The organism is Streptomyces sp. NPDC053048 (assembly GCF_044547045.1).
Taxonomy (GTDB): Bacteria; Actinomycetota; Actinomycetes; order Streptomycetales; family Streptomycetaceae; genus Streptomyces.
On the sequence record NZ_JBITZS010000011.1, the window covers coordinates 1 to 57,671 of the forward strand.

Below are 57,671 nucleotides of genomic sequence, written 5' to 3' on the forward strand. Positions count from 1 at the left end.
CGCTCACGAGCGGTCAGCTTTCCCTTGGCCTTCTGGGCCTGGGTAGCCCGCTCACTCGGACCACGCCGAACCTGCTCGCGAATGGCATGCAGCTCGGCGACGCGCCCACGGACGTCACTCGCCTCTACGGGCGCACCTTCGAGATTGCTCATGGATAGACGGTACGCGGCGGGGGCCACGGAACATCATGTCGGTTCCGTACAACGTAGTGCGCGATTTCGTGGGCAGGCGGGACAGAAGTGCACTGCACCCTTATCAGTTCTCAGCGTTCGAGCGGTGGTCCCACGCTGTTGGCACCCCACAAATACGGACGGTCCAAGCGGTCATATATATGGCTTGACCAGGTACCTCCATCCGGGGGACGGGGGCGGGACGGGCCGGCACCGGCGGATCGTCGCACCGGCTCCACGCTGCAGCGGTGCGTCGCGCAGGCCGTGCCCGGCGAGACGCTCAGGCGCAGGGCGGGGGTGGTGGCCAGCACCCGCACCGAGGCGTCGTGCGCTGTGACGCGCGCCACAGGGCGGTCCCAAGTGACCTCGAAGGGGACACCGGTGCGTGGGGGCTCGGCGAGGTGGAGGGTGGCCGAGCGGCCGTGGTGGCGCAGGAGCACGGAGGCGGGGGCGGTGACGGTGAGGCGGCCGGCCGTGCCGGGGCGCCAGAAGTTGGCGGCGGTCAGGCCGAGCGAGGGGATGCGGACGGCCTGGCGGTCGCGGGTATTGGCGAGGACGGTGAGCCAGCCGGGGTCGGCGGCGCGGGCGGCCAGGGCGCGCGGGGTGGCGCCGGGCATCAGCAGGTAGGCGTACGACGCGTCGTCGGGGTCCGGGCCGTGGGGGTGCCACAGGGTGAGGTAGCGGCGGGTGACGGGGGCGGGCGAGCCGCCGGCGTTGATGTCCCGCCAGGATCCGGTGCGGGTCTCCCGCAGGGCCTCGAGCTCGGCGCCGCCGGGGAAGACGTAGCCGCCGTGCCCGGCCAGGTGGGCCCAGTGGGCGCTCTCCCAGTACCGGGACCAGCCCTCGCCGGCCGGCTGCGGCTCGCCGTCGACGGTGAGGGCGGCCGTGCCGTGGGCGCCCAGATTGCGGTTGTCGACGATCGTCTCGGTCTCGGCGCCGTCCCGTGCGGTGATCCCGGCGCCGAGGCAGACGATCGCGTCCGCCGCGCAGAACCACGACTTGTGGGCCTCGAGCGTGGAGCCGAGGCCCTTCAGGTGCTGCCCGATCGCCGCGTACTCACCGTCGGTCGTCCCGCCCACCCAGCGCACGGCCGGTCTCGGGGCGCCCCAGCCGCCGCCCTCGTTGTCGGCGAGGGGGACGGACGAGACCGTGGTGCCGGGGAGCCGGTAGGGGTCGACGGTGGGCCAGAAGCCGTCGCCGTACTGGTCGCCGCCGTGGCGGGCGCCCCACCAGTAGAGCATTCCGGCGCCGGTGTGCCAGCCGCGCGGGTTCTCGCCGTTGCCGTTCTCGTAGTGGGTGATCCGGTCGGAGGCCATCGCGATGTTCGCGGCCCAGCCGGGGCGCCGGTGCACGGCCCGGTCCATGGCGGCGAACATCCGGTGGCCCACGGGTTCGGGCGCGGCCGGTACGGGGTCGGCGTCGACGGCGGCGAGGCGGGCGAGGTCGGCGACGCCGAGGCGGGGGTCGGTGCGGACCGGGCTGGTGGTGTCCCGGGCGATCCAGCCCTTGATGACGGCGTGCCAGCGCTCCCGCTCCGCCGGGCTCGCGCCCGCGGCGAGCAGGGCGATGGCGGCGATCAGCGCGTGGCCGCGCTGGTGGTCGCCCTGCGGCGGCTGCCCCGGCGCGTCGGCGGTCTGCACGCCCCGGCTGATGGCGCGCCCGGAGACGCTGTCCATCACCAGGCCGTTGTGGATCAGCGGCGCGAAGGCCCGTTCGACGCTGTCGTGGATGATCTGCCGGCGCGGGTCGGTGACATCCCAGCTGGAGCCGCGCAGCAGGGCGAAGAGCCGGGCGAGGCCGTCGAGCAGCACACAGCCGTAGGTGCCGGTGTAGGCGACGGTCGTGTGCTGGAGGAAGGAGCCGTCGGCGTGCAGGCCGTCACCGGCGATGACGTGAGGGAGGACGGGCGAGAGGGCGTCACGGGCGAGGGCGGCCTTGGCGGGGGCCGCGCCGAGGACGCCGCGCAGGGCGACGACCCGGCACAGGTCGACGCGGTTGGCGCCCGTGCTGGTGCCGGTGTAGGCACCGAGCGCGGAGTCGGGGACGAAGTGGTCGACGGCGGCGAGACAGCGGGCCAGCCGGGCCTCGCCGGCGGCGTCGTACAGGAGGGTGAGGATGTCGAGGAGGAGCCGGGGGCTGCCGATCTGCCACTCCCACCAGTTGCCGTAGCGGGTGGTGCCGGGGTGGTAGACGCGCTCGTGGAGGTGGTCGAGCCCGGCGAGGACGTCGGCGGCGAGACCGGCGTCGCCGGTGAGGCCGGTGCCGGGCTGGGCGTGGGCCTGGGCCATGGTGAACAGGCGGGCGTAGCTCCGGGTGATGCCGGCGGGCGGATCGAAGGGGGCGTCGGGCCACAGGGAGGCGGGGGCGGGCCGCATGCCGGCGCGGTGCGCGCGGGCCAGTTCGCCGGTACGGCGCAGGGCGGCGGCATACGGCTCGGCGGTGTGGTCGAACCCGGCCCCGAGCACGAGGCCGCGCCAGCGCTGCCGCAGGAGCGCGAACTCCCCGTCCACGTCATCGCCCGCCCCGCCGCCCGCACGGGCGGCGGGCACGCTCAGGCCGAACGTGCTCATGACGGAGGCGGCGAGAAAGCCACGACGGGTCCAGGCGGGGGTGGACAACGACACGGCGCACACGGTGGCACGGGGCTGACGGGGTGGCAATGACCCCTGACGGGGAGATCCGGCCGATTCTCTTCCGGAGGCGGGGGCTTCCCCCCTCCCCCGCCCCCTACCCCCGTCCCGCGTCAGCGCCCGAGGCTCCGCAGACGGGCCATCACCTCTGCGCCGCCCACCGCGCCATCGTCCCCGCCCCCGGCCTCGCTCGCGCTCGTGCTCAGCGCGATGTGGTTGTCGGGGCGTATGAGAACGAGCGCGTCGTCCTTGAGCCCGTATGCGTGCCTGACGTGGCCCTCGTGGTCGTCGACGTGGAACGTGCGCAGCAGGTCCGCGTGCTGCTCCCCCGCCTCCGCCAGGACGCGCGCGCTGTCGGTGCCCAGGCCGAGCAGGGTGAAGTGCGGGCCTGCGAAGACGTCGAAGAGTCGGGTGGTCTCGCCGGTGGCGGCATTGCGGCAGGGTGCGTCGGGTGCTCGTTCGCCCGCCTTCGGGCCGCCCCACGCCAGGTCGCCCCAGGCGTAGCCGACCCCGAGCGTGGTGATGTCGTCCGTCATGACCGCCTCCGTGCCGACACCCGGCTCCCGTACGCCCTCGACGACCGCGCGCAGCCGCTCGTTCGTGAGCTTCAGCGTCCACGCCGCGACCGGCAGCCGTTCCTGCTCGTAGGTGTCCAGCAGGCCGGGCCCGGCGAGGCCGCGGACCACGAGCGCCAGTTTCCAGCCCAGGTTGAAGGCGTCCTGGATGCCGGTGTTCATGCCCAGCCCGCCGGCTATCGAGTGGACGTGCGCCGCGTCGCCGGCGAGGAAGACCCGGCCGACCCGGAAGCGGTCCGCCATGCGGACGTTGATGCGGTAGGTGGAGAACCAGGTGGGGTCGGACAGCTGTATCCCCGGTATGCGGGCGCACCGGTCGAACAGCCGCTGGAAGCTCTCGAGCGACGGCGGCACGGGCCGTCCGTCGGCGTCGCGCTCGGGCGCGGCCTGCAACTGCCAGTGCGCATCGTCCCTGAAGGGGCACAGCATGAGCGCTGCGTCCTCGTCGAACCACTGGTGCCAGTAGGCGGGGTCGAGTCCGTCGGCGCGGACGTCGCCGATCACCATGCACTCCTCCGCGTCGGTCCGCCCCTCGAAGGCCACGCCCAGCGCCTTGCGCACCGGGCTGTGCCCGCCGTCGCACCCCACGAGGTAGCCGGCCGATACGCGCCGCCCGTCTGCGAGCGTGGCGACGACGCCGTCCGCGTCCTGGGTGAACCCCGTGAGCTCGCAGCCGAGTTCGACCTCGACCCCGTACTCGGCGAGGCGGTCGCGCAGGATCTGTTCGGTGCGCCACTGAGGGATGAGCAGCCCGCTGGCGTAGGGGGAGTCCGGCGTGGGGGCCCGGTCGGCGAAGGTGACGGTGTCCGCGATCGCCACCCCGTCGCGGTACTTGCGCAGGGTGATGTGCTCGATGCCCGAGTCCGCGGCCCGCTCCCCCACCCCCAGGTCGTGGAAGAGCTCGCGGCTGCGCTGGTTGAGCCCCTTGCCCCGGGAAGCCCGGTGGAACCGCGGGGACTTGTCGATGATCCGCACGGCCGCCCCGGTCCGGGCGAGCGTGCAGGCGAGGGTGAGTCCGGTGGGCCCCGCGCCCACGATCAGCACGTCGGTCGAAGTCGCATCGGTCGAAGTCACGTCGGTCGGAGTCACGTCGGTCGAAGTCATGTGTCCATGAAAGACCCGCCACCCCGAAAATGCAACCGAGTAACAAATGATTCCGAGTAACGCCACCCTCCCGAGTGATCTAAAGTGGCCCCGTGAGCGAGGACGAACCAGGACTGCGGGAACGCAAGAAGCAGCGCACGCGCCAGGCGCTGTCCGACACCGCCATCGAGCTGTTCCTCAAGCGCGGCTTCGACCAGGTGTCGGTCGCCGACGTCGCGGCCGCCGTAGAGGTGTCCAAGCCGACGCTGTTCCGCTACTTCCCGGCCAAGGAGGACCTGGCCCTGCACCGCATCGCGGACCACCAGGGCGAGGCCGCGCGCGTCGTCAGCGGCAGGCCGGCCGGCCAGTCGCCGCTGGACGCGCTCCGCGCGCACTTCCACGAGCGCCTCGACGCCCACGACCCCGTCACCGGCCTCACCGACAACGCCACCGTCAGGGCGTTCAACGACATGCTCTACACCACGCCCAGCCTGCTGGCCCGCCTCGTGCGCTACGCCGACCGGGACGAGGAGATGCTGGCCGGGGCCCTGGAGCCGGCCGGTGGCGACGCACTGACGGCACGGCTCGCGGCCGCGCAGATCATCACGGTCCACCACCGTCTCGCCCGCGAGAACTGGCGGAAGCTGGCCTCGGGCCGGACCGCCGCCGACGCCCTGCCCGAGGCCCACGCCGATGCCGACCGCGCCTACGACCTGCTCGGCGCGGGGCTGGGGAACCGGCTCTGAGACACCGGCCGTGTTCCGGCCCCCATCACTCCTGCGGTTCGACCCCCGCCCGTCGCAGCCCGTAGGCGTAGGCGTCGTCCAGTGCCTGCCACGACGCCGCGATGACGTTCTCCGCGACGCCCACCGTCGACCACTCGCCGCGCTCGTCGCTCGTGGAGACCAGCACCCGGGTGATCGACCCGGTGCCCAGGCTGCCCTCGAGGATGCGGACCTTGTAGTCCGTCAGCTTCAGCGCGGCCAGCTGGGGGTAGATCCGTTCGAGCGCCACGCGCAGCGCCCGGTCGAGGGCGTTGACCGGACCGTTGCCCTCCGCGGTGGCGACGATGCGCTCGCCCTTCGCCCACAGCTTCACCGTCGCCTCGTTGGCGTGCGTGCCGTCGGGCCGGTCCTCGACGATCGCGCGCCAGGACTCCACGCGGTAGTAGCGGCGGGCCCTGCCCTCGACCTCCTCGCGGAGGAGCAGCTCGAAGGAGGCGTCGGCGGCCTCGTAGGTGTAGCCCGCCAGCTCGCGTTCCTTGACCCGCTCGACGACGCGGCCGATCAGCTCGCGGTCCCCGCCGAGGTCGATGCCGAGCTCCTTGCCCTTGAGTTCGACGGAGGCCCGGCCGGCCATGTCGGAGACGAGCATCCGCATGGTGTTGCCGACCCGCTCGGGGTCGATGTGCTGGTAGAGGTCCGGGTCGACCTTGATCGCGGAGGCGTGCAGGCCGGCCTTGTGGGCGAAGGCCGAGAGCCCCACGTACGGCTGATGGGTGGCGGGCGTGAGGTTGACGACCTCGGCGATGGCATGCGAGATGCGGGTCATCTCGGCCAGCTTGCCCGGGGGCAGCACCCGGCGGTCGTACTTGATCTCGAGTGCGGCCACCACGGGGAAGAGGTTGGAGTTGCCGACGCGCTCGCCGTAGCCGTTGGCGGTGCACTGCACGTGGGTGGCGCCGGCGTCCACTGCGGCCAGGGTGTTGGCGACGGCGCAGCCGGTGTCGTCCTGGGCGTGGATGCCCAGGCGGGCGCCGGTGTCGGCGAGCACGGTGCGTACGACGGCCTCGACCTGGGCGGGGAGCATGCCGCCGTTGGTGTCGCACAGGACGACGACATCGGCGCCGGCCTCGTGGGCGGTGCGCACGACCTCGGTGGCGTAGCCGGGGTTGGCGCGGTAGCCGTCGAAGAAGTGCTCGCAGTCGACGAAGACGCGGCGGCCCCGTGCGCGCAGGTGGGCGACGGTGTCGCGCACCATCGCCAGGTTCTCCTCGAGCGTGGTGCGCAGGGCCAGCTCGACGTGCCGGTCGTGGGACTTGGCCACGATCGTGACCACGGGCGCCCCGGACTCGAGGAGGGCGGCCACCTGCCGGTCGTCCTCGGCGCGTACGCCCGCCTTGCGGGTGGCGCCGAAGGCGACGAGCTGGGCGTGCCGGAAGTCGATCTCCTCGCGGGCCCGCTGGAAGAACTCGGTGTCGCGGGGGTTGGCGCCCGGCCAGCCGCCCTCGATGAAGCCGACGCCGAAGTCGTCCAGGTGGCGGGCGATGGTCAGCTTGTCCGCGACGGTGAGGTTGATGCCCTCGCGCTGCGCGCCGTCGCGCAGGGTGGTGTCGAAGACGTGGAAACCGTCGTCGAGGCCGGAGTGGGGGCCGGGGCGGGGGCCGTCGGTTGCGTCCGTCATTGCTGCTCTGACTCCTGTGAGGATGTCGGTCTACCGGAATGACCGGTTCCACCGTCCCCCTATGATCCCTCGCTCCGCGTCCTCGGCGTCGTGGGCCGAAAACGCAAAAACCTCTCGCGGGTGCGAGAGGTCTGCGCGCGGGTCTGGGACGACGGTGTCCGCTTCGCACGGGGTGGTACGAGGCGGTCACTGCGGACCGGCGCGCCTGCTGCCAATAATCATGGCGAACGGGAGCATGGCGGCATCCTGGCACAGGTCCGGTCCATGGTGCGGACGAGTCTCAGGATGCGGGCACCGTGTCCGTCGCGGGACGGCCCTCGGGAGCGCCGCCCACCCGCTTGAGGTCGATGTCACGCGTCTCGCGCATCGTGAGGTAGACGATCAGCGAGACCGCCGCGCATCCCGCCACGTACCAGTAGAAGCCGGACTCCAGGCCGCCCTTCTTGAACCACAGGGCCACGTACTCAGCCGTCCCGCCGAACAGGGCGTTGGCGATCGCGTACGGCAGGGCCACGCCCAGCGACCGTACGCCCGTCGGGAACAGCTCCGCCTTCACGCACGCGTTGATCGAGGTGTAGCCGGTGATGACGACCAGCGCCAGCAGCGACAGCCCCAGGGCCGGCCAGAACGATCCCGCCTGCCGCAGCAGCGTCATGATCGGCACGGTCAGGAAGGTCGATCCCACGGCGAAGGTGATCAGCAGCGGCCGGCGGCCGATCCGGTCCGAGAGCGCCCCCGCCAGCGGCTGCAGGCAGGCGAAGACGATCAGCGCGCAGAAGCTGACGAGCGTCGCCGTCTGCTTGGGCAGGCCCGCGCTGTTGGAGAGGTACTTGGTCAGGTAGGTGGTGTACGTGTAGTACGCGACCGTGCCGCCCATGGTCAGCGCGATCACCAGGAGCGCCTCGCGCTTGTGCCGCAGCAGCGCCCGGATCGTCCCCCGCTCCGCCGCACCGGCGTCGCTCTCCTCGTACGCCTCCGTCTCGAGCATGTTGCGCCGCAGATAGAAGACGACGGCCGCGCCCAGCGCGCCCACGATGAAGGGGATGCGCCAGCCCCAGCTGTGCAGTTCGCCGCTGGTGAGCGTGCGCTGCAGGATGATCTGGAGGCCGAGGCCGAGGATCTGGCCCGCGGTCATCGACACGTACTGGAAGCTCGAGGCGAAGCCGCGGCGCCCCGGCGCGGAGGCCTCGGTGAGGTAGGTGGCGCTGGCCGCGTACTCGCCGCCCACCGACAGGCCCTGCAGCAGCCGCGCGACGAGCAGGACGGCCGCGCCGCCGTAACCCGCGACCTCGTAGGTCGGGGCCACGGCGATCAGCACCGCCGAGGCGGACATCAGGGTGACGGTCAGGGTGAGCGCCGCCTTGCGGCCGCGCCGGTCACCCACACGGCCCAGCAGCCAGCCGCCGAGGGGCCGCATGAAGAAGCCGACGGCGAAGAGGCCGGCGGTGTTCATGAGCTTCGCGGTGTCGTCCCCCGAGGGGAAGAAGGCGCCCGCGAAGTACGTGGCGAAGCTGGCGTAGACGAACCAGTCGAACCACTCGACCATGTTGCCGGCCGAGCCGACCCAGATCTTCTTCCAGTGCCCTGCCCGCTCGTGCGGATCGCTCGGCTCGTGCGGCTCGTGTGCCTGTTGCTGTCCCATGGCCGATCACGGTGGCGGAAGCCGCGGGTTTCGGACAAGGGTCCGGGCAGCAACGATCACGTGGACTTGCGTGCGTTGCGTTCACCGTTCACCGGTGAAGCGCTTCCACGGCGGGCGCACGGGCGCACGCAAGTCCACGTCATGCGGCGCGGACTAGCCCAGCGGGTGCATCCAGCCGTGCGCGTCCTCGGCGGCACCGGTCTGGATGTCCAGCAGCGCCTTGCGCAGCTCGAGGGTCACCGCGCCGGGCTGCCCGTCGGCCTGCGTCCACTCGGCGCCCGCGGACTTCACCGAGCCGACCGGGGTGATCACCGCGGCGGTGCCGCAGGCGAAGACCTCGGTGAGGGTGCCGTTCTCGGTGTCGCGCTTCCACTGCTCGGTGGAGATGCGGCCCTCCTCGGACTCGTAGCCGAGGTCCTTGGCGAGCTTGAGCAGCGAGTCACGGGTAACACCGGCCAGCAGCGAGCCGGTGAGCTCGGGGGTGACGATCCTGGGCTTCCCGCCGTTCTCGGCCCCGTACACGAAGTACAGGTTCATGCCGCCCATTTCCTCGACCCACTTGTGCTCGAGGGCGTCCAGCCAGACGACCTGGTCGCAGCCCTTGTCGGCCGCCTCGGCCTGGGCGAGCAGGGAGGCCGCGTAGTTGCCGCCGGTCTTGGCGTAGCCCATGCCGCCGGGGACGGCGCGCACGTAGTTCTCGGAGAGCCAGACGGAGACGGGCTTGACGCCGCCGGAGAAGTACGCGCCCGCCGGGGAGGCGATCACGATGAAGAGGTACTCGTTCGCCGGGCGCACGCCGAGACCGACCTCGGTGGCGATCATGAACGGGCGCAGGTAGAGGGACTCCTCGCCGCCGTGCGGGGGAACCCAGGCCTCGTCCTGGCGGACGAGCACGTCGCACGCCTCGATGAACAGCTCGACCGGCAGCTCCGGCATCGCCAGCCGGCGCGCCGACGACTGGAAGCGCCGGGCGTTGGCCTCGGGCCGGAAGGTGGCGACCGAGCCGTCGGGGCGGCGGTAGGCCTTGAGACCCTCGAAGATCTCCTGGGCGTAGTGGAGCGTCATGTTCGCCGGGTCGATCGACAGCGGCGCGTACGGGACGAGCTCGGCGTCGTGCCAGCCGCGGCCCTCGGTCCACTTGATGGTCACCATGTGATCGGTGAAGTGGCGGCCGAAGCCGGGGCCGGCCAGGATCTTCTCCCGCTCCGCGGCGGGCAGCGGGTGCGAGGAGGGCTTGAGCTCGATCGTGGGCGTCGTCATGAATGCGTGTCCTTCACCTTGGTGTGTGGCGGACCGCGCTCATTCCGTCCAGGTCTGTACGAGGACGTCCGAGCTTCGCCTCATATCGCGGCCCCACGTTCGATTATCGCTCGTGAAGGGCCTGCCGGAAAACGTGTGCGCGGCCAGGAATCGATGGTGACATCCGGCCGCGCGGTGGTCCGGCGGCCGGTCAGTTCGTTACGGAGGCGGCGAGTACGCGTGCCACGAGCGCGTCCCCGATCTGTTCCGTGGTGCGGAACGAGCCATCCCGGGCGGTGACGTCCTCGGCGACGGCCGTCTCGACGCGGGCCGCCTCGTCCTCGTGCCCGAGGTGGCGCAGCAGGAGCGCGACGGAGAGGATCGTGGCGGTGGGGTCGGCTTTTCCGGTGCCGGCGATGTCGGGTGCGGAGCCGTGGACGGGCTCGAACATCGAGGGGAACGTGCCGTCGGGGTTGATGTTGCCGGAGGCGGCCAGTCCGATGCCGCCGGTGACGGCGGCGGCGAGGTCGGTGAGGATGTCGCCGAAGAGGTTGTCGGTGACGATCACGTCGAAGCGGCCGGGGTCGGTGACGAAGAAGATCGTCGCGGCGTCGACGTGCAGGTAGTCCGTGGTGACCTCGGGGTATTCCTGGCCGACCCGGTCGAAGGTGTTCTTCCACAGGTGACCGGCGTGCACGAGGACGTTGTTCTTGTGGACCAGGGTGAGCTTCTTGCGGGGGCGGGCCTGGGCGCGTTCGTAGGCGTCGCGGACCACGCGCTCGACGCCGTAGGCGGTGTTGACGCTGACCTCGGTGGCGATCTCGGCGGGGGTGCCGGTGCGCAGCGAGCCGCCGTTGCCGGTGTAGGGGCCCTCGGTGCCCTCGCGGACGACGACGAAGTCGATGTCCGGGCGCCCGGCGAGCGGGGTGGCCGTGTTCGGGAAGAGCTTGGAGGGGCGCAGGTTGACGTAGTGGTCGAAGGCGAACCGCAGCTTGAGCAGCAGGCCCCGCTCGAGCACCCCGGACGGCACGGACGGATCCCCGATCGCGCCCAGCAGGATCGCATCGTGCTGCTTGAGGGAGTCCAGCTCGATGCCGGTGAGGGTTTCACCGGTGGCGTGCCAGCGGCGGGCACCGAGGTCGTACTCCCGGGTCTCCAGCTTGACGTCCGAAGGGAGCGCGGCCGTCAGGACCTTGAGGCCTTGGGCCACGACCTCGGGGCCGATACCGTCACCGGGGATCACTGCGAGGCGAATGCTGCGAGACATAACCCGGACCGTACTCCTCGTCCCGATGGATGACACGCACCGTCCATATTGCGGACGTGTGGGGTCCGGACAGCCCCCGTTCGGGCGAAGTATGTGTCCCCGCCGCGCTGTGCTGGCACCTTCCCGGCATGGACACTCCGCGGGTGGGAATCCCCGACCGGCTGGCGAGCCGGATGACGATGGCCGAACAGCACGAGTACCTGCGCGCGCTCCTTACCCGGCGCGCGAGCCGGCGCGGCACCCTGCGCGCGGGCGCGGCCGCGGCGGGCGCCGTCGCGGGCACCGGGACATTGGGCGGCGGTACGGCCGCGTACGCCCGGGGGCGGACGAAGGGGCCCGGCACGCCCGACCTGGTGACCTCGCCCGCCACGGCGAGGGTCGACGGCTCGCTCGTGGCGCCGTTCGGCCGGCACCTGGCCCTGGGCGCGGACCCGCGCACACAGATGCGCGTCTCCTGGCAGGTGCCGTTCGCGGTCCGGCGCCCGTTCGTGCGGGTGGGCCTCAAGCCGTGGGAGCTGAGCGAGCGGATCCACGCCGAGGAGCGCGCCCTGCACACCCCGGCCCTGACGAAGAGGCTCCCGGCCGTCGACCAGGTCTATCTGCACGCGGCACTGGACAACCTGCGCCCCGGCACCACCTACTACTACGGCGTCGGGCACGAGGGCTTCGACCCGGCCGATGCCCGCCGGCTCGCCACGATCGGCACCTTCGCCACGGCGCCCGAGCGGCCCGAGCCGTTCGTCTTCACCGCCTTCGGCGACCAGGGCGTGAGCTACCACGCCCTGGCCAACGACCAGCTGATCCTGGGTCAGGACCCGGCGTTCCATCTGCACGCGGGCGACCTGTGCTACGCCGACGACAGCGGCGCGGGCAAGGCGACGGACGTCTACGACGCCCGGGTGTGGGACCAGTTCCTGGCCCAGACCGAGTCGGTGGCCGCGCGGGTGCCGTGGATGGTGACCACGGGCAACCACGACATGGAGGCCTGGTACTCCCCCAACGGCTACGGCGGCCAGAGCGCCCGCTGGGCGCTGCCCGGAAACGGCTTCGACCCGCGCCGCTCGCCGGGCGCGTACTCCTTCGTCTACGGCAATGTGGCCGTCGTGGCGCTGGACGCCAATGACGTCTCGTACGAGATCGGCGCCAACACCGGTTACAGCCGCGGGCGGCAGACGGCCTGGCTGGACCGGCGGCTGCGGGAGCTGCGCGGGCGGCCGGAGGTCGACTTCGTGGTGGTCTTCTTCCACCACTGCGCGTTCTCCACCACGCGCGGCCACGCCTCGGACGGCGGGGTGCGGGCGGCCTGGCTGCCGCTGTTCGAGAAGCACCGGGTGGACCTCGTCATCAACGGCCACAACCACGTCTACGAGCGCACCGACGCCATGCGGGGCACCCGGGTCGGCAAGGAGGTGCCCATCGGCGAGAGCGTGGACCCCACGCGCGACGGCATCGTGTACGTCACCGCCGGCGGCGCCGGGAAGTCGCTGTACGACTTCCCGGCGACCGACAGCTACGAGGGCCATGTGAAGGACCTGGACAGCGTGCCGAGCTACTTCTGGGCCAAGGGCCGGGCGAAGAGCCCCGAGCGGGTGGAGTGGTCGCGGGTGCGCTACACGGGCTATTCGTTCCTCGCCGTCGAGGCGGAGCCGGGGCGCCGCCCCCGGCTGCGGGTGACGGCGCTGGCGCAGAGCGGCGCGCGGATCGACCACTTCACGGTGGTCCGCCCTGGACGACGGGCCGATGACGGCTGAACGTACGTACGGTCGGTGACGGGAGAACGTACGGCTCAGTGACCGGTGACGCCACCGTTGTCGCGGCGGTCGAGGGCACGCTGGAGCGCGGCGGCGGCGTTCATCCGGTCGGCCTTGCGCTCGGCGCTGTCGGTCGTACGGGCGGCACGGCGGATCCTGCGGGCGGTGGTTTCGGCCATGACAGTCACGTCTCCTGTGGATGCGGATCCCTGGAAGGCGGTCGGACAGCCGGGGAAGGGGCGGGGGCCTCGGGTGCCGCAGGGATCACCTGCGCTCGTCGCACCGGGCCGCGACCGCGTCGCTCGATGGAGCGGTACGTTCGGCTGCTTCCACGCTAGGACAGCCGGGCCGCGGATGTCTGCACCATTACTCGGACTTCCTACTATCTGAGACACGCCACCACCCGCATGCCGTGACAGGGACGTGACAAACCTGCCACGGGACCGTCTCCCGGCGGCTCCTAAGGTGATCACCGCGGCAATCGCCGCGACGCATGAACCACCCACCGGAGGAACACCCGTGCGACGCATATCCCTCGCACTCAGCGCCGTGCTCATCGGCGGCACCGCCGCGCTGGCCGCCGCCCCGGCCCAGGCCGCCACGCCCGCCGCCGCGCACCGCGTGACGGCCGCCAAGGCCTGCAACGCGGACAACGCGGCCATCTACACCGACGGCACCCGGCTGCGCACCAAGGCCGGCAAGACCAGCGCCGTCAAGGGCCAGCTCTACTTCGGCGACCCGATCCGGATCCTGAGCAAGAAGGGTTCCTGGGACTACGTCGAGCTCAAGGCCAAGAGCCGCGGCGGCCTGCCCAAGGGCGCCCGCGGCTACGTCGCCCACGCCAACATCATCCCGCCGTTCTGCGGCATGTAGGACGGCACCGCGCGGAGAACGACCCCGCCCCCGGTCGGCCGGCGGGCCGATCGGGGGCGGGGTGCGGCGGGGTTCACCCGAGGGCGGGTCAGCCCATGTGCGGGTAGGAGTAGTCGGTCGGCGGGACCAGGGTCTCCTTGATCGACCGGGTCGACACCCAGCGCTGCAGGTTGCTCGCGGCACCGGCCTTGTCGTTGGTGCCGGAGGCGCGGCCGCCGCCGAAGGGCTGCTGGCCGACGACGGCGCCGGTCGACTTGTCGTTGATGTAGAAGTTGCCCGCGGCGAAGCGGAGCTTCTCCATCGCGTCGGCGGCCGCGTAACGGTCACCGGCGATGACCGAGCCGGTCAGGGCGTACGCCGAGACGGACTCCATCTGCTCGAGCATCGCGTCGAAGTCGGCGTCCTCGTAGACGTGGACGGCCAGGATCGGGCCGAAGTACTCGGTCGTGAAGACCTCGTTCTCCGGGTCGGTGCACTCGATGACGGTCGGGCGGACGAAGTAGCCCACCGAGTCGTCGTACGTGCCGCCCGCGACGATCGTGCAGGTCGGGTCGGCCTTGGCGCGGTCGATGGCCGCCTTGTTCTTGGCGAACGCGCGGTCGTCGATGACGGCACCGATGAAGTGCGACAGGTCGGTGACGTCACCCATGGTGATGCCGTCGACCTCGGCCGCGAACTCCTCCTTGAAGCCGTTCTCCCAGATGGAGCGGGGGACGTAGGCGCGGGAGGAGGCCGAGCACTTCTGGCCCTGGAACTCGAAGGAGCCACGGGTCAGGGCGGTCTTGAGGACCGCCGGGTCGGCGCTGGGGTGGGCCACGACGAAGTCCTTGCCGCCGGTCTCGCCGACCAGGCGCGGGTAGGACTTGTACTTCTCGATGTTGTTGCCGACCGTCTTCCACAGGTACTGGAAGGTCTTGGTCGAGCCGGTGAAGTGGATGCCGGCCAGCTCGGGGTGGTTCAGGGCCACCTCGGAGACGGCGATGCCGTCGCCGGTCACCAGGTTGATGACGCCCTTGGGCAGGCCCGCCTCCTCCAGCAGCTGCATCAGCAGCACCGCGGAGTGGGTCTGGGTCGGGGACGGCTTCCAGACGACCACGTTGCCCATCAGGGCGGGGGCGGTCGGCAGGTTGCCGGCGATGGCGGTGAAGTTGAACGGCGTGATCGCGTAGACGAAGCCCTCGAGCGGGCGGTGGTCGCTGCGGTTCCACACGCCGGCGGAGTTGGCGACCGGCTGCTCGGCGAGGATCTGGCGCGCGAAGTGCACGTTGAAGCGCCAGAAGTCGACGAGCTCGCAGGGCGTGTCGATCTCGGCCTGCTGGGCGGTCTTGGACTGGCCGAGCATGGTGGAGGCGGCCAGCGTCTCGCGCCAGGGGCCGGCCAGCAGCTCGGCGGCGCGCAGGATGATCGCGGCACGGTCGTCGAAGGACATCGCGCGCCAGGCCGGGGCGGCGGCGAGCGCGGCGTCGATCGCGTCCTGCGCGTCCTGCTGCGTGGCGTTGTTGAACGTGCCGAGGACGGCCGAGTGGTTGTGCGGCTGGACGACCTTGAACGGCTCGCCGCCGCCCATCCGCTTCTCGCCGCCGATGGTCATCGGCAGGTCGATCGGGTTGGCCGCGAGCTCCTTGAGCTTGGCCTCGAGGCGGGCGCGCTCGGCGGAGCCGGGGGCGTAGCTGTGCACCGGCTCGTTGACCGGCGCGGGGACCTGGGTCACTGCGTCCATGGGGTTCCGTGTCTCCTTCGGGGCTCTTGACGGGGTCGGGGGGCTCAGCCCTTGGTGAGGATCGAGCGGGCGAAGAACAGCAGGTTGGCGGGCTTCTCGGCCAGGCGGCGCATGAAGTAGCCGTACCAGTCGGTTCCGTACGCCGTGTACACGCGCATCCGGTGGCCCTCGGCCGCCAGGCGGACGTGCTCGTCGCTGCGGATGCCGTAGAGCATCTGGAACTCGTACTCGTCCGGCTTGCGTCCCGCCTGCCGGGCCAGCTCCTGTGTGATGGCGATCAGACGCGGGTCGTGCGATCCGATCATCGGGTATCCCGAGCCCGCCATGAGGATCTTGATGATGCGGACGAACGCCTTGTCGATCTCCGCCTTGTCCTGGTATGCGACGGAGGCGGGCTCCTTGTACGCACCCTTCACGATACGCACCCGGCTGCCGGCCGCGGCGAGGCGGCGGGCGTCCTCCTCGGTGCGGAAGAGGTAGGCCTGGATGACGCACCCGGTGCGCGGGAAGTCCTTCCGCAGCTCCTCGTGGATGGCGAACATCGAGTCGAGGGTGGTGTGGTCCTCGGCGTCCAGGGTGACGGTGGTGCCGATGGCGTCGGCGGCCTCGACGACGGGGCGGACGTTGGCGAGGGCCAGCTCGTGGCCGCCCTCCAGGGCCTGGCCGAACATGGACAGCTTGACCGACATCTCGGCCCGCTCCCCCAGCTCGAGCTCCTTGAGCCGGTCGATCAGCTCCAGGTAGGCGTCGCGCGCCGCGTGGGCCTGCTCGACGGTGGTGATGTCCTCGCCCACCACGTCCAGGGTGACCTCGAGCCCCTTGCCGGTGGCGTCGCGCACGATCGGGACGACCTGGTCGACGGTCTCGCCGGCGATGAAGCGGTCGACGACCTGCTTGGTGCCCGGGGCGGCCGAGACGAATCGGCGCATCTTGTCGCTGCGCGACGCAGCGAGAATCACAGGGCCGAGCACGGGCACCTCCACGATGACGGCCGCCCCCACCTGGGGAGACGGCATAACTAACTCATCGTGAAACGTAGGGTTCACGCCACTTCGCGGCCATCGACAGCTGTCACGCATCGGTGGCCGGGATCTCAGACAGATGTATGACAATGATGACCGACGAATGGGAAGAAGGGAGCACGACGCGGATGCGTGGCGAGTACCAGCAGCTGGTGGACGAGATCTCGGCGGCCCTCAGTGCTCCCGCGACCCTGGAGGACCGGGACTTCGGGCTGATCGCGTTCGGTGTGCACGGCGGAGACGACGACCTCGAGATGATGATGGACCCGGTGCGCACCCGGTCGATCCTGCAGCGCCGGTCGACGGCGGCGGTGCGCGCGTGGTTCGAGGCGTTCGGCATCGCGCGGGCCCAGGCGCCGCTGCGGATCCCGCCGGACCCGGCGGCGGGCGTGTTCAAGGGCCGCATCTGCCTGCCGGTGCGGCACCGGGGCATCGTGCATGGCTATGTCTGGCTGCTGGACGACGGGCATCTGGCGGAGCTCGACCTGAAAGTGCCCTTCGCCGATCCCCGGCTGGCCCAGGCCATGGAGACCGCGGCCCGCATCGGCGCGCTGCTGGCGGCGGAGGCGCGCGCCGGGGCGGAGCTGGGCGAGCTGCTGCGGGACCTGCTCACCGCCCGTCCGGCCGGCCGGGAGGCGGCGCGCGGCGCCCTGCGCGACGGCCTGGGCAGTGCGGCGGACGGCCCGCTGGCGGTGGTGGCCGTCGCCCCCTGGCGCCCGGCGGCGGAGGGTGACGGGGACGACCAGCAGGGCCCGGACGGCACGGGCTCGGCGCTGGCCGCGCAGTCGGGGGTGGCGGCGATGTGCGCGGTGCCGGACGCGCTCCCGGACGGCGGGGCGGCGCTGGCCGCCCTGATCCGGCTGCGGGCCGTCTCCTCCCCCGCCCCGGCCCAGGCGGCCGCCGACCGGCTGCTGCGCTCGCCCCGCGCCGGGCACCCCGATGACGCGCCGGGCCTCGCGGCGGCCGGCATCGGCACGCCCCGGCGGGGCCTGGCGGAGCTGCCGGACGCGTGGGCCGAGGCCCTGGCCGCCGCGCGGGCGGCGGTGGCGGACCGGCGGCTGGGTCCGGTGGCCGCGTGGGAGGCGATCGGGCCGTACCGGGTGCTGACGGGCCTGCCGGCCGGGCGCGCGGCGGACCCGGCCGTGCTGCCGCTGCTGGAGCACGCGCACACGGAGCTGGCCCGCACGGCGGAGGTCTACCTCGACTGCGCGGGCCAGGCGGGCCGCACGGCGGCGGCCCTGGGCATCCACCGGCAGACCCTCTACTACCGGCTGGGCCGGGTGGAGCAGCTCACCGGCCTGGACCTGGACGACGGCGAGGACCGGCTGCTGCTCCACATGGCGCTCAAGGCCTCCCGGCTGCACCCCCGGCCGTAGGCTTCTCCGGCGAGCCGGGGCCGGTCAGCCGTCGCCGAGTGTGATGGCCTGCACGGGACAGCCGCGTGCCGCCTCCTTGACGAGCGGGTCGCCGGCGCCGTCCTCGCTGCCGGGCCGGACGGTGCCGAAGCCGTCGTCGTCCTGGTCGAAGACCGAGGGTGCGGTCAAAGCGCACATGCCGGATCCGATGCAGGTGTCGGTGTCGATGGTGACGTGCATGATCGTGCTCCGTTCTTCGGTCACCAGGTGACCGGGAGGGCGTAGAGACCTTGCAGGCTGCTGCCGGGCTTGAGGAGTCCTCCGGGCCCGACGGCCACCTCGTCGGGTGAGACGGCCAGGCGCAGCGTGGGGATGCGGGCGAAGAGTGTGGTGAGGGCGATCTCCAATTCCGCGCGGGCCAGGTTCTGGCCCAGGCACTGGTGGACTCCGTAGCCGAAGGCCACATGGTGGCGGGCGACGCGCCGTACGTCGAGGGTGTCGGGGTGGTCGTAGGCGGCGGAGTCCCGGTTGATGACGGAGGTGGGCAGCAGGACGCCGTCGCCGGCCCGGATGGTGTGGCCGGCCACGTCGATGTCCTCGGTGGCCACGCGCACCATTCCGTCGGCGATGGACAAAAAGCGCAGCAGCTCCTCGACGGCGCCCGGCACCAGGGCGGGTTCGGCGCGCAACGCGGCGAGCTGGTCGGGGTGTTCGAGGAGGGTGTAGGTGCCGAGGGAGATCATGTTGGCGGTGGTCTCATGGCCGGCGACGAGCAGGATCATGGCCATCATGACGAGTTCGTCGCGGTCGACGAGGCCTTCGGCGAGTCGTTCGGTGATGAGCTCGTCGAGCAGGCCGTCCTCGCAGGTGTTCTCCCCGCGCTGTTTGGCGTCGACGAGCTCGTCGAGGTAGTCCCGCAGTGCCTCGCGCGCCGCACGCGCCTCGTCGGCGGTGTCGGAGGTCAGCAGCTCGCGGGAGCGGGCCTCGAAGAACTCGTGGTCGGCGTAGGGGATGCCGAGCATGCGGCAGATGACCGTCGACGGTACGGGCAGGGCGAACGCGGAGACGAGGTCGATCCCGCCCGCCCGTTCGTCCTCCCGCTCGAGCATGGCGTCGATGAGCTCGTCCACGACGGCCTGCATCGCCGGTCGCATGGCGGCCACCCGCTTGAGGCCGAACCGCGGGATGAGCATGCGGCGTTGCCGCGCGTGCTCGGGGTCGTCGACGCCCAGCAGCGGTACGTCGACGGTGGCCTGGTCCTCGACGCGGGCCAGGAGTACGGGGAAGGAAGGATTCTTCCGGTCGGCGGAGAGCCGGGGGTCGGCCAGCAGGGCGCGGGCCTCGGCGTGCCCGGTGACGGCCCACACCTCGCGGCCGTCGTAGAGCGTCATGCGCCCCACGGGCCCGCGGCCGGCCAGCTCGGGGTACTGGGCGGGCGGGTGGTAGGGGCAGGTGCGGTCCTGTGGAAAGACGGGGGCGGACGGGGCGGTGGAGTGGGAGTGGGTCACGGCCATGTGGACCTCCCGGCGGTCGGACTAGTGTCCTTGGGCAACCAGTACAGCGAATTCATCCCGCTTGCGTCCAGTACGCCCCGTCAACCATCCGCGGCGCAACGCTATTTCGCCGAGGGCGCGGGCGCGGGCGCCAGCACCGTCCCGTCGACGACGCGGCGCAGCCCGGCGACGACCTCGGCGCCGCTGGGCACGAGCGCGGGGTCGATGAGCCACTGCACCCACAGGCCGATGAAGAGCGAGTAGTAGACGGAGCCGGAGGTCCGCGACGCCTCCTCCGGGACGTCGGTGTCCGCGACGCCCTCGAACATGGCGACCAGGCCCTCCCGGCCGGCGGGCATGGCCTGGGCGAACCGCTCCTTGAGCTCGGGGTGTCTGTCCAACTGCCCCATCACCTCCAGCTGCGCCTGCCAGAACGGCCGGTTCTCCGAGAAGCCCTCGACGACGGCGTCGAGGACGGCGGCGATGCGCTCGTCCCGCGGGGCGCCGGGGCGGATCCCGGTGGCGAGCGAGCGCTCCACCTCCTGCCCCCAGTCCTCGGTCAGCTGCAGGAACGCCTCCATCATCAGCGCGTTCTTCGAGCCGTAGTGGTAGCCGATCGAGGCGAGGTTGGCGCCGGAGGCCGCGACGATGTCGCGGGCGGTGGTGCCGACCCAGCCCTTCTCCAGCAGGCAGCGCCTGGCGCCCTCGAGCAGATCTTCGCGATGTCCCATGCGTGGCACCCTAACGCGCTGCCATACGCCCGTTCCAGACAAACGTCCCATACAAACGTCTCAAACGGTCGTCCTATACAAGCGTTCTAGACAGCCGTTTAATACATCCGTATATTCCTCGCCATGACGAACTCCAGCGCACCCCTCGCCGGGCGCAGGGAGTGGACGGCCTTCGTCGTCCTCCTGCTGCCCCTCCTCCTCGTCTCGATGGACGTGTCCGTGCTCTTCTACGCGGTCCCCGCCATCAGCGAGTCGCTCGGCGCCACCGGCACGCAGCAGCTGTGGATCTTCGACGTCTACGCCTTCGCCCTCGCCGGACTGCTCATCACGATGGGCTCGCTCGGCGACCGCATCGGCCGCCGCAGGCTGCTGCTCCTGGGTGCCGCCGCGTTCGGCCTGGCGTCGGTGGCGGCCGCCTACGCCCAGAGCGCCGAGATGCTGATCGCCGCCCGCGCGGTCCTGGGCATCGGTGGCGCGACGCTGATGCCGTCGACCATGGCACTGGTGCGCAACCTGTTCCGGGACGACAAGGAGCGCAGCAAGGCGATCGGCATCTGGTCGGGTGCCATGGCGGGCGGCATCGCGCTCGGCTCGGTGGTGGGCGGCGTGCTGCTGGAGCACTTCTGGTGGGGCTCGGTGTTCCTGATCAACGTTCCGGCGATGGTGCTGCTGCTGGTCCTTGTGCCCGTGCTGGTACCGGAGTTCAAGGACCCGCGGCCCGGCCGGTTCGATCTGCTGAGCGTGCCGCTGTCGATGGGCGCCGTGCTTCCGGTGATCTACGGCCTGAAGCAGATCGCGGCCGACGGGTTCAGCCGGCCCATGGGCCTGTGCGTCGCGGCGGGCGCGGCCGTCGGCTGCCTCTTCGTCCGCCGGCAGCGCACCGTCCCGCACGCGATGATCAGCCGCGAGCTGTTCCGCCACCGCGCCTTCGGCACCGGCGTCGGCCTCAACGCGCTCGCCGCCGTCGGCATGATGGGCTCGGCCTTCTTCACCACCCAGTACCTGCAGAGCGTGCTCGGCAAGAGCCCGATGGAGGCCGCGCTGTGGGGGCTCGTCCCCTCGCTCGCGGTGGCGGCGGTCGCCCCGTTCGCCACCGCCGCCGCCCAGAAGGCGGACAAGGCCCGCGTCATCGCCTGCGGTTTCCTCGTCGCCGCGGCCGGCTACGGCGTGCTGACCCTGTCCGGCACCGGCTCGCTGGTCACGGTCCTGGCGGGCAGTGCCCTCATCGCCTGCGGCATCGTCTCCGTCATGGCCCCGGCCTCGGACATGGCGCTGGCCACCGCCCCGCCGGAGAAGGCCGGTTCGGCCGCCTCGCTGCTGGAGACAGGCCAGGAGTTCGGCGGCGCCATGGGCATGGCGGTCTTCGGCTCGATCGGCACCGCCGTCTACCGGCGCGACGTCGAGGAGTCGATGCCCGCGGGCCTGCCGGGGGACGTCGTGGCCGCGGTGCGCGAAACGCTGGGCGGCGCGGCAGGAGCGGCGACCCGGCTGCCCGACGCGACGGGCGGAAGCGTCCTGGCGGCGGCCCGCGAGGCGTTCACCCACGGCATGACGGTCGCGGCCGTAGGCGGCGCGGCCCTCCTGATCCTCGGCGCCGCACTGTCCCTGGCAGCGGGCCGCGGCATGCGGAACCACTCCACCACCGAGGAGCCGACCACCCCGCAACTCGCCACCCGGCCCTGACGACGCCGAGTTCACCGGCGAGGGCCCGTGTGGGCAACGCGGGCGACCGTCGGCCCGGTACGGCCCAGCCGAAAAACCGGATGATCGGTCGGATACGGTCGGTGACACCAACCGATTCGACAAGGACGGAACAGGCCGTGAAAGCGATCCGGAAGTGCGTCTTGGCGGCCGTGGGCGCCACCCTCGTCCTCGGCCTCACGGGCTGCAGTAGTGCGGACGAAGAGGGGACGCACACGCCCCGCGCCGCACTCAAGGCCGCGGCCCTCAAAACGACGCAGCAGAACTCCTACCGGACCGGACAGACCGTCGACGGCACCCGCACCGAGCTGGCCTTCCAGCGGAAGCCCAAGCTCGTCGAGAAGAAGGTGTGGCACAAGGCCGGTTCGGGCAGGACGGGCCTCTATGCCCACACCGTCGGCGACGCGAACGCCGAGTACCTCAAGAAGGCCGGCGACAGCACATGGCTGAAGTCCGGCAACCTGCCGGGCGTCGCCAGGCCGCCCGCCGACCCGGAGGTCGAGAAGCGGTCCGAGGGCTACCTGCCCAACATGATCGGATCGCTCGCCACGGCCAAGGACCTCGAGAAGGTCGGCGAGGAGACCGTGAACGGACGCGCCACGACCCACTACCGGGGCACAGTCGTGCCGTTGGAGATGGAGGACTACAAGGGCGACGTCATGAACGACGCCGTGCGCGACCACTTCGCGAGCGCCCGCAAGCGGGCCCACCACGTGAAGGCCGAGGTCGACCTGTGGATCGGCGAGGACGACCTCGTCGTCAAGGCCCAGGAGGTGGCCACGACGTCCAACGGCGAGAGCCGCACGGTGGAGGAGTACTCCGGTTACGGGGCGGACCCGGGCATCACCATCCCCCGGGGCGAGGACGTCGTCGCGCCGGACCGGTCCCCGCAGGACGAGGCCGGCCGGGACGAGCAGCCCTCGCGATAGCGAGCCCATCGCACGACCGGGCCCGGCGTGCCCCCTTCCGGGAAGGGGCGCCGGGCCCGTACACGGCCAACCCGGACGTCAGTCCGTCAGGTTCACCGCACGCGCCGACGTCGCGCCGATCGCCTCCGCGATCTCGGCGAGGACGGGTGCCGGGACGGATTCGTCGACGGTGAGGGCGACCAGGGCCTCGCCGCCCTCCGTGGCGCGGGAGACCTGCATGCCGGCGATGTTGATGCCGGCCTCGCCGAGGATGCGGCCGAGGGTGCCGACGACGCCGGGGCGGTCGGCGTAGCGCAGGAACGCCATATGGTCGGCGAGGGTGAGGTCCACGTCGTGGTCGCCGACCGCGACGATCTTCTGGAGGTTCTTGGGACCGGCCAGGGTGCCGGAGATGGCGACCTCCCCGCCGCCGGCGAGGGTGCCGCGGACGGTGACGACGTTGCGGTGGTCCGGGGACTCCGAGCCGGTCGTCAGGCGGACCTCGACGCCGCGTTCCTGGGCGAAGAGGGGGGCGTTGACGTAGGAGACGGTCTCGTCGACGACGTCCTCGAAGACGCCCTTGAGCGCGGAGAGTTCGAGGACCTTCACGTCGTGCTGGGTGAGCTCGCCGTAGACCTCGACGTCGAGGCGGACGGCCACCTCGCCCGCCAGCGCGGTGAAGATCCGGCCCAGCTTCTCGGCCAGGGGCAGCGCGGGCTTGACGTCCTCGGCGATCACACCGCCCTGGACGTTGACGGCGTCCGGGACCAGCTCGCCGGCCAGCGCCAGCCGCACCGACTTGGCGACGGCGATGCCGGCCTTCTCCTGGGCCTCGCCGGTGGAGGCGCCCAGGTGCGGGGTGGCCACCACGTTGTCGAACTCGAAGAGCGGGGAGTCCGTGCACGGCTCGGAGGCGTAGACGTCCAGGCCCGCGCCCGCGACGCGGCCCTCCTTGAGCGCGGTGGCCAGGGCGGCCTCGTCCACGATGCCGCCGCGGGCGGCGTTGACGATGCGCACGGACGGCTTGACCTTGTGCAGGGCCTCGTCGCCGATCAGGCCGAGGGTCTCGGGGGTCTTGGGCAGGTGGACGGTGATGAAGTCCGCCGCCTCCAGCAGCTCGTCGAGGGTGAGGAGCTTGACGCCCATCTGCGCGGCGCGCGCGGGCTGGACATAGGGGTCGTAGGCGACGACCTTCATGCCGAACGCGGACATGCGCTGGGCGACCAGCACGCCGATGCGGCCCAGGCCCACCACGCCGAGGGTCTTCTCCGACAGCTCCACGCCGGTGTACTTCGAGCGCTTCCACTCGCCGTTCTTCAGCGCCGCGTTGGCCTGGGGGATGTTGCGGGCGGTGGCGATCAGCAGGCCGCAGGCGAGCTCGGCGGCGGTGACGATGTTGGAGGTGGGGGCGTTGACGACCATCACGCCGGCCTTGGTGGCGGCGGAGACGTCGACGTTGTCCAGGCCCACCCCGGCGCGGGCGACGACCCGCAGCTTCTTCGCCGCCGCGATCGCCTCGGCGTCGACCTTGGTCGCGGAGCGCACGAGGATCGCGTCGACGCCGACGATCGCGGACAGCAGCGCGGCGCGGTCGGCGCCGTTGCAGTGCCGGATCTCGAAGTCGGGGCCCAGAGCGTCGACGGTGGCGGGCGACAGCTCTTCGGCGATGAGTACGACGGGTTTACGGGACGAGGCAGCAGTGCTCACGGGGAGTCCTCACTAATCCTTCGCGGACGGCCGATCCCGACGGCCGAAGGCGGTGAAGGGGCAGCCGCGTGGAAGACGCACGACGCTGTGAGCCTGACGCGTTGTGCTCCGCAGTGTATCGGTGGACGCGGCCGTGGCCTGTGCCGATGCGGAAACGTCACCCGTGGGCGCGTGGACACGGTGGACAAAGGAGCGGCGGCGCCGGCCGGAGCCGGTGCCACGGCCGGTGCCGCCGCTCCCCCGGTGTCCTACTCCTTGTCGTCCACCCAGCTCATCAGCTTGCGCAGCTTCTTGCCGGTGGTCTCCAGGAGGTGGTCCTCGTCGGCCTTCTTGTACTCGTTGTACTTCGGCAGGCCGTCCTGGTACTCCTTCATCCAGTTGTTGGCGAAGGTGCCGTCCTGGATCTCGCCCAGGACCTTCTTCATCTCGGCCTTGGTGGCGTCGGTGACGATGCGGGGGCCGGTGACGTAGTCGCCCCACTCGGCGGTCTCGGAGACCGACCAGCGCATCTTCTCCAGGCCGCCCTCGTACATCAGGTCGACGATCAGCTTCAGCTCGTGGAGGCACTCGAAGTAGGCGATCTCCGGCTGGTAGCCCGCCTCGACCAGGGTCTCGAAGCCGGCCTTGACCAGGGCGGAGGCGCCGCCGCACAGCACGGCCTGCTCGCCGAAGAGGTCGGTCTCGGTCTCCTCGGTGAAGGTGGTCTTGATGACGCCGGCCCGGGTGCCGCCGATCGCCTTGGCGTACGAGAGGGCCAGCGCGAAGGCGTTGCCCGAGGCGTCCTGCTCGACGGCCGCGATGCACGGGACGCCGCGGCCCTCCTCGTACTGGCGGCGGACCAGGTGGCCCGGACCCTTGGGGGCGACCATGCAGACGTCCACGCCGGCCGGGGGCTTGATGAAGCCGAAGCGGATGTTGAAGCCGTGGCCGAAGAAGAGGGCGTCGCCGTCCTTGAGGTGGTCCTTGACGGACTCCTCGTAGACCTTGGCCTGGATCGGGTCCGGGACCAGGATCATGATGACGTCGGCCTCGGCCGCGGCCTCGGCGGGCGTGACCACGCGCAGGCCCTGCTCCTCGGCCTTCTGCTTCGACTTGGAGCCCTCGTGCAGGCCCACGCGGACGTCGACGCCCGAGTCGCGCAGCGACAGCGCGTGGGCGTGGCCCTGGCTGCCGTAGCCGAGGACCGCGACCTTGCGGCCCTGGATGATGGACAGGTCGGCGTCGTTGTCGTAGAAGAGCTCGGCAGCCACGTGGGGTATCTCCTTGTTTCCGGTGTGTCCGGTGCTACGGCCCAACCGTATGACGGGCGGGCCGTGGGTGGTCTTGGGGTGTCGGTATGCGGAACGGCCCGGTCAGGCCGAGCGGTCCAGGGCCCGCAGGCTGCGGTCCGTGATCGAGCGGGCGCCGCGTCCTATGGCGATCGTGCCGGACTGGACGAGCTCCTTGATGCCGAACGGCTCCAGCATCTTGAGCATCGCGCCGAGCTTGTCGCTGCCGCCGGTGGCCTCGATGGTGACGGCCTCCGGGGAGACGTCGACGGTCTTGGCGCGGAAGAGCTGGACGATCTCGACGATCTGGGAGCGGGTCTCGTTGTCGGCGCGGACCTTCACCAGGACGAGCTCGCGCTGGATGGCGGCGCTGTCCTCCAGCTCGACGATCTTCAGCACGTTGACGAGCTTGTTGAGCTGCTTGGTGACCTGCTCCAGCGGCAGCGACTCGACGTTGACGACGATCGTGATGCGGGAGATGTCGGGGTGCTCGGTCACCCCGACGGCGAGGGAGTCGATGTTGAAGCCCCGACGGGAGAACAGCGCGGCGACTCTGGCGAGGATGCCGGGGGTGTTCTCCACCAGGACGGAGAGCGTGTGCTTGGTCATGGGATCGGTCTCTCGGCTTTCTCGGCGGGGCGGGTCAGTCGTCGTCGATGCCGTCGAAGTCCGGGCGGACGCCGCGCGCGGCCAGGATCTCGTCGTTGGAGGTGCCGGCGGCGACCATCGGCCAGACCATGGCGTCCTGGTGGACGATGAAGTCGACGACGACCGGACGGTCGTTGATGGCGTTGGCCTGCTCGATGACCGCGTCGAGGTCGGCGGGGTCCTCGCAGCGCAGGCCCACACAGCCCATGGCCTCGGCGAGCTTGACGAAGTCGGGCACCCGGGTGCCGGCGCAGGGCTCCTGGCCGGGGCCGGTGGCGGTGCCGCCGTTGGAGACGCCGTCACCGGCGTGCAGCACGGTGTTGGAGTAGCGCTGGTTGTAGAAGAGGGTCTGCCACTGGCGGACCATGCCCAGGGCGCCGTTGTTGATGATGGCGACCTTGACGGGGATGTTGTTCAGCGCGCAGGTGACCAGTTCCTGATTGGTCATCTGGAAGCAGCCGTCGCCGTCGATGGCCCACACCGTGCGGTCGGGCATGCCGGCCTTGGCGCCCATCGCGGCGGGGACGGCGTAGCCCATCGTCCCGGCGCCGCCGGAGTTGAGCCAGGTGCGGGGCTGCTCGTAGTCGATGAAGTGGGCGGCCCACATCTGGTGCTGGCCGACGCCCGCGGTGTAGATGGTGTTCTCGGGGGCGAGTTGCCCGATGCGCTGGATGACCTGCTGCGGGGAGAGGCTGCCGTCCGCGGGCTGGTCGTAGCCGAGCGGGTAGGTCTCGCGCCAGCGGTCGATGTCGCTCCACCAGGCCGGGTAGCGCGCGGCGGCGGCCTCGCCGGCCCGTCCCTCGGCCTGCTCGGCCCGGACGGCGACGATCAGGTCGGCGATGACCTCGCGGGCGTCGCCCACGATCGGCACGTCGGCGACGCGGTTCTTGCCGATCTCCGCCGGGTCGATGTCGGCGTGGACGATCCTGGCGTGCGGGGCGAAGGAGTCCAGCTTGCCGGTGACGCGGTCGTCGAAGCGGGCGCCGAGGGCGACGATGAGGTCGGCCTTCTGCAGGGCGGTGACGGCGGCGACCGTGCCGTGCATGCCGGGCATGCCCAGGTGCTGGGGGTGGCTGTCGGGCAGGGAGCCCAGCGCCATCAGGGTGGTGGTGACGGGCGCGCCGGTCAGCTCGGCGAAGACCTTGAGCTCGGCGGTGGCTCGGGCCTTCATCACGCCGCCGCCGACGTAGAGCACCGGCCGCTCGGCCTGGCTGATCAGCTTGGCGGCCTCGCGGATCTGCTTGGCGTGCGGCTTGGTGACGGGCCGGTAGCCGGGCAGGTCGGTGTGCGGCGGCCAGACGAAGGTGGTGCGGGCCTGGAGGGCGTCCTTGGCGATGTCGACCAGCACCGGGCCGGGGCGGCCGGTGGAGGCCACGTGGAAGGCCTCGGCGATGGTCCGCGGGATCTCGGCGGGGTCGGTGACCAGCCAGTTGTGCTTGGTGATCGGCATGGTGATGCCGCAGATGTCCGCCTCCTGGAAGGCGTCCGTGCCGATCGACTTGGAGGAGACCTGCCCGGTGATGGCGACCAGCGGGACGGAGTCCATGTGGGCGTCGGCGATGGGGGTCACCAGGTTGGTGGCGCCCGGCCCGGAGGTGGCCATGCAGACGCCGACCCGGCCGGTGGCCTGGGCGTATCCGGTGGCCGCGTGGCCGGCGCCCTGCTCGTGGCGGACGAGGACGTGGCGGACCTTCGAGGAGTCCATCATCGGGTCGTAGGCGGGGAGGATCGCGCCGCCGGGGATGCCGAAGACGATGTCGGCCCCCACCTCTTCCAGGGAGCGGATGAGGGACTGCGCACCCGTGACGTGCTCGACGGTGGCGGGCTGCTGCGCCGCGCCGCTGCGGGGCCGCGGCTGCGGATGATGGGCCCCGGTGGCCTGCTCTGTCATCGACATTCTCTTCTCGAAGGATTCGGATTCGACGGTTGCGACGGATTCGACAGATGGGTTGGGCAAACAAAAAACCCCTCGTGCCGGTGGGCAAGCGAGGGGAGCGCGTCGGTGTGGTCAGCAGGGCTTATCGGGTGGCCTGCTTCAGCCGACGCGCTGTCCAAGTACGAGAATTCGGGTGCGCATGGGACCGACCCTCCCTCTGCCGCACCGGAAGTGTCAAGTGGGTGGGACGGGCGTCTCATTATTTGAGCGCAATGGAGCATGTGCGAGGGCTCCGGCACCGCCCACGGCACCGGATCGTACGGGCAGCGCACCCCCGACGAGCACCTGGTTTCCGCCATCCGCGGGATCGTCCGGCAGTGCGTACGGGCCCCGGTCGAGAGCGTGCCGCAGCCGGTGCTCGTCGAGGGCTCCGGCGAAGGCCGCGCCCTGGCCGTGGGTGCACCCCATGGCCAGCAGGGCGCGGGCCTGCTCGGGCTCGTCCACCCCGTCGGCCACGGACTGCATGCCGAGATCGCCGGCGATCCGCAGCAGCCCTGCGGTGATCTTGTGCAGCCGGGGGGACTCCACGACGCCGTCGACCAGGCCGCGGTCGAGCCGCAGGACGTCGATGGGCAGCCGCCGCAGGGCGCTCATGGCGGCGTAGCCGCTGCCGAAGCCGTCGAGGGCGATGCGCACGCCGAAGCGGCGCAGCGAGACCAGGCGGCGCTCGAGCTCGTCCAGGGCGATGCGCGGGTCGCTGCCGGAGAGCTCCAGGACGAGCGAGCCGGAGGCCAGGCCGTGGCGCAGCACGATGGCCTCGATGGTCTTGGGCGGCAGGGACTTGTCGAGCAGCCGCCCGGCGGGCAGTCGTACGTACACGGGCACGGCGTGGCCGGCGCGGCGGCGCCGGTCGGCCTGCTCGGCGGCCTTCTCCAGGGTCCAGCGGCCGAGCTCGGCGGTGCGGGCGCTCTCGTCGCCGCGGTCCATCTCGGCCACCCGCAGGAACTCGTCGGGGGTGAAGAGGATGCCCTGGGCGGAGCGCCAGCGGGCCTGGGCGCTGACGGCGGTGATGCGGCCGGTGGCCAGCTCGACGACGGGCTGGTGCAGCAGGGCGAACTCGCCGTCGTGCAGGGCGGTGCGCAGCCGGGTGGCGAGCTCGGCGCGGCGCACCACGTCGGCCTGCATCTGGGGCGCGTAGAGCTCGACGCGGCCCTTCCCGGCCTGCTTGGCGCGGTACATGGCCAGGTCGGCGTTGCGCATCAGGGTGCCGGGGGTGATGCCGGGCTCGGCGAAGGCGACGCCGATGCTGGCGGCGACGCGGACCTCGGTGCCGCCCTCGACGAGGTAGGGCTGGGAGAGGGTGAGCCGGAGCCGGTCGGCGATCTCCAGGATGCGGTACTCGCGGGCGGCGGCGTCGCGGGTGCCGTCGCCGATGATGAGCGCGGCGAACTCGTCGCCGCCGAAGCGGGCGGTGGAGTCCCCGGCGCGTACCGAGTCCTGGAGCCGGCGGGCGGCCTGGACCAGCAGTTCGTCGCCGGCCTGGTGGCCGACGGTGTCGTTGACGGCCTTGAAGCCGTCGAGGTCGATGAAGAGCACGGCGGTGCCGGCGTCGGTGACTCTGCGGCCGGCGAGGGCCTGCTGGACGCGCTTGGTGAACAGGGCGCGGTTGGGCAGGTCGGTGAGCGGGTCGTGCTCGGCGGTGTGCTGCAACTGCGCCTGGAGCCTGACCCGTTCGGTGACGTCGCGGCTGTTGAAGATCAGGCCGCCGTGGTGGCGGTTGACGGTGGACTCGACGTTGAGCCAGTCGCCGCTGCCGGAGCGGAAGCGGCACTCGATGCGGGTGGTGGGCTCGTCGGCGGGCGGGGCGGCCAGGAAGCGGCGCACCTCGTGGACGACGCGGCCCAGGTCCTCGGGGTGGATCAGGGAGGCCAGCTCGGAGCCGACGAGTTCCTCGGCGTCGCGCCCGTAGACCCCGGCGGCGGCGGGGCTGACGTAGCGCAGTATCCCGGTGGGGGCAGCGATCATGATGACGTCGCTGGAGCCCTGCACGAGGGAGCGGAAGTGGTTCTCCTTCTGGGCCAGTTCCTGGGTGAGGGAGATGTTGTCGAGCAGCATGATGCCCTGGCGGACGACGAGCGCCAGGACGACCGTGCAGCCCGTGAAGAGCACGACCCGGTCGACGCGGTGGCCGTCGAGGACGTTGTAGAGGATGCCCAGGGTGCAGACGGCGGCGGCGAGGTAGGGGGTGAGGGCGGCGAGCGAGCCGGCGATGGGCCGGCTGGAGGGCGGGACGGGCCGCAGGCGCTTGCCGGGCAGCTCCTCGCCCTCCTCGCGGGCCACCCAGGGTGCGTAGGCCATCAGCATGTAGCCCGCGAACCAGCCGGCGTCGAGGATCTGGCCGGAGCGGTAGTGCTGCTGGAGCAGCGGCGAGGTGAACAGGGCGTCGCACAGCACGGTCAGCGCGAGGGCCGCGATGGCGGTGTTGATGGCCGAGCGGTTGGCCGAGGAGCGCTTGAAGTGCAGCGCCAGCACCATGGACACCAGCACGATGTCCAGCAGCGGGTAGGCGAGGGAGAGCGCGGCGTGGGCGACGGTCTCGCCCGCGAAGTGCGCGGTGTGGGCGAGGGCCAGGCTCCAGGAGAGGGTCAGCAGCGAGCCGCCGATCAGCCAGGAGTCCAGCGCCAGGCAGACCCAGCCGGCCCGCGTGACGGGGCGGCGGGCGAGCACCAGCAGGCCGATGATGGCGGGCGGCGCGAAGAGCAGGAAGCAGAAGTCGGCCGGGGACGGGCTGGGCACCGGCCGGTCGAGCACGACCTCGTACCAGCCCCAGACGGCGTTGCCGAAGCCGGCCATCGCGGAGGAGGCGGCGAACAGCAGCCAGGCGGGCCGGAAGCGGGTGCTGCGGGTGTGGCCGTACCAGAAGCAGGAGGCGGCGGCGAGGCCGGCGGCGCCGCTCAGGCCGAAGTCGCCCATGGTGGTGGCGAGCTCGGCCGAGCCCCAGCCGAAGACGGCGCCGGTCGCGTAACCGCCGCAGACGAGGGCGAGCAGCAACTGGGAGAGCATTCCCGGGCCGCCGCCGGTCGCCGGCCGGCGGGGCAGGGCCGCTCCGGGGGCGCTCACCGCGCCGCCGTCCCGGGCCTGCGGGACCGTGGGGGCGACGGGAGAGCCGCCGTGCGGTGCGGTCGCGGTCGGTGCCTGAGCCGCGTCGGGTAGATCGTCCATTGGCCGTGCATCGCCCGTCGCCCCCCTCGAGTTCCGGTACCTCGCTGCGTCCGTTCGGTGCGCGGCGCAGCCCCCGTCGGGACGATACACCAGACTCGTCACTCAGGGACATAGCTCATATACATAGCGTAACTAGGTACGGGATTACGGATACTCAGCGCAGCCGAACGATGCCTCTACGTGGTAGCGGGCCGTGACGGGCCCTCGGCGGCTACGCGACGACTACGACATTCCGCAGAGGCTCGTCCAGTGCGAATCTGGACAGTTGATCGCGCAGGAGGGCCTTGGCCCGCGGCAGATAGGCCGAGGAAGGTCCACCCACATGAGGGGTGATCAGAACTCCGGGTGCCTTCCACAGGGGGTGCTCGGCGGGCAGCGGTTCGGGGTCGGTGACGTCCAGGGCCGCCAGCAGCCGGCCGCTCTCCAGCTCGGCCAGGAGGGCCCCGGTGTCCACGACGGCGCCGCGGGCGACGTTCACCAGGAGGGCGCCGTCCTTCATCCGGCCGAGGAACGCGGCGTCGGCCAGCCTCCTGGTGTCGTCAGTGAGCGGGGTCGCGAGGATCACCACGTCCGCGGCGGGCAGGAGCCGGGGCAGGTCGGCCACCGGGTGCACCGGGCCGCGTGCTGTCGTGCGCGGGGAGCGCGCGACGCGCACGACCCGCGCGCACTCAAAGGGAGTGAGCCGGTCCTCGATGGCGGCGCCGATCGCGCCGTAGCCGACGATGAGCACCGTCTTGTCGGCAAGCGCCGGGCGGAACTCCTGCCGCCACTCCCGGGCGTCCTGCGCCCGGACGAACCGGGGGATGCCGCGCAGGGCGGCGAGGGTGAGGGTCAGGGCCAGCTCGGCGGTGCTGGCGTCGTGCAGACCACGCGCGTTGCACAGCCGGGCGCCGGGCGGCAGCAGGGGCACCGCGGGCAGCAGGTCGTCCACGCCGGCGGTCAGCGCCTGCACCACGCGCAGCCCGGTCATCCCCGGCAGCGGGCGGGCGCCGACCTCCGGGCCACTGAGGTAGGGCACGCAGTAGAAGGCACAGCGGGCCGGGTCGGTGGGGTAGTCCGGGCCGCCGTTCCAGTAGGCGTACTCCAGGCCTTCGGGAAGGCCCTCGATCTCCTCCGGCGGGATCGGCAACCAGGCCAGGGGACGGACGGCGGAACCGCTGTGATCTGCGCTCATGTCTGGAGGCTATGCGAAGTGGCTTCGGAGGCAGAGGTTACTTTGGGGGCGAGGAACGGGAGGGGTACGGCCGGTGGACCGCAGGACAATCGGTGCGACGGCGCTCGAAGTGGGGGCGATCGGCCTGGGGTGCATGCCCATGCACTGGGCGTACACCGCCTCCCAGCAGAACGGCGGGACCGCGCTGCGCACGGTCCACGCGGCGCTCGACGCCGGGGCCACCCTGCTGGACACAGCCGACATGTACGGGCCGTTCACCAACGAGCTACTGGTGGGGCGGGTGTTGCGGGAGAGGCGAGCAGAGGCGTTCGTCTCGACCAAGTGCGGGCTGCTGGTGGGCGAGCAGCACATCGTGGCCAACGGGCGGCCCGGCTATGTGAAGCGGGCGTGCGACGCCTCGCTGCGGCGGCTGCAGACCGATGTGATCGATCTCTACCAGCTGCACCGCCCCGACCCGGAGGTGCCCGTCGAGGAGACCTGGGGGGCGATGGCGGACCTGGTCTCGGCGGGCAAGGTGCGGGCGCTGGGGTGGTGCGCGATCGGCGCGCGGGCCCAGCGCAGGTCCGGCACGGGCGCCGGGGCGGGCGCGGGGATGTACGACACGACCATCCGGCAGCTGGAGCGGGTGCAGCAGGTCTTCCCCGTCAGCTGCGTGCAGGCCGAGCTGTCGGTCTGGTCGCGGGAGGCCCTGGACCGGCTGGTGCCGTGGTGCTCCTCGCGGGGCGTGGGACTGCTGGCCGCGATGCCCCTGGGGAATGGTTTCCTCAGTGGCACGCTCACCCCGGGCCAGGGCTTCGAGCCGGAGGACGTGCGGGCCCGGCACCCGCGCTTCACGGCGGAGATGATGGCCGCCAACCAGCCGATAGTCGCCGGTCTGCGGCGCGTCGCCCGGCGCCACGACGCCACGGCGGCGCAGGTCGCGCTGGCATGGGTGCTGGCGCAGGGACGGCACGTGGTCCCGGTGCCGGGGACGAAGAAGGCGCGGTGGGCGGTGCAGAACGCGGCCGCCGCCGGACTGCGGCTGACGGGTGAGGACTTCGCCGAGATAGCGGCCCTGCCGAAGGCGCTGGGTTCCTGGTACTGACAGTGCGCGGGTGTATGAAGGACGGGTGAACGACCGACGCCCCGGCGAGAGGACGGAAACCGTGCGCCGACGCCTTGCCTTCGTGGCCGCCGTGCTGCTCGTCGTCACCGGCTGTTCGCAGGACGGTCCGCAGCCGGAGGAAGCCTCCCCGCCCGCCGCGTCCTCCGCGTCCGCGCCGCCCGCCAGGGGCTCGGCCGAGGTCGTCCGCACGCTCACCACGAAACTCAAGTCGCCCTGGGGCGTGGCCGCGCTGCCCGGCGGTGACCTGCTGGTGGGCTCGCGCGACGCGGGCACGGTCGTCCGCGTCGCGGCGAAGGACGGCAGGCGCACCGAGCTGGGCTCGGTACCGGGCGTCGCGGCCGCCGGCGAGGGCGGGCTGCTGGGCCTGGCGGTCTCCCCGGACTTCGCCGGGGACCACACGCTCTACGCCTACTTCACCACCGGGTCGGACAATCGCATCGCCCGCCTGCGCGTGGACGAGGGCCGCCCGGAGGGCCGACGGCTCGGCGCGCCCGAGACGATCGTCCGCGACATCCCCAAGGGCTTCACCCACAACGGCGGCCGCCTCGCCTTCGGTCCCGACGGGATGCTCTACGCCGGCACGGGGGAGGGCGGCCGGTCCGAACTCGCCCAGGACCGTGCCTCCCTGGGCGGCAAGATCCTGCGCATGACCCCGGACGGCAAACCGGCCCCCGGCAATCCGGACGCCCGCTCGATCGTCTACAGCCACGGCCACCGCAATGTGCAGGGCCTGGCGTGGGACGCGCACAAACGGCTGTGGGCATCGGAGTTCGGCCAGCACACCTGGGACGAGCTCAACCTCGTCGAGCCCGGCCGCAATTACGGCTGGCCGAAGGCCGAGGGCAGGGCGGGCAGAGCGGGGTTCGTCGATCCGGTCGCGCAGTGGCGCACCGACGAGGCCTCCCCCAGCGGCCTCGCCTACGCGGCCGGATCCCTGTGGATGGCGAGCCTGCGCGGCGAGCGCCTGTGGCGCGTCCCCCTGCGGGGCACGAAGCCGGCGGCGGCTCCCAGGGCCTACCTCCAGGGGAACTACGGGCGGCTTCGCACGGTTGTACCTACGGACGACGGCGGCCTGTGGCTGACGACGAGCAACACGGACGGGCGGGGCGACGCGGGGCCGGACGACGACCGGCTGCTCCGCCTGAAGGTGACCTGACGGACGGGAGTCCCCATGTTCAACGTGATCGAGGAGCTGTTCGCACCGGGCCGTGAACACACCGAGGAGGAGCTCAACCGCCTCGAGCTCACCCGCGAGGACGTGGGCGACGCGGACCCGGCCAAGGGCCCCATCGACCTCGACTCGGGCCAGGTGGTCATCAGGCCCCGCCAGGGCTGATCGGGTCCCATCAGGGCTGATCGGGCCCGGACGAGGAGAGGACGGGCCGGTCACAGGCCCTCGGCCTGCCGGTGCCCCGTAGCCCGTGCCCAGTCCTCGGGCCCGCCCGCCAGGGCGGCCACGTCCCCGTGCCCGGCGCGGCGCAGGAGGCTCGCGCCGGTCATGGCGCGCTCGCCGTGCGCGCAGGCCACCACGACGCCGTCGGGGACGTCCCGGGTACGGGCGGGCAGCGCGCCCAGCTCGATGGGCAGCGAGCCGGGGATGTGTCCGGCGGTGTGCTCGCACAGCTGCCGGACGTCGAGCACGGGACGGCCCGCGATCCCGCCCGGGGCGACGAGCGGGACGGTCTCCGTGCGGCCGCCCGCCTCCGTCCAGGCGGGCATGCCGCCGTGCAGATACCCGGCCGCCCGCTCATAGCCGATCTTGACGGACTGCCAGGCGATCTCGGCGAGGTCCTGGCCCGGTCCGGCGACGAAGACCGCCGGGGCGTCGGCGGGCAGCAGCCAGCCCAGCCAGGTGGCGAACTGGTCCCGCAGCGCGATGGAGACCGCGCCGGGCACATGGCCGGCCGCGAAGTCCTCCTTGGGCCGGACGTCCACCACCCAGACGCCCTTCCCGAGCAGCGCGCGCACCCGGTCGGCGGTCAGCGGGGCGAGGCCGGGCGGTGCGGACAGCACGGCGGGGCCGTGCCGGTTGACGGCGGCCAGCCGGTCGAAGTAGGCGGGGTACGAGCCGAGGCCGTCCAGCAGGGCGGCCACGAAGGCGTCCTCGCCGGGCGCCGCGAGCAGCGGGTTGGCGGCCTTCTGCGCGCCGATGGTCGTCGTGCGCCGCCCGTCGGCGGGGGCGGAGCAGAACGAGCCGGCGCCGTGGGTGGGCCAGACCGCCACCTCGTCGGGCAGCTCGGTCAGCCGCCGCAGCGAGCGGTACTGGGCGCGGGCCAGTTCCTCGGCCCGGTGGGCGCCCTGCAGATCGGTGCGGGCGGCGGAGCCCACGATGAGGGAGCCGCCCGTGAACACGCCGAGCGGCCGGCCGTCGTCCAGGAGCAGGTACGACAGGTGCTCGTCGGTGTGGCCGGGGGTGGCCAGCGCCCGCAGGGTGAGCCCGCCGAGGTCCTTCTCGTCGCCGTCGGCGAGCGGAGTGTGGCGGAAGGCGCGCTGCCCGGCGGCGGAGGCCAGCACGGTGGCGCGGTCGTCGGCGGCGAGCTGCAGCGCGCCGGTCAGGAAGTCGGCGTGCAGGTGGGTGTCGGCGGCGAAGGCGACCCGCAGGCCGCGCCGCCCGGCCGCCGCACGCAGGGACCGCAGGTCCCGGGCGGCGTCCACGGCGAGGGCCCGGCCGTCACCGAGGTCGACGAGGTAGGCGCTGTTGCCGAGCCCGGCGTCCACGAGGGGAACGAGGTGATCGTCGGTGAAACCCATCGGATCCTCCTCTCCCCACCTTGCCCGCGAATCGCCCGCAGGACCAGTCACCTGCGGTGGGCAGGGCGGGGTGGGCCCGTTCCCGTTGGCGGGCGGGGGGGGGGGGGGGGGGGGCCCCCCCCCCCCCCCCCCCCCCCAACGGGCCCGCGTCGCAGGGGATCAGCCGACCAGCGAGCCGTCCCGTACCTCGCCGGTACGGGCCTCCGTCCGCAGCGCGGACACCGGCACGGACGCCGGCGTCGACGCCGGCCCCGGCACCGGGTCCTCGCCCGGCTCGATGCTGATGCGCGGGAGCACCCGCTCCAGCCAGGCCGGCAGCCACCAGTTGGCGCCGCCCAGCATGTGCATCAGCGCGGGGACCAGCAGCGTGCGCAGCACGAACGCGTCCAGCGCGACGGCCGCGGCCAGGCCGATGCCGAACATCGCGATCACCCGGTCGCCGCTGAGCACGAAGGCCAGGAAGACCGAGATCATGATGATCGCCGCGGAGTTGATCACTCGGCTGGTCTCGGCCAGGCCCACCCGTACCGCCCTGGTGTTGTCGCGGGTGGCCAGCCACTCCTCGTACATCCGGCTGACCAGGAAGACCTGGTAGTCCATGGACAGCCCGAACAGCACCGAGACCATGACCACCGGCAGGAACGGCTCGATCGGGCCGGCGCCGCCCAGGCCGAGCAGCTCGCTGCCCCAGCCCCACTGGAAGATCGCGACGACGATGCCGAAGGAGGAGGCGACGGCCGCCATGTTCATGGCCGCGGCCTTCAGCGGTATGCCGATGCTGCGGAAGGCCAGCAGGAGCAGCACGCAGCCCAGGCCGACGACGGTGCCGACGAACAGCGGCAGCTTGCCGAGGATGACATCGGCGAAGTCGTCGTAGCCGGCGGTCATGCCGCCGACGAGGACGTCGGGACCGCCGGCTCCGGTGGCCTTCGGCAGGACGCTCGCGCGCAGGTGGTCGACGAGGTCGCTGGTGGCGCCGGACTGCGGCGAGGTGGTGGGGACGACGGTGATGACGCCGGTGTCGCCGCTGCCGTTCATCGTGGAGGGGGTGACGGAGGCGACGCCCTGGGTGTGGCTCAGGGTGTCGGGCAGCCGGTTGAAGGCCAGCCGGTCCGCGGCGCTGTCGAGGGGGGCCACGAGCGTGAGGGGCCCGTTGACGCCGGGCCCGAAGCCCCGCTCGAGCAGGTCGTAGGCCTGGCGGGTGGTGGACGTGGCCGGGTTGGTGCCCTGGTCGGAGGTGCCCAGGTGGAGGGAGAGGGCCGGCAGGGCGAGCGTCAGCATGACGGCGGCGGCCGCGGTGCCCAGCAGCTTGGGGTGTCGCTCGACGAACGCCGACCAGCGGGCGGCCAGCCCCGTGGGGGTCTCCGGGCGGGGGCCGGAGAGAGCCAGGCTGCGGCGCTCGCGGCGGCTGAGGGCGCGGTTGCCGATGAGGCCCAGCAGGGCGGGCAGCAGGGTGACGGACGCGGCGACCGTCAGGACGACGGTCAGGGAGGCGGCGATCGCCACTCCGGTGAGGAAGTTCAGGCGCAGGACGATCATGCCCAGCAGGGCCACGCACACCGTGCCGCCCGCGAAGACCACGGCGCGCCCGGTGGTGGCCACGGCCCGCTCGGCGGCCAGGGCCACGGGCAGGCCCTGGCGCAGTCCCTTGCGGTGCCGGGTGACGATGAACAGGGCGTAGTCGATGCCCACGCCGAGGCCGATGAGGGTGCCCAGCATGGGGGCGAAGTCGGCGACCTTGATGACGTGGCCGAGCAGCACCGTGCCCATGGCGGCGGTGCCCACGCCGACGAGGGCGGTCGCTATGGGCAGCAGGCTGGCGGCGAGCGAGCCGAAGACGACGAAGAGGACCACGGCTGCCACGGCCACGCCGATGATCTCGCTGAGGTGGCCGCTCGAGGTCTCGGTGCCGGCGACGGAGGTGCCGCCGAGGGCGACCTTGAGGTCGTCGCCGGCCGCCGCGCGGGCGGTCTCGACGACCTTGGCGACCTTGGCCTTGTCCGGGGCGCCGGGGCCCTCGAAGGTCACGGAGGCGTAGGCGGTCTGCCGGTCCTGGCTGATCCGGGTGGCGCCGTCGGCGCCGTAGGGGCCGCTGACGGACTCGACGCCGGGCAGGGCCTCGACCTCGCGCAGCACGCCGGTCATGCGCCGCTCGACGTCGGAGGCGGTGACGGTGCCCTGGTCGGTGTGCCAGACGATCCTGTCGTCGCCGCCCTGGCCGGGGAAGGCCCTCTCGAGGAGCGCGGTGGCGCGGGCGGCCTCGGTGCCGGGGACGCCGTAGTCGTTGGAGTAGGCCTGGCCGGCCAGAGTGGCGGCGGCCGTGGTGCCCGCGAGGGCGACGAGCCACAGGATGATCACGGCGAAGCGGCGGCGCAGGCACCACCGGGCAAGTGAGGTCATAACCTGCTTCCCGGGTATCGCGTCGATCTCGCCGGGAAATGACCCGTCTTCCGACCGCTGGGCTACTGGGCAGAGGGGCCCTCGAGGGGCCCCTGTCGCCCTACTGTGACAGCAGGATAAGATCTTTTGTCCTGTTTGTGGGTTAAGCCACAGAGATGCGGAATGTTGTCGTCAGGCCGTGCCGCCGCGCCGGCGCGGGCCGGCCGTTCCACCGGCCCGCGCGTCTGCCGCAGGTCAGTGGAAGCCGCGCCAGCTGTGGGCGACGTCCACCACGACGCGGTTGCCCACCTGGAAGACCCGGAACGGAAGCTTCGCCCGGACGCCCAGGCCGACCTGGGTGTCGCCCTCGAAGCTGCCGCCGTAGCGGGTGTCCCGGAACGTCCGGTAGCCGGTGATGTCCACGCCCGGCAGCGGCTGCCGCACCTTGCCGTCGTAGGTGGCCTGGCCGGTCTCCGGGTCGTAGCTGGGCGCCGCCACCCGGACCTCGAGGATCGCCCCGCCGCCGACGGGGATGACCTCCCCCGAGCCGTCCTGCCGCAGCTGGTCGACGTACCGCACGTGGTAGCCGATCGGGGCGCCGGTGTCCGGACCCAGGGTGTCGAAGACCATGCGGTCGTAGCACTCGTGGGTGCCGGTCCTGATGTCCCTGAGCGGCTTGTACCTGCTGTCCGTGCTGACCTTCGGCAGGCTCCCCCAGTCGACGCCGCAGCTCGTCACGGCCGTCCCCGCCGTCGCCGGGCCCGCCGCCACGGCCGTCCCCGCCGGCAGCGCCGCCGCCAGCCCGGCCCCCGCCAGCAGGGCCGCCGCCAGCCCTCTGCTCAACCGTCGCATTTCAACCCCCATACCTCGCGTGCGGGCACTCCTGACAGGCCCGCTGCCGCGATCATGCCGGACCGTTTCCCCGCATGGGGTACGTACCGGCAAATCTCGGCCGACTCGGCCCGCCCGCCGGGCCGGTTGCCGTCAACATACGACGATGACCGCCCCCCACAAGGGGGGCGGTCATCGTTCCGTACCGCCGGCGGCGAGGGATCAGCCCTCGACGCCCAGCTTCTCCAGGATCAGCTCGCGCACGCGCGCGGCGTCCGCCTGGCCCCGCGTGGCCTTCATGACCGCGCCGACGAGCGCGCCCGCCGCCGCGACCTTGCCGGCCCGGATCTTGTCGGCGATCGCCGCGTTGGCCGCGATGGCCTCGTCGACGGCCGTGCCCAGCGCGCCCTCGTCGGAGACGACCTTCAGGCCGCGCTTGTCGACGACCTCGTCCGGGGCGCCCTCACCCGCGAGCACACCCTCGATGACCTGGCGGGCCAGCTTGTCGTTGAGGGAACCCTCCGCGACCAGCGCGCACACCCGGGCGACCTGCTCGGGCGTGATCTCCATCGCGGCCAGGTCGGTGCCGGCCTCGTTGGCCCGGCGCGACAGCTCGCCCATCCACCACTTGCGGGCCGAGGCGGCGTCCGCGCCGGCCTCGATGGTGGCGACGATCAGGTCGACGGCACCCGCGTTGAGGATCGACTGCATGTCGTGCGCCGAGACGCCCCACTCCTCGCGCAGCCGGTTGCGGCGCACGCGCGGCAGCTCGGGCAGGGTCGCCCGCAGCTCCTCGACCCACTCGCGGGAGGGGGCCACCGGCACCAGGTCCGGCTCGGGGAAGTAGCGGTAGTCCTCGGCCTCTTCCTTGATCCGGCCCGACGTCGTGGAGCCGTCCTCCTCGTGGAAGTGCCGGGTCTCCTGCACGATCGAGCCGCCGGAGGACAGCACGGCCGCGTGCCGCTGGATCTCGAAGCGCGCCGCCCGCTCGACCGAGCGCAGCGAGTTGACGTTCTTCGTCTCGGAGCGGGTGCCGAACTTCTCGCTGCCCTTGGGCATCAGCGAGAGGTTGACGTCGCAGCGCATCTGGCCCATCTCCATGCGGGCCTCGGAGACGCCCAGCGCCCGGATGAGCTCGCGCAGCTCGGCGACGTACGCCTTGGCGACCTCGGGGGCGCGCTCGCCCGCACCGGTGATCGGCTTGGTGACGATCTCGATGAGCGGGATGCCCGCGCGGTTGTAGTCCAGCAGGGAGTGGGACGCGCCGTGGATGCGGCCGGTGGCGCCGCCCACGTGCGTGGACTTGCCGGTGTCCTCCTCCATGTGGGCGCGCTCGATCTCCACGCGGAAGACCTCGCCGTCCTCCAGCTGGACGTCCAGGTAGCCGTTGAAGGCGATGGGCTCGTCGTACTGGGAGGTCTGGAAGTTCTTCGGCATGTCCGGATAGAAGTAGTTCTTCCGGGCGAAGCGGCACCACTCGGCGATCTCGCAGTGCAGCGCCAGGCCGATCTTCACGGCCGACTCGACGCCGACGGCGTTGACGACCGGGAGGGAGCCGGGCAGGCCGAGGCAGGTGGGGCAGGTCTGCGAGTTGGGCTCGGCGCCCAGCTCGGTGGAGCACCCGCAGAACATCTTGGTCTTGGTGCCGAGCTCGACGTGCACCTCGAGCCCCATGACGGGCTCGTAGGTGGCAAGCGCCTCCTCGTACGACACCAGTTCAGTGACGGTCACGGAAAACTAACCTCTCAGTCCCGGCTCAGCCCGCGAGGACGTCGTCGCTGTTCATGCGGCGCAGCTCGCGGACGAGCAGGGCGACGCCGGTGGCGATGGCGGCGGCGGAGACGACCGCGTCGACGAGCTGCAGGGTGTCCTGCTCGCCGCGGGCCTTCTTCGCCTGCTTGATGACGCTCACCGCGCCGAACAGCGTGGTGCCGATGGACAGATACGTGCCGGCCTTGGACTTCTTGAAGCCCTTGGCCTTGCTCAGCGCGCTCTTCTTGCTCTGCTCGGTGCTCACAGGGCCGGTGCCTCCTCGAGAATCGGGTGGCCCCAGCGCTCGGTGAACGCGGCCTCGACCGCGGCACCGACCTTGTAGAGCCGGTCGTCCTTCATGGCGGGAGCGATGATCTGCAGACCGACCGGCAGCCCGTCCTCCGGGGCGAGGCCGCACGGCAGCGACATGGCCGCGTTGCCCGCCAGGTTGGTCGGGATGGTGCACAGGTCCGCGAGGTACATCGCCATCGGGTCGTCGGCGCGCTCGCCGATCGCGAAGGCGGTGGTCGGCGTGGTCGGCGAGACGATCACGTCGACCTGCTCGAACGACGTGTCGAAGTCGCGCGAGATGAGGGTGCGCACCTTCTGCGCGGAGCCGTAGTACGCGTCGTAGTAGCCGGAGCTCAGCGCGTAGGTGCCGAGCATGACGCGGCGCTTGACCTCGGGGCCGAAGCCGGCCTCGCGGGTCATGGCCGTGACGTCCTCGGCGGACCGCGTGCCGTCGTCGCCGACCCGCAGGCCGTAGCGCATGGCGTCGAAGCGGGCCAGGTTCGAGGAGCACTCGGACGGCGCGATCAGGTAGTACGCGGCCAGCGCCAGGTCGAAGGACGGGCAGTCCAGCTCGACGATCTCCGCGCCCAGCTCCTTGAGGAGCTCCACGGCCTCGTCGAAGCGCTGGATGACACCGGCCTGGTAGCCCTCGCCGCGGAACTGCTTGACGACGCCGACGCGCATGCCGGCGACGGAGCCGTTGCGGGCCGCCTCGACGACCGGCGGGACCGGGGCGTCGATGGAGGTGGAGTCCAGCGGGTCGTGGCCGGCGATGACCTCGTGCAGCAGGGCCGCGTCCAGGACCGTGCGGGCGCAGGGACCGCCCTGGTCGAGGGAGGAGGAGAAGGCGACCATGCCGTAGCGGGAGACCGCGCCGTAGGTCGGCTTGACGCCGACGGTGCCGGTGACGGCGGCGGGCTGGCGGATGGAGCCGCCGGTGTCCGTGCCGATGGCCAGGGGGGCCTGGAAGGCGGCGAGCGCGGCGGAGGAACCGCCGCCGGAGCCGCCGGGGATCCGGGTGAGGTCCCAGGGGTTGCCGGTGGGGCCGTAGGCGCTGTTCTCGGTGGAGGACCCCATGGCGAACTCGTCCATGTTGGTCTTGCCGAGGATGACGACGTCGGCGTCCTTCAGGCGCTTGGTGAGCGTCGCGTCGTACGGCGGGATCCAGCCTTCGAGGATCTTGGAGCCGACGGTGGTGGGGACGCCCTTGGTGGTGAAGATGTCCTTCAGCGCCAGCGGGACACCGGCCAGCGGGCCGAGCTTCTCGCCGCGCTCGCGCTTGGCGTCGACCTCGCGGGCCTGGGCGAGCGCGCCCTCGCGGTCGACGTGCAGGAAGGCGTGGACCTTCTCGTCGACGGCGTCGATGCGCGCCAGGTGGGCCTCGGTGACCTCGACGGCCGTGAGCTCGCCGGAGGCGACCTTGGCCGCGATCTCGGCGGCGGTGAGCTTGATCAGATCTGCCATCGTGGTCAGTCCTCCCCCAGGATCTGCGGCACCTTGAAACGCTGCTGCTCCTGGGCGGGGGCGCCGGAGAGCGCCTCCTGGGGGGTCAGCGACGGACGGACGTCGTCCGATCGCATGACGTTGGTCAGGGGCAGCGGGTGGGAGGTCGGCGGTACGTCCTCGTCGGCCACATCGGAAACGCGGGCGACCGCGCCGATGATCACGTCGAGCTGTTCGGCGAAGTGGTCGAGCTCTTCGGCCTTCAGCTCCAGACGTGACAGCCGGGCGAGGTGAGCGACCTCCTCGCGCGTGATGCCAGGCATGCAGCGATCCTCAAGGGTGGGTGGATTGGGTGTACAGGTTTCGCCCCAATCCTATGGCTCCGGCGACCGTGCCTGCGAAACGGTTTCTCTGCCGCCGGGCTCGGGGGTCGTTTCGGGGCGCCTCCCCCGCCGCGACGGCGCCCGGCCACGACGGCGGTGCGCGGCGGTGCCGGACCGGCGGGAGGAGCGTGAGGAGAGGGGGCCGACCGCCTAGGTCACCGGCTGATCCGCCGCGTCCTCCTCCGCCGCGGCCCCGGTGGGAAGCGGCCGGTGCCAGCCGGACTCGCTGCGCAGCCGCAGCCACGCCGTGGTCTCGTCCGGGGGCATCGCGGCGGCCACCAGCCAGCCCTGGACGGCGTCGCAGCCCAGGTCGCGCAGCCGCTCCCAGGTCTCGTCGTCCTCCACGCCCTCGGCGACGACGAGCAGGCCCAGGGAATGGGCAAGGTCGAGGGTGCAGCGGACGATCTCGGCGTCCTCGTTGTCGATCGCCAGCCGGGCGACGAAGGAACGGTCGATCTTGAGCTCGCTGACCGGCAGCCTGCGCAGGTGGACCAGGGACGAATAGCCGGTGCCGAAGTCGTCGAGGGACATCTTCACGCCGTGGCCGGTGAGGCCCGCGAGCGTGTCCGCGGCCCGCTGCGGGTCCTCGAGCAGGACGTGCTCGGTTATCTCCAGCTGCAGCGCCCCCGGGGGGACGCCGTGCCGGGCGAGCCGGGCGGCCACCGATCCGGCGAACCCGGGAGTGTGAACGTCGCGCGGCGACACGTTGACGGCGACCGGCACCTCCAGGCCCATGGCCCGCCACTTGGCCACCTGGCACAGCGCGGTCTCCAGGACGTATTCGGTCAGCCGGGGCATCAGGCCGGAGGATTCCGCTATCGCGATGAACTCGTCGGGCGAGACCCGGCCGCGCTCGGGGTGGACCCAGCGCACGAGGGCCTCGAGCCCTTCCACATGGCCGTCGAAGCCGACCTTGGGCTGGTAGTGCAGCTCGACCTCGCCGGCGTCCAGGGCGCGGCGCAGGTCGCCCAGCAGGCCGAGCCGGTCGGGGGTGTTGCCGTCGCGGCGGGCCTCGTAGACCTCGACTCCGCTGCGGTCGCGCTTGGCCTGGTACATCGCCACGTCGGCGCGGCGCAGCAGGCCCTCGGCGTCGAGGGCGTGGTCGGGGTAGACGGCGACGCCGGCGCTGGCCTCGAGGACGAGGGTGAGGCCGTCGAGGTCGAGGGGCGAGCCGAGGTCGGCGACGAGGGCGCGGGCCACGCGCTGGGCGCTGGTGAGGGAGTCGGCGGTGGGCAGCAGGACGGCGAACTCGTCGCCGCCGAGCCGGGCGGCCTCCGCGTCGCGCGGCAGGGCCAGCCGCAGCCGCTCGGCGATCTGCAGCAGCAGCCGGTCGCCGGCGAGGTGGCCGAGGGTGTCGTTGACGGACCGGAAGCGGTCGAGGTCGATGAGGACGAGCGCGGCCCGTTCGCCCGCCTGTTCGGCTTCGTCGAGGGCGGTCCAGGTGCGTTCGAGCAGCCACTGGCGGTTGGGCAGGCCGGTGAGGGGGTCGCGCAGCTGTTCCTCGGCGCGGGCGCGGGCGATCCACAGGGTGGAGTCGAGGGCGATGAGGGGCACCGCGAAGAGCGGGAGCAGCAGGGGCGAGTGGTCGGCGACGACGGCGATGAGCGGGGCGATGCCGAGCAGGGCGATGCCCACGAGGGCCTGCCGCACGAGGGCGGTGCGGGCGATGCTGGCGAGCGAGGCGCGTGGGGCCATGGAGTACCAGAGCAGGGCTCGGGTGACGGCGAGGTAGCAGAAGGCCGCAAGGGCGATCCGGGGGACGGCGGCGAGCCGCCAGGTGTCGGGCAGCCAGGGGTCCTCGACGGAGGCGCTCACGCCCACGGCGAGGAGGGCCAGGCCGGCGGCGGCGATGCCGAGGATGTCGACCGCGCCGTGGAGTAAGGCCTGTCGCCAGCGGTGGCGCCGGGCGGCGGCCACGAGGGTGACGACGGCGATGCTGATCAGTACGGCCGGGAGCCAGCCGTAGAGCAGCAGGACGGCCAGGGTGAGGGCGGCACCGGAGCCGGTGCCGCCCCACCAGCGGTCGCGTCCCAGGGCGACGAGATGGACGACGATGAGCGCGGTGAGGGCCGCCAGCGACCAGCCGACGGCCTGGCCGGGGAACAGCGCCCTGCCGGAGCCGATGGCGTGCCAGGTGCCGGCGAGGAGCGCCAGTGCGGCCGAGGCCAGACAGACCGTCGGCAGCGCGGGCGGGGAGAGCCGGCGCAGCCGTGATTCCGGTTCGGCGCTGTCGGTGGGTTTCATGCCCGTCCCTCTCACAGCCGGCGGTGCCCGCGCCACGGCAGGCGCACATCTCAACAGTAGGCCGCAGAAGGCTACGGCGGGCAGCGATCGGCGGTGGTTGCCCCAATGCGATCCGGCCGTCCGCGGCCATCTGCTATGCGCTGTAGGGGTAATGCCCACTGACTATGCGGGCATTACTCCACGGGGGTGTCCTCCTGGGGCACGGCCGCCGCGCGCGCCGCCTCGGGGCCCTCGTTCAGGAGTACGGCGAAGCCGTCCTCTTCCAGGACCGGGACCTTCAGTTGCATCGCCTTGTCGAACTTCGAACCGGGGTTGTCGCCGACGACCACGAAGTCGGTCTTCTTCGACACCGATCCGGTCACCTTCGCGCCCTGCTGCTGCAGCGCCTCCTTGGCGGCGTCGCGCGTGTAGCCGGAGAGGGTTCCGGTGACGACGACGGTCAGTCCGGCCAGCGGACGCGGGCCCTCGTCCTTGCCGACCTCCTCCTCCATCCGGACGCCGGCGGCTTTCCACTTCTCGATGATCTCGCGGTGCCAGTCCTCGGCGAACCACTCACGGATCGAGACCGCGGTCGCCTCGGCGATCCCCTCGACCGCGATCAGCTCCTCCAGCGAGGCCTCCGCGAGCCGGTCCAGCGACCGGAACTCACGCGCGAGATCGACTGCCGCGACCGGGCCGACGTGACGGATCGACAGGCCGGTGAGGATGCGGGAGAGCGGGCGCTGCTTGGCCGCCTCGATGTTCGCCAGCATGGCCAGGGTGTTCTTCTTCGGTTCACCCTTCTGATTGGCGAAGAAGGTGACGATCTTCTCCTCGCCCGTCTCCGGGTCCCGCTTGGGCAGGCCGCTGTCGGGGTCGCGGACGTAGGACTTGATGGGCAGCAGCTGTTCGACGGTCAGGTCGAACAGGTCGGCCTCGTTGCGCAGCGGCGGCTCGGCGGGCTCGACGGGCTGGGTGAGGGCGGCGGCCGCGACGTAGCCGAAGTTCTCGATGTCGAGGCACTTGCGGCCGGCCAGATAGAACAGCCGCTCGCGGATCTGGGCAGGGCAGGCGCGGGCGTTGGGGCAGCGGAGGTCGATGTCGCCCTCCTTCATCGGGCGCAGCTCCGCGTCGCACTCCGGGCACCGCGCGGGCATCACGAACTCCCGTTCGGTGCCGTCCCGCAGGCCGGCCACCGGGCCCAGGATCTCGGGGATGACGTCGCCCGCCTTGCGCAGCACGACGGTGTCGCCGATGAGCACGCCCTTGGCCTTGACCACGTCCTGGTTGTGCAGGGTGGCGAACTCGACCTCGGAGCCCGCGACCGTCACCGGCTCGACGACCGCGTACGGCGTGACCCGGCCGGTGCGGCCGACGCCGACGCGGATGTCCACCAGCTTGGTGTTGACCTCCTCCGGCGGGTACTTCCAGGCGAGTGCCCAGCGCGGGGCGCGCGAGGTGGAGCCGAGGCGGCCCTGCAGGGGGATCTCGTCGAGCTTGACGACGACGCCGTCGATCTCGTGCTCCATCGAGTGGCGCACGTCCGGGTCGCCGTAGTGGGCGATGAACTTGCGCACGCCGGCCAGGGAGCCGACGACCTCGGCGTGCGCGGCCGTGGGCAGGCCCCACTCGCGCAGCAGTTCGTAGGCCTGCGACTGGCAGTCGATGTCGAAGCCCTCGCGGGCACCGACGCCGTGCACGACCATGTGCAGCGGGCGGGTGGCGGTGACGCGCGGGTCCTTCTGGCGCAGGGAGCCGGCGGCGGCGTTGCGCGGGTTGGCGAACGGCGGCTTGCCGGCCTCCACCAGGCGGGCGTTGAGCTCCTCGAACTTCTCCATCGGGAAGTAGACCTCGCCGCGCACCTCGACCAGGGGCGGGATGCGGTCGCCCTTGAGGCGGTCGGGGATCTCGGTGATGGTGCGGACGTTGGGCGTGATGTCCTCGCCGGTGCGGCCGTCGCCGCGGGTGGCGGCGCGGGTCAGGCGCCCGTGCTCGTAGGTGAGGTTGACGGCGAGGCCGTCGACCTTCAGCTCGCACAGGAAGTGGTACGCGGTGCCCTCGCCGACCTCACGGGCGACGCGGTCGGCCCAGGCGGCCAGCTCCTCGTCGTCGAAGGCGTTGTCGAGGGAGAGCATGCGCTCGCGGTGCGCCACCTCCGCGAACTCGGTCTCGTACTGCCCCGCGACCTTCTGGGTGGGCGAGTCCGGCGTGCGCAGCTCCGGGTACTCCTCCTCGAGCCGCTCGAGGGAGCGCAGGAGCTTGTCGAACTCCGCGTCACTGATGACGGGGGCGTCCTTCACGTAGTACCGGAAGCGGTGCTCCTCGACCTGCTCGGCCAGCAGAGCGTGCTTCTCGTGCGCCGCGGCGGGAACCGCGTCCCCCGCCGCCGGGGCGCCCGCGCCTTGCCGTTCGACAGCCACCGTCTCGTCCTCCCGTTGCTCCATGAGCGCCGTCACTCAGGGTTGTCCGCAAGTGATTTCGCGGCCCGGACGCAGTGGGCGAGGGCCGTACGGGCATATGCGGGCGAAGCGCCCGCGAGCCCGCAGGACGGGGTGACCACCACGGACTCGGCGAGAGCCCCCGGCGACAGCCCCAGCCTGCGCCACAGCGTCCTGACACCCATGACGCTACCGGCAGGGTCCGACAATGGGCCGTCCACGCCGGGCACCACGCCCGCGAACAGGGTGGTGCCGGCCTCGACCGCCTCACCGATCGCATCGTCCTCACGCTCGGTGAGCAGCGAGAAATCGAACGACACTCCGGCGACGCCCGCGCGCCGCAGCAGCGCGAACGGCACGCCGGGAGCGCACGAGTGCACGACGAGCGCCCCGCCCTCGCCCTCCTCGGCGACCGCGACCAGGTCCCGGAGCGCGCCCTCGACCACGGCCCGGTCCACGGCCCGGTAGGTGCGGTAGCCGCTGGCCGAGCGGATCTGCCCGCGCAGCACGGCGGGCAGCGAGGGCTCGTCCAGCTGCAGCACGACCCGCGCCCCCGGCACCCGGCGGCGGACCTCGGCCAGGTGCGCCCGCAGGCCCTCCGCGAGGGAGGCGGCCAGGTCGCGGCAGGCGCCGGCGTCGCTCAGCGCCGCCTCGCCGCCGCGCAGCTCCAGGGCGGCGGCGAGGGTCCAGGGGCCGACGGCCGAGACCTTCAGCGGGCCCCGGTAGCCCTGGGTGAACTCCTCGAGGGCGTCCAGGTCCTCCCCCAGCCAGGAGCGGGCGCGGCGGGTGTCGCGTCCGGGCCGGTCGCTGATGCGCCAGCCGCTGGGCTCCACATGGGCGAAGACCTCCACCAGCATTCCGGCGGTCCGGCCGATCATGTCGGCGCCCGGCCCGCGCGCGGGCAGCTCCGGCAGGTACGGCAGCGCCTCCAGCGAGCCGGTGACGGTCTTCGCGGCCTCCCGGGCGTCCGTCCCCGGCATCGAACCGACGCCGGTCGCGGTGCCGGTGCCCCACATCGCCTTGTTCTTCTCGCTCACCCAGGAAGGGTACGAGACCGGCGGGCCGCCCCTCAGCTCCCCGAGTGGCCGGGCCGCACGGACAGGTCGTGGACCTCCGCGTCGCGCGGCAGGTCGAGCGCGAACAGCACGCTCGTGGCGACCGAGGAGGGGTCGATCCACTTCTGCGGCGTGTACTCCTTGCCCTCCTGCCGCTGCACGTCCGCCTGCATGGGGGTGGCCACCCGCCCGGGGTAGACGCTGGTGACGCGGACGCCGTTGGTGTGCTCCTCGTCGCGCAGGGAGTCGGCCAGGGCCTTCAGCCCGTGCTTGCTCGCCGCGTACGCGCCCCACTCGCCGCGCGCGTTCAGCCCCGCGCCGGAGTTGAGGAAGACCACGTGGCCCCGGGACAGGCGCAGCTGCGGGAGCACCAGGCGGGTGAGCTCCGCCGGCGTGACGAGGTTGACCGCGAGCGTGCGGTTCCAGGTCTTGGTGGTCAGTTCCCCGACCTTGCCGAGGTCGGAGACGCCCGCGATGTGCAGCAGCGAGTCGAGGCGGTCGGGCAGGGTCTGGTGGCTGAGCGCCCAGGAGAGGCGGTCGGGGTTGGCGAGGTCCGCGACGAGCGTGTGGGCGCCGGGGAAGCGGGCGGCCAGCTCCTTGGCCCGGCCGGCGTCCCGCGCCACGAGCCAGAGTTCGTCGCCGCGCTCGTGCAGCCGCTGGGCGACCGCCTCGCCGATGCCCGAACCCGAACCGGTGATCAGATGTGTTGCCATGCCCCCCAGCTTGCCCCACCGCGGGCCCGCGGACTCCCGTGGGGCGGGCCGATTTTCCACCCCTTGTGCGTGAGCCGGACGCAATAAACCGATTTCGGCTATCTCTGATCATGTTCCGGGATCTGTTTGGTCGCGACTCCGTCACGGTGTTACCGGCGGTATGGCGGACGGTGGAGACGTTGTCTAACGTGGCGCGGACTTGCCGTTGGCGTCGAAAACCGGCGTTATTCCAAGCGATTTCATCGAGAGCAGCCATAGTGAAGATTCGCCGTATCCGCACCGCCGTCGTCTCCGGATTCGTCATTGCCGTCCTCACCGGAACCAGCGGGTGCGGCGGCGGTCAGGGCGAGAAGGACTCCGCGTCCGGCGCGGACAGTTCGCCCACGGCCGGCAGCGCCACGAGCGCGGCCGACGACGCCCGCGAGGCCATGAAGGACGTCGAGGTCGCCGAGTGCGGCTACGTCGAGAAGCAGGGCATCACGGCCAAGCTGAGCGTCATCAACAACAACCCGACGACGACGTACAGCTACGACGTCACCGTGAAGCTCACGGCTCCCGAGGGCACCCCGCTGGCCACCAAGAGCGCGAGCTTCCCCTTCGTCCGCCCCGGCCGCATGGACACCGGTGACGTCACGGCCCCCTACACCGCCAAGTCGGGCACCTCGACCAGCGCCGCGAAGTGCGAGGTCGTCAAGGTGGCCCGGACGACCGGCTGAACAGGGCCGAGCGACCGGACACGGCCGAACCCGGCCGGGACCGAGGGGCCGGGGATCCGAGGATCCCCGGCCCCTCGGGCAATTCGGTCATTGACAGCCATTGACCCGATTACGACGGTGCCCTGTACCGGTTCCGGGCCCGTTCTGTCGCGGCCTTGTCACAGAAATAGCCGGGCTCAACTGGGGATTTGGCGTCATGTAAGAGCGTTGTTAGCCTGACGTGCGCTCGTCAATTGGCGGCGAAATCCAGCCACAAATATCGGGGGAGTTCTCAGCGTGAAGCTTCGTCATGTCCGCGCGGCCGCGGTCTTCGGAATCGTCGTGGTCACCCTGACCGGCGCACGCGGCAGCCACGGCGGCAGCTGCTTCGGCGGCGGCGGTTCCAGCCACAGCAGCAGCTCCTCCTCGGGCGGTTCCTCCTCCACCTCGGGCGGCAGCACCGGGGGCGACAGCAGCTCGATCGGCGGCTCGACGACGGGCGGCACCACGAGTGGCGGCACCACCTCGTCCGGCACGTCGGGGGACTCCACCACCAGCGGCGGCTCGACCACCATCGGCTCGGGCGGCGGCAGCAGCAACAGCGCCATGCGCGACATCAAGATCCTGGGCTGCGAGTACACCGAGCGCCTCGGCATCACGGCGAAGCTCCAGGCCACGAACAGCAGCAGCGTGCTGAAGTACGACTACCGCCTGACGGTGAAGTTCTACGGCCCGGACCGCGCCCTGCTGGGCACCCGCTTCCCCTCGATCCCGTTCGTGGGCCCGGGGAAGACGGACACGCTGGACGTCTCCCAGCCGTTCGTGCCCAAGGCGGGCAGCTCGGGCACGGTCCGCTGCGAGGTCTCGAGCGTGACGCGCACGGTCCGGAGCTGAGCCGTCAGGCGGTGCGGGCCGAGGCCGCGGCCCGCTCCGTCGTCGCGATCGTCGCCGAGCCCACCACGCGCGTGCCGTCGTAGAGGACGATCGCCTGGCCGGGGGCCACGCCCCGGACCGGCTCGGTGAAGCGGACCCGCAGCTCCGGGCCGTCCACCAGCTCCGCCGTCACCTCGGTCTCGCCGCCGTGGGCGCGCAGCTGGGCCGTGTAGGTGCCGGGGCCCTGCGGGGCCACCCCGCACCAGCGTGGCTTGATCGCGGTCAGGGCGGTGACGTCCAGGGCCTCCACCGGGCCCACCGTCACTGTGTTGTTCACCGGCGAGATGTCCAGGACGTAGCGCGGCTTGCCGTCCGGGGCCGGGTGGCCGATGCGCAGGCCCTTGCGCTGGCCGATGGTGAAACCGTACGCGCCCTCGTGGGTGCCCAGCCTGTTGCCCGCCTCGTCGACGATGTCGCCCTCGGCCTTGCCCAGGCGCTTGGCCAGGAAGCCCTGGGTGTCGCCGTCGGCGATGAAGCAGATGTCGTGACTGTCGGGCTTCTTCGCCACCGCGAGCCCGCGGCGCTCGGCCTCCGCGCGGATCTCCTCCTTGGTGGTGAGCGTGTCGCCCAGCGGGAACATCGCGTGCGCCAGCTGCTTCTCGTCCAGCACGCCCAGCACATAGGACTGGTCCTTGGCCATGTCGCTGGCGCGGTGCAGCTCGCGCGTGCCGTCCTCGTTCACCACGACCGTCGCGTAGTGCCCGGTGCACACCGCGTCGAAGCCCAGGGCGAGGGCCTTGTCCAGCAGCGCCGCGAACTTGATCTTCTCGTTGCAGCGCAGGCAGGGGTTGGGGGTGCGCCCGGCCTCGTACTCGGCGACGAAGTCCTCGACGACGTCCTCGCGGAAGCGCTCGGCCAGGTCCCAGCAGTAGAAGGGGATGCCGATGACGTCGGCGGCGCGGCGGGCGTCGCGCGAGTCCTCGATGGTGCAGCAGCCGCGCGCGCCGGTGCGGAACGACTGCGGGTTCGCGGACAGCGCGAGGTGCACGCCGGTCACGTCGTGACCGGCTTCGGCGGCCCGCGCCGCGGCGACGGCGGAGTCGACGCCGCCGGACATGGCGGCGAGCACACGGAGGCGACGGCCGTCGCGAGGGCCTGAAGGTGCACCGGGGAAGTCAGTCATAGCCCTCCCAGGGTACGGGGTGGCCTAGCCTTCGGGTCGGGGCGGACCCAGGGGGCAGGGAGCAGGGGACAAGGAGCAGGGGGCAGGGACACAGGTGGCGCAGAAACGTATCGGCCGACGAGAGCTGCTGACCGGCGGCGCCCTGGCGGCCGCCGCCGCGGGCGCGGCCGGATACGCGGGGCGGGACGAGCTCGCGCGCTGGTGGTGGCGGACCACCGGCCGGGAGAGGCCGCGCACGGACGGCGAGACCGACCACGCGGGCGCCGAGTGGGTCGCCGCGTCGTCGGCGAACTGGCGGTGGGCGGACCGGCCGGCCGACTACACGGTCGACCGGGTCGTCGTCCACGTGGTCCAGGGCAGCTACCACGACGCCCTGCGGGTCTTCCGCGATCCCCTGCACCGGGCCGCCGCGCACTACGTCGTGCGCGGGGACGGGCACGTCGCGCAGACCGTCCGCGAGCTGGACGTCGCCTTCCACTCCGGCAACCGCCGGTTCAACGAGCGCAGCGTCGGGATCGAGCACGAGGGCTACGTGGACCGGCCCGGCGACTTCACGGACGCGATGTACGCGGCATCGGCCCGGCTCACGGCCGGGATCTGCGCGCGCTACGCGATCCCGGTGGACCGGACCCACCTCGTCGCCCACTCCGAGGTGCCGGGCGCGGACCACACCGACCCCGGCCCGCACTGGGACTGGGACCGCTACCTGGCGCTCGTGCGCGCGGCCGCCAGGACCCCACCGGCCACGCCCTAGCTCGGCCCGGCTAGCTCAGCCCGGCCGTCCGGGCCCGTTCCACGACCGGGCCGATGGCCTCGACGAGCGCGGTGACGTCCGCCTCCGTCGAGGTGTGGCCCAGGGAGAAGCGCAGGGTGCCGCGGGCCAGGTCGCGGTCGGTGCCGGTGGCCAGGACGACGTGGCTGGGCTGGGCCACCCCGGCCGTGCAGGCCGAACCGGTCGAGCACTCGATGCCCTGGGCGTCCAGCAGCAGCAGCAGCGAGTCGCCCTCGCAGCCGGGGAAGGAGAAGTGGGCGTTGGCGGGCAGCCGGCCCGCCGGATCCGGGTCGCCGCCCAGCACGGCGTCCGGCACGGCCGCCCGTACGCCTGCCACCAGCCGGTCCCGCAGGGCGCCCACCTCGCGCGCGAAGCCCTCGCGGCGCTCGGCGGCCAGCGTGCCCGCGACCGCGAACGCGGCGACGGCCGGCACGTCCAGCGTCCCGGAGCGCACGTGCCGCTCCTGGCCGCCGCCGTGCAGCAGCGGTACGGGCGCGTACTGGCGGCCCAGCAGCAGCGCGCCGATGCCGTACGGGCCGCCGATCTTGTGTCCGCTGACGGTCATGGCGGCCAGCCCCGACGCGGCGAAGTCCACGTCCAGCTGGCCGAAGGCCTGCACCGCGTCGGCGTGCAGCGGCACGTCGAACTCGGCCGCCACCGCCGCCAGCGCGGCGACCGGCATGACCGTGCCGATCTCGTTGTTGGCCCACATCACCGTGGCCAGCGCGACGTCACCCGGCTCGCGCGCTATCGCCTCGCGCAGCGCGTCGGGGTGCACCCGGCCGTAGGAGTCCACCGGCAGGTACTCCACCGTGGCGCCCTCGTGGGTGGCGAGCCAGTCGACGGCGTCGAGCACCGCGTGGTGCTCCACCGGGCTGGCCAGGACGCGCGTACGGGCCGGGTCGGCGGCGCGGCGTGCCCAGAACAGGCCCTTGACGGCCAGGTTGTCGGCTTCGGTGCCGCCCGCGGTGAAGACCACCTCGCTGGGGCGCGCGCCGAGCGAGGCGGCGAGCGACTCGCGCGCCTCCTCGACGGTCCGGCGGGCGCGCCGGCCGGCGGCGTGCAGCGAGGAGGCGTTTCCGGCGAGGGGCAGCTGGGCGGTCATCGCCTGCACCGCCTCCGGAAGCATCGGGGTGGTGGCGGCGTGGTCGAGGTAGGCCATGGTGGGCACGATTCTACGAGCCCTGAGCCGGGCCGGTACCGGCCGTTCCAGGCCCTGGACCACCGGCGTCCGCATAGCGTTCCGCGGTCGCCGCCGCGATCCGGGCCAGGTCCTCGCGCACGGGCCGCGGCGAGATCACCTCCACGTCGGGACCGAAGGACAGCACAGAGCGGGCCTCCCGCGCATCGGTGAGGGCGAGCTCGACGGTCGCCGGGTCGCCGTCGCAGGGCGGGCCGGTGAGCCGGTGGCCGAGGATGCGCAGGAACATGTCCAGGCGCGAGCGCCGCACCCGCGCGGTGACCAGCACGTCGGCCCGGCGCTGCTCGACCTCGCGGCGCAGCTCCTCCCACACCTCCGCCAGTTCCACTCCCGCCCGTCGCCGCACGGTCTCGTCGGTGGGCGTCACGGCGACGACCCGGTCGGCGCGGAAGAGCCGCGGCCGGGCCCGCCGGTCGGCGACGAGGTACCAGATGCCGGCCTTGGCGACGAGTCCGTAGGGGTCGACGGTGTACGTCTTGGGCGCGCTCTCGCCGCTGTGGCGGTAGCGCAGCCGCAGCCGGCGCTCGGTGAAGACGGCGGTGTGCAGCTCGCCGAGGTCGACAGCCGGTCCGGGGCCGGCCATCCAGCGGACCGGGTCGACGAGGATGCGGCGGCTGGTGGCCTCGGCGGCGGGCCGGTGCGGGGCGGGCAGCGCGGCCATGACCTTGCGCAGGGCGGAGCCGAGCGCCCCGTCGAGGCCGAGGGCGGAGTGCGTGCCCTGTGCGGCGAGGACGAAGAGGGCGCGCGCCTCGTCGGCGGTGAGCCCGGTGACGTCCGTGCGGTAGCCGGGCAGCAGCGCGATGCCGCCGTGCCGGCCGCGCTCGGCGTAGACGGGCACGCCGGAGGCGGACAGGGCTTCGACGTCGCGGTAGATGGTGCGTACGGACACCTCCAGGCGCTTGGCGAGCTCGGCGGCGCTCACCCGGTCCCGGGTCTGGAGCAGCAGGAGTATCGACAGCAGGCGGTCGGATTTCACGTGATCAAGAATGCCGCCGCGGGCCGGGAAGGCCGCCGGGGACGGCCTCGCCGGGAGAGCGCGGAAAACCTGACGGCAGGTGTCAACTTATGCCGGGAAGCTGCATCCCGACCGATCCACTCCGGACAAGGAGCAGCACCGTGGACACCCTCTCCCTCGACCCCCGCCCCCTCTGCGCCCGCGCCCACGACCAGCTGACCACGCTCATCGCGCGGGTGGCGGCCGGGCGGCTGGACGACCCCACGCCCTGCGCGGAGTTCGACGTGCGCGGCCTGCTCGCGCACCTGGTCGGCGGCGTGCGGGCGGCGGCCGAGCTCGGCCGGACCGGGGCGGACGTGGACATCGAGCCCGCCGCGGCGGTGCCGGACGACGGCTGGCCGGCCGCCTACGCACAGGCGCGGGCGCTGTTCGAGAAGGCGTGGGCGGACGACGCCACGCTGGACGCGCGGCTGACCCTGCCCTGGGGGAAGCTCTCGGGCCGGGACTACCTCTCCTCCGGCTGCGTGCTGGAGACCGTCACCCACACCTGGGACCTCTCCCGTGCCCTGGGCCACCCGCTCCCCCTCGACCAGGAGCTCGCGGAGTACGCCCTCGCATGGGCGCGGCGGACGCTGCCGGCCGACCGGCGCGGGGAGGGCGTCCCGTTCGGGCCCGTCCGCCCGGCCCCGCAGGGCGCGGACGCGTACGGGCAGCTGGCGGCCTGGCTGGGCCGGGACGCCGGCTGAGTGCGGGGGCCCCATGGTGCCGCGCCGCTGGTGCCGGGCCGCGCGGCGGAAACGTTACGCCCGACGGCTATCCGGCGGCGGGATCCTCGCTCGCCGCGCTGCGCCGGTGCCAGGCGCGCGGGGCCCGCCAGTGGAAGTGCATGGCCAGCAGGCGCAGGACGAACGCGGTGGCGGCCGAGAGCATGCTGGTGGAGACGTTGAGCGCGTCGTAGCGGATCAGCAGCGCGGCCATGGTGGAGCCCACCATGGCCGGCACGGCGTACAGGTCGCGGTCCCAGCGCAGCAGCGAGGGCACCTCGTGGGCGAGGATGTCGCGCAGCACGCCGCCGCCGACCGCCGTGGCCAGCCCGAGCGTCGCCGCGAAGGTCAGGCCGAGCCCGTGCCCGTAGGCCTTGACGGTGCCCGCGACGCAGAAGAGGCCGAGGCCGGCGGCGTCGAAGACGTTCACCGCCTTGGTGATCCGCTCCACCTCGGGGTGCAGGAAGAAGACGATCGCCGTGGCGACCAGCGGGGTGAGGAAGTACCCGAGGTCGGTGAAGGCGGCGGGCGGCACCGCTCCGATGATCAGGTCCCGCAGCAGTCCGCCGCCCAGGGCCGTGACCTCCGCCAGCACCGCCATGCCGAAGACGTCGAAGTTCTTGCGGACGGCGAGCAGCGCGCCCGAGATGGCGAAAACGAAGATCCCGGCGAGGTCGAGCGAGTGCTGGACGGAGGGGCTGAACAGATCGGAGAGCACGCGACATTCTTACTCGTCGCGGAGGGTGTCCCTGACAAGCCGACCCGGACCGTCACGGCCGTCAGGGCCGGCCCGGCCGGGACAGCGGCGGGACGGGCCTGCCCGGCGGCACCAGGGGCTTGACCAGCGGCACCAGGGGTTTCACCAGCGGCGGGGCGGGCTTGAGCACCGGCGGGGCGGGCTTGAGCACCGGCGGCGCCGGCTTGGCCACGGGTGGCGCGGGCCGTGGCGCGGGCTTGGCCACGGGCGGTGCGGCCGGTGTGGCCGAGGGCACCGCGGGCCGGGCGGCGGGCGACGTCGGCTTGTCGGTGGGCAGCGGGGGCCTGCCGGGGCTGGAGAGCCAGGTGTCGAAGAGGTTGCCCAGGTCCTTGCCGGAGACGGCCTCGGCCAGGCCGATGAACTGCGCGGTGCGCACGTTGCCGTGCCGGTGCAGCTTGGTCCACCGGGGCAGCAGCCGGAAGAAGGCCTTGTCGCCGATGCGCTCGCGCAGCATCTGCAGGGCCATGGCGCCCCGGAAGTAGACGGCCCTGGAGAGCATGGTGTCCCGCTGCGGGTCGGCGATGTTCACCTGCCAGAACGGATCGGTGGGCGGCCGCTCGTTGTACGCCTCCAGGAAGGACTGGTGGCTGCTCTTGCGGCCCTTGTGCTCGGCCCACAGCCACTCCGCGTAGGTGGCGAAGCCCTCGTT

General features: G+C 72.3%; 47 protein-coding genes and 1 pseudogene (1 of these 48 running past the window's edge). 13 read left to right on the forward strand and 35 right to left on the reverse strand.

The annotated features are described in order from the left end of the window. Positions 1-262 precede the first annotated feature (262 nt). Positions 263-2,740, reverse strand: coding sequence for a polysaccharide lyase 8 family protein (locus tag ACIG36_RS27705; RefSeq protein WP_399933942.1), 2,478 nt, complete (start codon positions 2,738-2,740; stop codon positions 263-265). Between the two features lie 173 nt (positions 2,741-2,913). Beyond that, complete coding sequence (locus ACIG36_RS27710; protein WP_399933397.1) at positions 2,914-4,479, reverse strand: FAD-dependent monooxygenase; 1,566 nt, start codon at positions 4,477-4,479, stop codon at positions 2,914-2,916. A gap of 92 nt (positions 4,480-4,571) precedes the next feature. Between ACIG36_RS27710 and ACIG36_RS27715 the strand changes: the two genes are divergently transcribed. After that, positions 4,572-5,204 (forward strand): TetR/AcrR family transcriptional regulator, encoded by a 633-nt coding sequence (locus ACIG36_RS27715; RefSeq protein WP_399933400.1) that lies wholly within the window; start codon positions 4,572-4,574, stop codon positions 5,202-5,204. A 25-nt stretch (positions 5,205-5,229) separates the two neighbouring features. Here the strand turns inward: ACIG36_RS27715 and cimA are convergent, their stop codons facing one another. The 4 genes from cimA to ACIG36_RS27735 all read right to left on the reverse strand — a co-directional run bounded on the left by cimA (position 5,230) and on the right by ACIG36_RS27735 (position 11,009). Further along, positions 5,230-6,861: a citramalate synthase gene (cimA, locus tag ACIG36_RS27720; RefSeq protein WP_399933403.1), complete on the reverse strand. Its 1,632-nt coding sequence runs from the start codon at positions 6,859-6,861 to the stop codon at positions 5,230-5,232. Between the two features lie 280 nt (positions 6,862-7,141). After that, complete coding sequence (locus tag ACIG36_RS27725; protein ID WP_399933944.1) at positions 7,142-8,407, reverse strand: MFS transporter; 1,266 nt, start codon at positions 8,405-8,407, stop codon at positions 7,142-7,144. Between the two features lie 249 nt (positions 8,408-8,656). Beyond that, positions 8,657-9,763 carry a branched-chain amino acid aminotransferase gene (locus tag ACIG36_RS27730; protein WP_399933406.1) on the reverse strand — a complete coding sequence of 369 codons (1,107 nt, stop codon included), beginning with the start codon at positions 9,761-9,763 and terminating at the stop codon, positions 8,657-8,659. Between the two features lie 190 nt (positions 9,764-9,953). Beyond that, positions 9,954-11,009 carry a 3-isopropylmalate dehydrogenase gene (locus tag ACIG36_RS27735; protein ID WP_399933408.1) on the reverse strand — a complete coding sequence of 352 codons (1,056 nt, stop codon included), beginning with the start codon at positions 11,007-11,009 and terminating at the stop codon, positions 9,954-9,956. Between the two features lie 128 nt (positions 11,010-11,137). Here ACIG36_RS27735 and ACIG36_RS27740 point away from each other — a divergent pair, with 128 nt between their 5' ends. Next, a complete protein-coding gene (locus ACIG36_RS27740) occupies positions 11,138-12,760 on the forward strand; it encodes a purple acid phosphatase family protein (RefSeq protein WP_399933411.1) in 1,623 nt (540 codons plus the stop codon). 35 nt (positions 12,761-12,795) lie between these two features. Here the strand turns inward: ACIG36_RS27740 and ACIG36_RS27745 are convergent, their stop codons facing one another. Beyond that, positions 12,796-12,939 (reverse strand): hypothetical protein, encoded by a 144-nt coding sequence (locus ACIG36_RS27745; protein WP_399933414.1) that lies wholly within the window; start codon positions 12,937-12,939, stop codon positions 12,796-12,798. 340 nt (positions 12,940-13,279) lie between these two features. Here ACIG36_RS27745 and ACIG36_RS27750 point away from each other — a divergent pair, with 340 nt between their 5' ends. Then, complete coding sequence (locus ACIG36_RS27750) at positions 13,280-13,633, forward strand: SH3 domain-containing protein (protein WP_399933415.1); 354 nt, start codon at positions 13,280-13,282, stop codon at positions 13,631-13,633. Positions 13,634-13,721: 88 nt separating this feature from the next. On the opposite strand, the gene pruA is transcribed toward ACIG36_RS27750, so the two are convergent. Together pruA and ACIG36_RS27760 are read right to left on the reverse strand one after the other, a co-directional pair. Further along, positions 13,722-15,353, reverse strand: coding sequence for an L-glutamate gamma-semialdehyde dehydrogenase (gene pruA, locus ACIG36_RS27755; protein WP_399933418.1), 1,632 nt, complete (start codon positions 15,351-15,353; stop codon positions 13,722-13,724). Between the two features lie 44 nt (positions 15,354-15,397). Beyond that, a complete protein-coding gene (locus ACIG36_RS27760) occupies positions 15,398-16,324 on the reverse strand; it encodes a proline dehydrogenase family protein (protein ID WP_399933947.1) in 927 nt (308 codons plus the stop codon). A gap of 179 nt (positions 16,325-16,503) precedes the next feature. On the opposite strand from ACIG36_RS27760, the gene ACIG36_RS27765 reads away from it, so the two are divergent. Next, positions 16,504-17,751 carry a PucR family transcriptional regulator gene (locus tag ACIG36_RS27765; RefSeq protein ID WP_399933950.1) on the forward strand — a complete coding sequence of 416 codons (1,248 nt, stop codon included), beginning with the start codon at positions 16,504-16,506 and terminating at the stop codon, positions 17,749-17,751. Between the two features lie 24 nt (positions 17,752-17,775). On the opposite strand, the gene ACIG36_RS27770 is transcribed toward ACIG36_RS27765, so the two are convergent. The 3 genes from ACIG36_RS27770 to ACIG36_RS27780 form a co-directional block, all read right to left on the reverse strand. After that, positions 17,776-17,970 (reverse strand): ferredoxin, encoded by a 195-nt coding sequence (locus ACIG36_RS27770; protein ID WP_399933421.1) that lies wholly within the window; start codon positions 17,968-17,970, stop codon positions 17,776-17,778. A 20-nt stretch (positions 17,971-17,990) separates the two neighbouring features. Continuing rightward, on the reverse strand, positions 17,991-19,244 hold the full coding sequence (locus tag ACIG36_RS27775; RefSeq protein ID WP_399933424.1) for a cytochrome P450: 1,254 nt from the start codon (positions 19,242-19,244) through the stop codon (positions 17,991-17,993). A 101-nt stretch (positions 19,245-19,345) separates the two neighbouring features. Beyond that, positions 19,346-19,954, reverse strand: coding sequence for a TetR/AcrR family transcriptional regulator (locus ACIG36_RS27780; protein ID WP_399933426.1), 609 nt, complete (start codon positions 19,952-19,954; stop codon positions 19,346-19,348). 123 nt (positions 19,955-20,077) lie between these two features. On the opposite strand from ACIG36_RS27780, the gene ACIG36_RS27785 reads away from it, so the two are divergent. Continuing rightward, positions 20,078-21,637: an MFS transporter gene (locus ACIG36_RS27785; protein WP_399933428.1), complete on the forward strand. Its 1,560-nt coding sequence runs from the start codon at positions 20,078-20,080 to the stop codon at positions 21,635-21,637. Positions 21,638-21,774: 137 nt separating this feature from the next. Then, positions 21,775-22,584, forward strand: coding sequence for a hypothetical protein (locus ACIG36_RS27790; RefSeq protein ID WP_399933430.1), 810 nt, complete (start codon positions 21,775-21,777; stop codon positions 22,582-22,584). Positions 22,585-22,662: 78 nt separating this feature from the next. Here ACIG36_RS27790 and serA read toward each other — a convergent pair whose 3' ends face one another. The 6 genes from serA to ACIG36_RS27820 form a co-directional block, all read right to left on the reverse strand. Next, on the reverse strand, positions 22,663-24,270 hold the full coding sequence (serA, locus tag ACIG36_RS27795) for a phosphoglycerate dehydrogenase (protein ID WP_399933433.1): 1,608 nt from the start codon (positions 24,268-24,270) through the stop codon (positions 22,663-22,665). Positions 24,271-24,518: 248 nt separating this feature from the next. Beyond that, entirely contained in the window at positions 24,519-25,520 is a 1,002-nt protein-coding gene (ilvC, locus tag ACIG36_RS27800) for a ketol-acid reductoisomerase (protein ID WP_399933436.1), read from the reverse strand. A 102-nt stretch (positions 25,521-25,622) separates the two neighbouring features. Then, positions 25,623-26,147 (reverse strand): acetolactate synthase small subunit, encoded by a 525-nt coding sequence (ilvN, locus tag ACIG36_RS27805; RefSeq protein ID WP_189451234.1) that lies wholly within the window; start codon positions 26,145-26,147, stop codon positions 25,623-25,625. A gap of 34 nt (positions 26,148-26,181) precedes the next feature. After that, positions 26,182-28,077: an acetolactate synthase large subunit gene (locus tag ACIG36_RS27810; protein WP_399933438.1), complete on the reverse strand. Its 1,896-nt coding sequence runs from the start codon at positions 28,075-28,077 to the stop codon at positions 26,182-26,184. A 219-nt stretch (positions 28,078-28,296) separates the two neighbouring features. After that, positions 28,297-31,182: a putative bifunctional diguanylate cyclase/phosphodiesterase gene (locus ACIG36_RS27815; RefSeq protein WP_399933953.1), complete on the reverse strand. Its 2,886-nt coding sequence runs from the start codon at positions 31,180-31,182 to the stop codon at positions 28,297-28,299. Between the two features lie 313 nt (positions 31,183-31,495). Then, complete coding sequence (locus ACIG36_RS27820; RefSeq protein ID WP_399933441.1) at positions 31,496-32,458, reverse strand: 2-hydroxyacid dehydrogenase; 963 nt, start codon at positions 32,456-32,458, stop codon at positions 31,496-31,498. A gap of 73 nt (positions 32,459-32,531) precedes the next feature. Between ACIG36_RS27820 and ACIG36_RS27825 the strand changes: the two genes are divergently transcribed. From ACIG36_RS27825 to ACIG36_RS27835, 3 genes are all read left to right on the forward strand, one after another. Continuing rightward, complete coding sequence (locus ACIG36_RS27825) at positions 32,532-33,542, forward strand: aldo/keto reductase (protein ID WP_399933443.1); 1,011 nt, start codon at positions 32,532-32,534, stop codon at positions 33,540-33,542. 61 nt (positions 33,543-33,603) lie between these two features. Then, a complete protein-coding gene (locus tag ACIG36_RS27830; protein ID WP_399933446.1) occupies positions 33,604-34,719 on the forward strand; it encodes a PQQ-dependent sugar dehydrogenase in 1,116 nt (371 codons plus the stop codon). Between the two features lie 15 nt (positions 34,720-34,734). Then, positions 34,735-34,899 carry a DUF6191 domain-containing protein gene (locus tag ACIG36_RS27835; RefSeq protein ID WP_399933449.1) on the forward strand — a complete coding sequence of 55 codons (165 nt, stop codon included), beginning with the start codon at positions 34,735-34,737 and terminating at the stop codon, positions 34,897-34,899. 50 nt (positions 34,900-34,949) lie between these two features. Here ACIG36_RS27835 and ACIG36_RS27840 read toward each other — a convergent pair whose 3' ends face one another. The 11 genes from ACIG36_RS27840 to ACIG36_RS27890 form a co-directional block, all read right to left on the reverse strand. After that, positions 34,950-36,314: a rhodanese-like domain-containing protein gene (locus ACIG36_RS27840; RefSeq protein WP_399933452.1), complete on the reverse strand. Its 1,365-nt coding sequence runs from the start codon at positions 36,312-36,314 to the stop codon at positions 34,950-34,952. A gap of 159 nt (positions 36,315-36,473) precedes the next feature. Further along, positions 36,474-38,714, reverse strand: a complete 2,241-nt coding sequence (locus tag ACIG36_RS27845; RefSeq protein ID WP_399933455.1) for an MMPL family transporter — start codon at positions 38,712-38,714, stop codon at positions 36,474-36,476. 234 nt (positions 38,715-38,948) lie between these two features. Next, a complete protein-coding gene (locus ACIG36_RS27850) occupies positions 38,949-39,545 on the reverse strand; it encodes a hypothetical protein (RefSeq protein ID WP_399933458.1) in 597 nt (198 codons plus the stop codon). Between the two features lie 201 nt (positions 39,546-39,746). Continuing rightward, a complete protein-coding gene (gatB, locus tag ACIG36_RS27855; RefSeq protein WP_399933462.1) occupies positions 39,747-41,255 on the reverse strand; it encodes an Asp-tRNA(Asn)/Glu-tRNA(Gln) amidotransferase subunit GatB in 1,509 nt (502 codons plus the stop codon). Between the two features lie 25 nt (positions 41,256-41,280). Next, positions 41,281-41,541, reverse strand: coding sequence for a hypothetical protein (locus ACIG36_RS27860; RefSeq protein WP_399933464.1), 261 nt, complete (start codon positions 41,539-41,541; stop codon positions 41,281-41,283). Further along, positions 41,538-43,031: an Asp-tRNA(Asn)/Glu-tRNA(Gln) amidotransferase subunit GatA gene (gatA, locus tag ACIG36_RS27865; RefSeq protein ID WP_399933467.1), complete on the reverse strand. Its 1,494-nt coding sequence runs from the start codon at positions 43,029-43,031 to the stop codon at positions 41,538-41,540. The genes ACIG36_RS27860 and gatA overlap by 4 nt, the downstream gene beginning before the upstream one ends. Before the next feature lie 5 nt (positions 43,032-43,036). Beyond that, positions 43,037-43,333 (reverse strand): Asp-tRNA(Asn)/Glu-tRNA(Gln) amidotransferase subunit GatC, encoded by a 297-nt coding sequence (gene gatC / locus ACIG36_RS27870; RefSeq protein ID WP_399933470.1) that lies wholly within the window; start codon positions 43,331-43,333, stop codon positions 43,037-43,039. Positions 43,334-43,543: 210 nt separating this feature from the next. Then, positions 43,544-45,637 (reverse strand): putative bifunctional diguanylate cyclase/phosphodiesterase, encoded by a 2,094-nt coding sequence (locus ACIG36_RS27875; RefSeq protein ID WP_399933473.1) that lies wholly within the window; start codon positions 45,635-45,637, stop codon positions 43,544-43,546. 173 nt (positions 45,638-45,810) lie between these two features. Next, positions 45,811-48,060, reverse strand: coding sequence for an NAD-dependent DNA ligase LigA (ligA, locus tag ACIG36_RS27880; RefSeq protein WP_399933475.1), 2,250 nt, complete (start codon positions 48,058-48,060; stop codon positions 45,811-45,813). Between the two features lie 8 nt (positions 48,061-48,068). Then, a complete protein-coding gene (locus tag ACIG36_RS27885) occupies positions 48,069-49,070 on the reverse strand; it encodes a methionine synthase (protein WP_399933955.1) in 1,002 nt (333 codons plus the stop codon). 53 nt (positions 49,071-49,123) lie between these two features. Beyond that, positions 49,124-49,822, reverse strand: a complete 699-nt coding sequence (locus tag ACIG36_RS27890) for an SDR family oxidoreductase (RefSeq protein ID WP_399933478.1) — start codon at positions 49,820-49,822, stop codon at positions 49,124-49,126. Between the two features lie 257 nt (positions 49,823-50,079). On the opposite strand from ACIG36_RS27890, the gene ACIG36_RS27895 reads away from it, so the two are divergent. Beyond that, entirely contained in the window at positions 50,080-50,538 is a 459-nt protein-coding gene (locus ACIG36_RS27895) for a hypothetical protein (protein WP_399933481.1), read from the forward strand. Positions 50,539-50,825: 287 nt separating this feature from the next. Here the strand turns inward: ACIG36_RS27895 and ACIG36_RS27900 are convergent, their stop codons facing one another. Beyond that, complete coding sequence (locus ACIG36_RS27900; protein ID WP_399933484.1) at positions 50,826-51,125, reverse strand: hypothetical protein; 300 nt, start codon at positions 51,123-51,125, stop codon at positions 50,826-50,828. Between ACIG36_RS27900 and ACIG36_RS27905 the strand changes: the two genes are divergently transcribed. Continuing rightward, a complete protein-coding gene (locus tag ACIG36_RS27905; protein ID WP_399933488.1) occupies positions 51,124-51,411 on the forward strand; it encodes a hypothetical protein in 288 nt (95 codons plus the stop codon). The two genes, ACIG36_RS27900 and ACIG36_RS27905, sit on opposite strands and share 2 nt — an antisense overlap. 4 nt (positions 51,412-51,415) lie before the next feature. Here ACIG36_RS27905 and mnmA read toward each other — a convergent pair whose 3' ends face one another. Further along, positions 51,416-52,573: a tRNA 2-thiouridine(34) synthase MnmA gene (gene mnmA / locus ACIG36_RS27910; RefSeq protein ID WP_399933491.1), complete on the reverse strand. Its 1,158-nt coding sequence runs from the start codon at positions 52,571-52,573 to the stop codon at positions 51,416-51,418. 94 nt (positions 52,574-52,667) lie between these two features. On the opposite strand from mnmA, the gene ACIG36_RS27915 reads away from it, so the two are divergent. Beyond that, positions 52,668-53,327, forward strand: a complete 660-nt coding sequence (locus ACIG36_RS27915; protein WP_399933494.1) for an N-acetylmuramoyl-L-alanine amidase — start codon at positions 52,668-52,670, stop codon at positions 53,325-53,327. A 10-nt stretch (positions 53,328-53,337) separates the two neighbouring features. On the opposite strand, the gene ACIG36_RS27920 is transcribed toward ACIG36_RS27915, so the two are convergent. Further along, positions 53,338-54,507: a cysteine desulfurase family protein gene (locus ACIG36_RS27920; protein ID WP_399933497.1), complete on the reverse strand. Its 1,170-nt coding sequence runs from the start codon at positions 54,505-54,507 to the stop codon at positions 53,338-53,340. Positions 54,508-54,520: 13 nt separating this feature from the next. Continuing rightward, complete coding sequence (locus tag ACIG36_RS27925; protein ID WP_399933499.1) at positions 54,521-55,522, reverse strand: helix-turn-helix transcriptional regulator; 1,002 nt, start codon at positions 55,520-55,522, stop codon at positions 54,521-54,523. A 140-nt stretch (positions 55,523-55,662) separates the two neighbouring features. Here ACIG36_RS27925 and ACIG36_RS27930 point away from each other — a divergent pair, with 140 nt between their 5' ends. Further along, complete coding sequence (locus ACIG36_RS27930; protein WP_399933502.1) at positions 55,663-56,247, forward strand: TIGR03086 family metal-binding protein; 585 nt, start codon at positions 55,663-55,665, stop codon at positions 56,245-56,247. 67 nt (positions 56,248-56,314) lie between these two features. On the opposite strand, the gene ACIG36_RS27935 is transcribed toward ACIG36_RS27930, so the two are convergent. Further along, positions 56,315-56,983 (reverse strand): trimeric intracellular cation channel family protein, encoded by a 669-nt coding sequence (locus ACIG36_RS27935; protein ID WP_399933505.1) that lies wholly within the window; start codon positions 56,981-56,983, stop codon positions 56,315-56,317. Between the two features lie 313 nt (positions 56,984-57,296). Continuing rightward, positions 57,297-57,671 (reverse strand): annotated as a pseudogene (locus tag ACIG36_RS27940) (M1 family metallopeptidase); its annotated part runs 960 nt beyond the window's last position; the annotation flags it as partial.

Coding starts and splice junctions, on each gene's coding strand:
- ACIG36_RS27890 (WP_399933478.1), bottom strand. CDS start 49,822: ATGGCAACACATCTGATCACCGGTTCGGGTTCGGGCATCGGCGAGGCG.
- ACIG36_RS27740 (WP_399933411.1), top strand. CDS start 11,138: ATGGACACTCCGCGGGTGGGAATCCCCGACCGGCTGGCGAGCCGGATG.
- ACIG36_RS27710 (WP_399933397.1), bottom strand. CDS start 4,479: ATGACTTCGACCGACGTGACTCCGACCGACGTGACTTCGACCGATGCG.
- ACIG36_RS27835 (WP_399933449.1), top strand. CDS start 34,735: ATGTTCAACGTGATCGAGGAGCTGTTCGCACCGGGCCGTGAACACACC.
- gatA (WP_399933467.1), bottom strand. CDS start 43,031: ATGGCAGATCTGATCAAGCTCACCGCCGCCGAGATCGCGGCCAAGGTC.
- ACIG36_RS27785 (WP_399933428.1), top strand. CDS start 20,078: ATGACGAACTCCAGCGCACCCCTCGCCGGGCGCAGGGAGTGGACGGCC.
- ACIG36_RS27900 (WP_399933484.1), bottom strand. CDS start 51,125: ATGGCGCTGTTGCTGCTGCCGCCGCCCGAGCCGATGGTGGTCGAGCCG.
- ACIG36_RS27725 (WP_399933944.1), bottom strand. CDS start 8,407: ATGGTCGAGTGGTTCGACTGGTTCGTCTACGCCAGCTTCGCCACGTAC.
- ACIG36_RS27845 (WP_399933455.1), bottom strand. CDS start 38,714: ATGACCTCACTTGCCCGGTGGTGCCTGCGCCGCCGCTTCGCCGTGATC.
- ilvN (WP_189451234.1), bottom strand. CDS start 26,147: ATGACCAAGCACACGCTCTCCGTCCTGGTGGAGAACACCCCCGGCATC.
- ACIG36_RS27780 (WP_399933426.1), bottom strand. CDS start 19,954: ATGGGACATCGCGAAGATCTGCTCGAGGGCGCCAGGCGCTGCCTGCTG.
- ACIG36_RS27885 (WP_399933955.1), bottom strand. CDS start 49,070: ATGTGGGGCACCGGCACCGCGACCGGCGTCGGTTCGATGCCGGGGACG.
- ACIG36_RS27765 (WP_399933950.1), top strand. CDS start 16,504: ATGCGTGGCGAGTACCAGCAGCTGGTGGACGAGATCTCGGCGGCCCTC.
- mnmA (WP_399933491.1), bottom strand. CDS start 52,573: ATGACTGACTTCCCCGGTGCACCTTCAGGCCCTCGCGACGGCCGTCGC.
- ACIG36_RS27820 (WP_399933441.1), bottom strand. CDS start 32,458: ATGAGCGCAGATCACAGCGGTTCCGCCGTCCGTCCCCTGGCCTGGTTG.
- ACIG36_RS27875 (WP_399933473.1), bottom strand. CDS start 45,637: ATGAAACCCACCGACAGCGCCGAACCGGAATCACGGCTGCGCCGGCTC.
- ACIG36_RS27745 (WP_399933414.1), bottom strand. CDS start 12,939: ATGGCCGAAACCACCGCCCGCAGGATCCGCCGTGCCGCCCGTACGACC.
- ACIG36_RS27810 (WP_399933438.1), bottom strand. CDS start 28,077: ATGACAGAGCAGGCCACCGGGGCCCATCATCCGCAGCCGCGGCCCCGC.
- ACIG36_RS27735 (WP_399933408.1), bottom strand. CDS start 11,009: ATGTCTCGCAGCATTCGCCTCGCAGTGATCCCCGGTGACGGTATCGGC.
- ligA (WP_399933475.1), bottom strand. CDS start 48,060: ATGGAGCAACGGGAGGACGAGACGGTGGCTGTCGAACGGCAAGGCGCG.
- ACIG36_RS27775 (WP_399933424.1), bottom strand. CDS start 19,244: ATGGCCGTGACCCACTCCCACTCCACCGCCCCGTCCGCCCCCGTCTTT.
- ACIG36_RS27840 (WP_399933452.1), bottom strand. CDS start 36,314: ATGGGTTTCACCGACGATCACCTCGTTCCCCTCGTGGACGCCGGGCTC.
- gatC (WP_399933470.1), bottom strand. CDS start 43,333: ATGCCTGGCATCACGCGCGAGGAGGTCGCTCACCTCGCCCGGCTGTCA.
- ACIG36_RS27705 (WP_399933942.1), bottom strand. CDS start 2,740: ATGAGCACGTTCGGCCTGAGCGTGCCCGCCGCCCGTGCGGGCGGCGGG.
- ACIG36_RS27920 (WP_399933497.1), bottom strand. CDS start 54,507: ATGGCCTACCTCGACCACGCCGCCACCACCCCGATGCTTCCGGAGGCG.
- ACIG36_RS27730 (WP_399933406.1), bottom strand. CDS start 9,763: ATGACGACGCCCACGATCGAGCTCAAGCCCTCCTCGCACCCGCTGCCC.
- cimA (WP_399933403.1), bottom strand. CDS start 6,861: ATGACGGACGCAACCGACGGCCCCCGCCCCGGCCCCCACTCCGGCCTC.
- ACIG36_RS27770 (WP_399933421.1), bottom strand. CDS start 17,970: ATGCACGTCACCATCGACACCGACACCTGCATCGGATCCGGCATGTGC.
- pruA (WP_399933418.1), bottom strand. CDS start 15,353: ATGGACGCAGTGACCCAGGTCCCCGCGCCGGTCAACGAGCCGGTGCAC.
- ACIG36_RS27850 (WP_399933458.1), bottom strand. CDS start 39,545: ATGCGACGGTTGAGCAGAGGGCTGGCGGCGGCCCTGCTGGCGGGGGCC.
- ACIG36_RS27905 (WP_399933488.1), top strand. CDS start 51,124: ATGCGCGACATCAAGATCCTGGGCTGCGAGTACACCGAGCGCCTCGGC.